This is a genomic window from Flavobacterium sp. J372 (assembly GCF_024699965.1).
Taxonomy (GTDB): Bacteria; Bacteroidota; Bacteroidia; order Flavobacteriales; family Flavobacteriaceae; genus Flavobacterium.
On sequence record NZ_JAJOMZ010000004.1, the window covers coordinates 2,370,787 to 2,428,457 of the forward strand.

Genomic DNA, 57,671 nt, shown 5'->3' on the forward strand with positions numbered 1-57,671 from the left:
GCCTTTGTAAAGGCTGGCTTCATTGTAGGCTCTGAAATTATATATAGGCTTCAATATTTTCAAAGCGGTACGTAGCGCAATGTTGGCTTTATACATAAAGCCTTTATCACCCTTGAAGCTTACCATGCGCACACCCTGCTCTACTTCCTGCGCACCCAGTTGCTGTAACTCTTTTGCCAGTATTTCTTCAAAGCCGAAGAATGTTTTGGCTATCATTTTAAAATTCTCCACAAGCATAATTTATTCCATGCAAAAGTAGCTATTTTAATCTACTTCGTTCGGAGAAGTGATTGCAAGAAATGTTAATAAAATTTTAACATGAATAATCTTAATCATTCAAAATTTAATTTACATTTGGTATTGAATCAGAACAAATCGTTCCTGATTAGGCGGAAACCGAAAAGCCGGAGAGTAGGTAACTAACAAAACTTAACCAATGAAAAAACTTTTAATTGCAATTTTCAGCCTTGGCGCTGTTTGCTCTTATGGCCAGAAGCTTGACAAATTTGGCGCAGAAATGGGTAAAAAATCGGTAATGGGCAAAGAAATCCGTGTACCGTATACTGATGTGGTTAGCTACTACGGCTACATCAAGCCGGGTTCAAAACCAGATGAAGTGCGTGGCGGCAAAAACTACTACTATCTGTATGTATGGATACCGGCTGCAGCGCCTGAACTTGGCATCAGGATGGCATCTCCAGTACCTGCGAAAATGGCACCTGAAGGCTCTGATTATGTATCTGCGGCTTACACGGAAAACAAGGCAGATGCAGCATCATATTTTGATACCTGGATTTCATTTGAAAGAGCGGAAGGTATAGTTTCTAAAGGTGATTTGGCAAAAGCCTCAAAAGCTTCATGGAAATCATATGAAACAAATGATGACAGCAGCGAAATGCCTGCACAGCCGTCAGGTAATAAGTACAACTCGCTTATGCGCATTACCAGTGATGTTAATAATCCTGCAAAAGCACTTGTGGCAGGACTTTACCGTGTTGGTTTCACAACTTACAAAACAGGTGATGTTAAAGGCAGCTTTGTAGCTCAGCTTGGTGCTCCCGTAAAACTTCCCGGGGTAGTTGTGGCGCAGTCCCTTGACGAGCTTGCAAAACAGGTAAAATAATTTACAAGATAAAAATAAATAGAAGCGCTGTACATACAGCGCTTTTTTTTGTGCCTTAGAACCTATAATTATCGGCTTATTGCACTACATTTGCATTACAAGCCAAACGCATGCAAAAAGAAACAAACACCTGGTACGCCTCGTGGTTCGATACGCCTTACTACCACATACTTTATAAAGACCGAGATTATGAGGAAGCCCAGCTTTTTATGGACAACCTCACTAACTATCTTAACCTTCCTGAAGACGCTAAAATACTTGACCTGGCCTGCGGCAAAGGGCGGCACTCTATATACCTGAGCCAACTGGGATATGATGTTACAGGTGCCGACTTGAGCGAAAACAGCATTGCTGAAGCTAAAAAACATGAGAATGAAAAGCTGCATTTTACAGTGCATGACATGCGTGAGCCCTTCAATGAAAAATTTGATGCTATCTTTAACCTTTTCACAAGCTTTGGCTATTTTGAAGATGACAATGATAACGTGCGTACTCTAAAAGCAATATGCGAAAGCCTCAGCGATTATGGCTTTGGTGTGATTGATTTTATGAATGTTCATAACGTAATCAATAATCTTGTTCCTGAAGAGACTAAAACTGTTGACGGTATTGACTTTCACATCAAGCGCTACGTAAAAGACGGCCATATCTTTAAAGAAATTGATTTTGAGGACAAAGGCAAGAAATTCCATTTTACCGAGCGTGTGCAGGCTATTACCCTTGAAGATTTTGAAGCCATGATGGAAGAAGCCGGGATACACCTTCTTGATATTTTCGGTGATTACAGGCTGCGGAAATTTTACAAAAATGAATCAGAACGCCTTATCCTGATTTTTAAATGATGATATATTTATTACCCTTTCTGTCGGTTATTATAGGTTACCTGGCAGCGCTTCTGCTTAAGCCTTCCAACAAAAAAAGCCTTAAACTGCTGCTTGCATTTAGCGGCTCATTCCTTCTGTCACTTACGGTGATGCATTTACTGCCTGAAGTGTATGAAGCAAGCCTGCATTCGCATCACGGGCATGAACATGACGGCCATGCCCACGCCCATGGTAACAACATCATCGGTATCTATATAATGGCCGGCATCGTGTTCCAGATCATTCTCGAATACTTTTCAAAAGGCGCTGAACACGGGCATGTGCATGCCCATAAAGATGATCACCTTCACAAAATGCCATGGCTGCTTTTCATTAGCCTGTGCATACATGCCCTGCTTGAAGGTATGCCGGTAAGCCACCACCATGATATGGCCTGGGGAATTGCCATACACCATTTCCCTATCGCTATAATCCTGACAGCATTTTTTGTCAATTCAGGGCTTAATAAAGTTGCCGTTATGCTTTTTATGGCGGCGTTTGCGGCAATGACTCCGCTGGGCACATTGCTAAGCGCCGAACTGCATTTCGTAAGCCATTACTACACAGAAATATCGGCTATTGTTGTGGGGATACTTTTTCATATTTCATCAACCATAATCTTTGAAAGCGGCGAGAACCACAAATTCAATATGGCTAAGCTTTTAGCGATAATTCTTGGTGTAATCTTCGCATATTTTATATAATTTTAGAGAAAACTAACGCTATGTCTTTCACCCGGACAACCGAGCAATCATCAAAATATGTGCATCTTGAAAAAATGCCGCTTGGTGAGCTGCTTCAAAACATAAACAACGAAGATAAAACCATACCCCTGGCAATTGAAAAGGCGCTGCCGCAGATTGAAGCTTTGGCTGCAAAAGTGGTTGAGAAGCTTCGCAATGGCGGGCGTTTATTTTATATTGGCGCGGGTACAAGCGGGCGCTTGGGTATTGTTGATGCAAGTGAATGCCCTCCTACTTTCGGCGTACCATTTGATTTAGTCATAGGCCTCATAGCCGGCGGCGATACTGCCATACGTCGCGCTGTTGAGTTTGCCGAAGATGACCGCGAGCAAGCCTGGAAAGACCTTTGTGAATACAACATTAACGAGAGAGATATAGTGATTGGGATAGCCGCTTCGGGCACAACACCTTATGTTATTGGCGGGTTAGAAATGTGCAATGCGAATAACATAGCCACAGGCTGTATAACCTGTAACCAGGGAAGCCCACTTGCTACCACGGCGCAATATCCTGTAGAAGTAGTGACTGGTCCTGAATTTGTTACAGGGAGCTCACGTATGAAAGCCGGTACCGCCCAAAAGCTGGTGTTAAACATGATAAGTACATCAGCTATGATTCAGCTTGGGCGTGTCAAAGGCAATAAGATGGTAGATATGCAACTGAGCAATCATAAGCTGGTAGATCGCGGTGTGCGCATGATTATGGATGAGATAAACATTTCGTACGAAGAAGCGAAAGCGCTTCTTGATGAGCATAAAAATGTACGAATAGCAATAGATGCCTATGCCAACAGATAAAAAAACATTAATGCGCGGTGTGCGCTACCTTGCCCTTACCTTGCCGCTTTTTATATTGGGGCCGGTAGTGATACACAGTTCGTTTAAAAACCAGGGGCATCCGTTATTTATACCTATACTCGGCCTGGGTGCAATTTTATGCCTTATGGCTATTTGGTATATGTTTATGGGAATACGTACAATACTAAAAAGCATGATTGACTGATGGAAGCAACCACAGCCTATATTGAAAGTGTACGCAAACAGTTTCAATACTATAAAATGCTCGGTGAAAAAGCCATGTCACAACTTGAGCCGGAACAGCTTTTTTATAGCGCTAACGATGATACCAACAGCATCGCCATCATCGTGAAGCACCTGCACGGCAACATGATGAGCCGGTGGACCGACTTCCTCACAAGCGATGGTGAGAAAGAATGGCGCAATCGTGACGACGAGTTTGAAAATCCGTACACAAATAAAGAAACACTCCTGCAAAAATGGAATGAAGGATGGGAATGCCTGTTTAAAGCGTTAGACACAGTTACAGCCGATCACCTGCATCATATCATTTATATACGTAACGAAGGCCATACCATTATAGAGGCTATAAACCGCCAGTTGGCGCATTACCCTTATCATATCGGGCAGATTGTATTCTACGGTAAAATGCTTAAGCAATCTGCGTGGGACAGCCTTTCCATTCCGCGCAACAGCTCTAAACAATACAATGCTGATAAATTCTCACAGGAGAAAACTGTCCGCAACTTCACAGACAATGAGCTTAACCGACTTTCAAATACTGAAAATAAATGAGATATTTAGTTACATTGCTACTTTTTGTAACGCTGGCATCATGCTATAATGTAGAGCGCAACTGCAACGACTTTAAAACCGGTAAGTTTAGATTCGAGTATGAAATTGACGGTAAAAAGAAAACTACTGTTTTTGAGCGTGCCGGAGACATTGAAATTGAAACTTTTGAAGGAAAAACCGACACGGCATCAATCCGCTGGATAAATGACTGTGAGTATATCCTGGAAAAGATACACCCGAAAAACATGCAGGAGCAAAAGGCTGTACATATGAAAATATTGTCTACCAACGGAAATTCATATACCTTTGAGTATTCCTTTGTGGGTGACGCCAACAAACAGAAAGGTACCGTAACAAAACTTAACTAACATCCTGAACCAATGGAATTTTTAGCTAATCCTGATGCATGGGTTGCACTGCTTACCCTCACTTTCCTGGAGATTGTACTGGGTATTGACAATATCATATTTATATCTATTGTTACAGGTAAACTACCGGTTGAAGACCGAAAGAAAGCAACTCGCATAGGTTTGTTCCTGGCTATGTTCATGCGTATCGGGCTGCTGTTTGGTATTACACTGCTTATCGCGATGAAGTCAACAATTTTTGATTGGGATTGGGGATGGTTCAGCGGCAAGCTTACAGGTCAGGCACTGATATTGCTGCTTGGCGGACTTTTCCTTATTTATAAGAGTACCAAAGAGATACATGAAAAAGTAGACCATAAAGGCGAAGAAGAAAAAACCATCGCTTCATCAGCCAAAAAATCATTTGGTAATGTAATACTGCAAATATTAATGATAGACCTGATTTTCTCGGTTGACTCTATCCTAACTGCTGTAGGCATGACCAACGGACTCGAAGGCGCTTTATATATTATGATTACAGCAGTTGTGATTTCGGTAGGTATTATGATGCTCTTCGCTGTGCCTGTAGGCAATTTTGTAAATGCCAACCCGTCAATACAAATACTGGGCCTCGCTTTCCTGATACTTATAGGCTTTATGCTGATAACCGAAAGCATGCACCTTTCACACGCAGAACTTGCAGGCCAGCAGATTGGTACCGTGCCTAAAGGCTATCTTTATTTTGCCATAGCATTCTCATTGGCAGTCGAGTTCATCAATATGAAAATGCGAAAATCTAAAACCGGATCAATGTAATATAAAACCCCGCCGTAGCGGGGTTTTTTTAATCTAAACTTAAAGTTATTTGTCCGTCATCATCAAGGGTTACCGGCGCATCCTCATCAGTAAGATTTTCTTCGCCGCTAACTTCCATCTCTTCCGGGATTTCTTCTTCAGGCGCCTCATACGGCAGCGGGTCAAGCAGGTTTATCTGCTTCAGCTTATCGCCTGTCAATTGGTTTCCTAGCGCCTTAATGCCTTTTACGGCAATAAAATCCTCAAGGTCAACCACCTGGTTTTCTTTTTGAACGCCTTTTACTTTAGCGAAAACCACCTCAGCTACCGGCCTGTAATCCGTAGATACAATTTCCAGTTGTGAGTCCTGATGCTCTGTAATGAACAGTTCTTCCTTATTCTCATTTTCAATAAGGAAACGCTTTACAAAGTACTTTTGCTTCTCGCCGTCATAGTAAATGGCGGATATCGGCTTTTTAGGCACCCATTTTTTCCAGCACTATCATACCGTCATCAAAACGTGTTGAAAGTTCCGGTATAATAGTTTTCACTTTACCATTTTGGTTAATGATAAGCAGCCTGTCGTTCGGGCGGAATTCACCAAGCAGTTCTCCCCTGCCATCAACGTTCAGCCTTTGCACCGTATCATCAAACCACACGCGGCGCGGTTTCAGGGTAGAGATGCCTTTTTCCTTAAGCTCTATTTTTTTGATAGGGTATTTTGTAACGGTATTACCTTTAGAGTTACGCCCTTTTATAGCGAGATTCGCAAAATCAAGATCGAATTTCAGCTTTTTCACGCTTCCTACCTGACGCAGCAGTATTGTCACAACCTCAGCCTCACCATTAGGGTTGCACGAGAAATACAGCACCTGAGAGCCCGGCTTTTCCTGCGTAAGATCATACAACTTATCACGGGTGATGCCTGACACATTAAAACGCTTGACGTATGATGGGCCCGACTTACCATCGCGGTAAATCATGTTGTAAATGGTTCGTTTGTCGTTCTTATCAAATACCGAAACGTGTATGATGTCTTTACCCACAAAAGTCTTTACATCAACTTTAGTCACCATCATGCTGCCATCACGCAGGAATACTATGACGTCGTCAATATCACTGCAGTCGGCTACATATTCGTCTTTCTTAAGTCCGGTACCAATAAAGCCTTCCTCACGGTTTACATATAGTTTAGTGTTTCTAAGTACTACTTTGGTCGCCTCAATGTTATCAAAGCTGCGGAGTTCGGTCTTGCGCTCGCGGCCTTTGCCGTAGCGGTCTTTCAGCCCCTGGAAGTAGCTGATGGCAAAATCAATAAGATTCTCCAGATGGTGCTTCACCTGCTCTATTTCGCCTTCAAGAGCTTCAATTTTTTCCTGTGCCTTATCAATGTCAAACTTAGAGATGCGCTTGATGCGGATTTCCGTAAGGCGAACAATATCTTCCTCGGTCACGGCGCGCTTCAGGTGCTTGGTAAAAGGCTTTAACCCCTCATCGATAGCACGGATAACGCCTTCCCATGTTTCTTCCTCTTCAATAAGGCGGTAAATCCTGTTTTCGATGAAAATACGCTCAAGCGACTGGAAATGCCATTGTTCTTCAAGTTCATCCAGCTGAATTTCAAGTTCACGTTTTAGTAAATCTACTGTACGCTTTGTGGAGATTCGAAGCATATCACTAACACCTACAAAGTACGGCTTATTGTCTTCAATAACACACCCCAGCGGCGCTACCGATGTTTCGCATGCCGTGAAAGCGAATAGCGCATCAATGGTTTTATCAGGAGAAACACCCGGCGGAAGATGAATGAGTATCTCAACATCAGCGGCCGTATTGTCCTCAATCTTCTTAACTTTTATCTTGCCTTTCTCGTTGGCTTTCAGGATACTGTCAATCAGCGTACCTGTATTTGTTGAGAACGGTATTTGTGTAATTACGAGCGTGCTTTTATCAAGCTGTGAAATTTTGGCCCGCACACGCACACGACCACCGCGCATGCCGTCATTGTAATTAGATATGTCTGCAATACCACCAGTCGGGAAATCAGGGAACAGCGTAAACGGCTTGTTCTTTAATATTTTTATGGAAGCATCAATCAACTCATTAAAGTTATGCGGAAGTACCTTTGTAGATAAGCCTACCGCAATACCTTCAGCGCCCTGAGCGAGCAGCAGCGGGAACTTCACAGGTAGGTTCACCGGCTCATTACGGCGCCCGTCATACGACAGCTGCCATGTGGTGATCTTAGGGCTGTACAACACCTCTAGTGCAAATTTCGACAGTCGCGCCTCAATGTAACGTGAAGCCGCGGCGCCATCACCGGTAAGGATGTTACCCCAGTTACCCTGCGTATCAATAAGCAGTTCTTTCTGGCCTATCTGCACCATGGCATCACCAATACTGGCATCGCCGTGCGGGTGGTACTGCATGGTATGTCCCACTACGTTGGCTACTTTGTTATAGCGGCCATCATCGAGCTCTTTGAGCGAGTGCATAATACGGCGCTGCACGGGCTTAAACCCGTCCTCAATGGCAGGCACCGCACGCTCCAGGATAACGTATGACGCATAATCCAGGAACCAGTCTTTATACATGCCGGTTACCTTGGTAATGGTCTCGCCGCTATCAGGGTTGTCCTGCTTCTCGTAAAAATGCTCCCCTTCGAAGGGGTTTAGGTTTTCTTCTTCGTTCATTTATATTGAAACTCCAATCTCAATTCTATTTAAAACGTGTAGCAATATTTTACTCCACCACATCCAGCTCCACTTTCAGGTTATTGATTATAAACTCCTGCCTGTCGGGTGTGTTCTTACCCATGTAAAATTCCAGCAGGTTTTGTATTGATGTTGCGCTATCGAGCTGCACAGGGTCAAGGCGTATCTCCTGGCCTATGAAGTGCTTGAACTCGTCAGGCGAAATTTCTCCCAGTCCCTTAAATCGTGTTATCTCGGGTTTGCCTTTCAGCTTCTCTATCGCATTGCGGCGCTCTTCTTCGCTGTAGCAGTATATGGTTTCTTTTTTGTTCCTTACGCGGAACAACGGCGTCTGTAAAATATACAGGTGGTTCTCCTTGATAAGCTCTGGGAAGAACTGCAAAAAGAACGTTATCAGCAGCAGGCGTATGTGCATACCGTCAACGTCGGCATCGGTAGCGATCACGATGTTGTTATAGCGCAGGTTCTCCATCTCCTCCTCAATGTCAAGCGCGGCCTGCAGAAGGTTGAATTCTTCGTTCTCATACACAATCTTTTTGCTCATGCCATACGAGTTCAAAGGCTTACCGCGAAGGCTGAAAACCGCTTGTGTGTTAACATCGCGCGATTTGGTGATGGAACCTGAAGCCGAATCACCTTCGGTTATGAACAGCGTACTTTCTAAACTTCTAGGATTCTTGGCATCAGTCAAGTGTACACGACAGTCACGTAGCTTTTTGTTGTGAAGGCTTGCTTTTTTTGCCCTGTCACGTGCCAATTTGCGTATACCGGATAATTCTTTGCGCTCGCGTTCCGCCTGCAATATTTTTTTTAGTAATGCATCAGCTACTTCCGGATTGCGGTGCAGGAAGTTGTCAAGCTTGTTCTTGATGAAATCGTTCACAAACGCACGTACGCTCGGCGAGTTCGGACCCCATCTCTGTCGAACCAAGCTTGGTCTTGGTCTGCGATTCAAATACTGGCTCTTCCACCTTAACGCTTATGGCGCTCACAATTGATTTACGGATGTCTGACGCTTCAAAATTCTTATTGTAAAATTCCTTAATCGTTCGCACAATCGCCTCTCTAAAGGCTCCTAAATGCGTACCTCCCTGTGTGGTATTCTGCCCATTGACGAACGAGTAATATTCCTCGCTGTACTGGGTCTTGCTGTGCGTCATCGCAATCTCTATGTCATCATCCTTAAGGTGGATGATGTCATAAATCCTGTCTTCCTCAGCAATGGTCTCGCCAAGCAAATCTGCAAGGCCGTTGTCACTATAAAATTTTTCGCCGTTATAAATTATCGTCAGCCCGGTATTCAGGTAACAATAATTCTTAAGCATCTTTACAATGTACTCGTTGCGGTACTTGTAATTCTTGAATATTGTGTCGTCTGCCGTGAAGGTTACCTTTGTCCCTTTGCGCTTAGTAGTTTCGGCAAGGTCTTCTTCCTTCACAAGCTCACCGGCCGAAAACTCTGCTGCCTTTATCTGGTTATCGCGAACTGACTCAACCCTGAAGTAATTCGACAATGCATTTACCGCTTTCGTACCCACACCATTCAGCCCAACAGATTTCTTGAAGGCCTTGGAGTCGTACTTACCGCCGGTGTTCATTTTGCTCACCACGTCAACCACCTTACCCAGCGGTATCCCACGGCCAAAGTCGCGTACGCTTACGGTTTTGTCTTTTACTGTCACTTCGATGGTCTTGCCGGTACCCATTACAAACTCATCAATAGAGTTGTCAATCACCTCTTTGATAAGGATGTAGATACCATCATCAGGCGATGAGCCGTCTCCCAGTTTGCCGATGTACATACCGGGGCGCATACGGATGTGCTCTTTCCAGTCGAGCGAGCGGATATTATCTTCAGTATACTGATTTTGTTCCAGCATGAAATAAAGTCGATTTTGCGCTAATATACCGTATTTGCACAAAAAATGAAAGCCGGATGCATGAAACTTATCAAAAGTATCTTAACATCCGGCGGAGTGTTTTATAGTTTAAACTAATTCCTGTTTATCCTGTAGGCAGCAACCGAGCGCTGGTTGATAAAAACCGTAAGGTATCCGTTGGAATTCGGCGGAAGCTGTACCTCAAACTCGGCCATATCGCCATTTTTCCGCGGATTTACTTCTTTAAAAACCCGGTCTTTGCTAAAGGTGTATGCAACTTTGTCTGTGGGCTTAAGATTCTTTATTTTGAACGGAACTACATTAGCCATTTTATTGGTAAAAGTACCTACGCCGGGGCTGGCAAATTCATAGCCACCCATAAGGTAATTGCTGTAATAAAGCGGTGTGTCGGCAAAATCGGCTTTAGTAAGCTCTTTTGACAATAACCATTTCTCATCGTCGGGGTAATGATTTATTACAAAATCTTTAGGCTCCGTAAGAAAGTAACTGTCATTAAAGCGGAATTGGAATACAGGCTTCTCTCCTACTACGGTACCGGCACCCCAGGTAACATCTATCAGCTGCCATTTGCCATTTATTTTTACAGCGTTCCAGGCATGGTCGCTGGCACCGGGTTGTTTACCGATATGCGTCGGGTGTGATTTAGATGTGCCGGGAATAATTTCCGCTTCAAGGCCAGTCTTATGCGCAAGGCGCTCATATAAAGTTGAATAACCTTCGCATACGCCCTTTTTGGTCTTTAAAGTTTTCAATGCAAGGTCTTCACGCATTTTTCGGAGTTTTATTTCCTTTTCTTCCGGCGTGCGGTATGAAAAGCCTGCAGGTGCCTGACGGGAATTGTAAGCCTCCATATCGTATTTCACGTTGGTAGCAATCCACGTGAAAATAGCACGGGCTTTATCTTCATCAGACGTAAAGTCGGCACTTATTTTTTCGGCAAGGGCATCAACAGATTTAAATGATGCAGGATAAGCCGAAATTATGTTATCAACTTTTGCATAATCCTGAGCATAGGTTGCTGTACTAAAAAGCAAAAGCAGTAATGTGAGTAGCTGTGATAATTTTTTCATGCCAGATACTATCCAAATAAGATGCCATGATTTGTTAATTCCCGGCAGTTAACTTATATGACACCAACGGTTTCTTGTTGACGAATATTGTAAGCGTCCCTTTCGCATTGTCTCCTAAAACCAGATTAAATTCGCCTGCACCGTCATTGATTTTTGGAAAAACCTTGTTTGCAAATGCGGCAGAAGTATATTGGTACATCACTTCATCAGTAGCCTTAAATCCCTTAATTTTGAATAACGTCTTCTCACCTGTACCTGTTATAATTATACCCATCACAGGGGAAACCAGTTGATAATTAAGATTATATACCAACGGTAAAGCTGCAAATTCCGAAACCGTTTTTGAAGTAAGCAGCCAGTTTTCATTTTCAGGGAAATGATTCATGAAAAACAGGTCGGGACTCGTAAAAAAGTAGCTGTCATCAAAACCTGAACCGGCACTGGCGGCAAATCCGCCTGCACCCCAGGTAACATCTAGCAGTTTCCATACGCCATTTATCCTGACGGCATTCCAGGCATGATTGATTCCTGATGGCCCTTTACCTATTTGCGCCGGGTTGTTCTTGGCGCTGCCGTATATTATTTCGCTCTTTAGCCCCATTTCTTCCGCTGTAACTTTGTACAAAGTTGCGTAACCATTGCATACTCCCTTTCTTGAGCGTAATGTTTTTATTGCGAGTTCGTTATCTGCCGCTTCAATTTTAGCACTACGCTCAGCCTGAGATGAATATGAGATATTCCTGTTTCTCCTACCGGCAGCGTTTGGTGAAGGGTCATATTTTATATTATGCGCCATCCAGGTGAAAAGGGCACGGGCTTTGTCTTCCTCCCGATAAAAATCTTTACTGATATGTGCAGCCAGCTTATCAGGTGATGCGAATGCCGTTGGGTATGACCTTACTTTTACATCAACATTTTTATAATCTCCTGCATTGGCCGCCAGACTAAACATTGCTAACAGCCCCACTACTATTGTTGACAAATGTTTCATACAGAGAGATATTCAAGAAGGATGCCAGTTTTGAGGAAGCTTCTTAGCTACTGGCTCAGCAGCTGATAGCTTAGTTGCTATAGTGATAAAATATCCCCTTATCATGGGGTGTCCACAGGCAGGCGCGCTGGTTGGCTGCTTTCAGGGCATTATTTGCCCAGGTATTGCAGGTGTAAAAAAGGCTGTAGGTGCGATTGGCTTCGTAAAAAGCATCATAATCGCCATAGCTTCTGTCGGCTATCCACAACACTTTTTTACCATCATCGTACTGAAAGCTTTCCTGAATATATTTTACCAGGCTCTTGTAATCATCGTTGCTGATGGTGAGCTTCACGCACTCATCATCTTCTTTAACTTCTTTATAAAAACGCGTATGCATTGCCGATGTACCCAAGTAAAAAGCCGCCTTGGCCGCCGTGCTTGCCTTTAGGTCGCTCCATTCAGGTGTGTCGAGGTAGAAGCCCTTATCGCCCCAACCGAATGCCACGAAGTTCATAATACTGTCCTTCGAGCGTGTGTGAGTATACAAAAGGTCCCGGCTCCAGTCTTTAATTTCATTCTTAACAGGAACGAATATATCGGTATGAACACCATTAGAGTTGATATAAACAGTAACGTCTCCGCTTTTTACAGGAGATGTGTTTACCGGAATAAGCGGAATAAGCGCACATGCTAAAAGATATGCCCCGATTAAAATAAGGATGCCCAGCAGCAGCCGGCGGATATACCCTAACGTTTTAAGTAGATGCCTGTTCATAATCAAAGTCCCTGATAATAGCTTTTAACGCATCATCAAGTTCTTTATTGGATATTTTGCCCGACTCCACATCAAAATTTTCATTGAATGACGGTAACGAAAATGTGGCTTTAATATTCCCGCCATAATGAGGAAGGCTTATTTTAGCGGCCTCCATAGCGCTTTGGCCTCCCCTACGCCCCGGTGATGTTGAAAGCAAAAGCATAGGTTTGTGGCTCCACACCTCTTTTTTCTGGCGCGATGCCCAGTCGTAGATATTTTTGAATGCTGCAGTAAGGCCTGCGTTATGCTCGGCTACAGAAAGCACTATAACATCTGCCCATTCAATCCTGTCAAGAAATGCGCGGGCTACATCAGGCTTACCTAGTTCCTTCTCAATATCCACGCTGAAAAGCGGCAATTCATAATCATTAAGATCGATGATATCTTTTTCATCGGCTTCAAAAAGCGTAGAAGCGTAGGTTGCGAGTTTTTTGTTGATAGATTGTTTACTGCTGCTTCCGGCCAGGGCAAGTATTTTCATTTGTATGGTTTTTTATTACAGCTAAAATTAAGGATTATATTCGATTTACATCCATTGAATAATTACATTTGGGTTATAGTATAAATTCTCACGTATATATGCAGACATTTGTGCACTACTTTTTACACTTGGTATTCCCATTAGCTATTGCATATGTATTTTTAAAAAAAGACTGGAAAAAAGCATATATCATTTTGTTAGCTACTATGCTGGTTGACTTAGACCATTTATTTGCAGCACCAGTATTTAAAGCAAACCGGTGCAGCATCAATTTTCATTTTTTACATACATATTATGCCATGTTGGTATATGTGGTGCTTCTGTTTTTTCGGAAACCGTTTAATATTATAGGTATCGGGCTTCTATTTCATATGCTTACAGACCTTGTTGATTGCTTATGGATGTATTCACGATGCAAATCCTGCTTTTCTGATTCGCCGGCGTCAGGCCTGTTACAGCTATTGATGTGATATTTTGTCTAACGCCATTAGTTAGTGCCACTAAAAGCAATGATATATATTTCTGTCTCATAGTAGTTGTCATTACTGATTGGCAATTACGATTGAAAATGTTTTTAACAAATGTTAAATCTGATATAACCATTCACAATTTTATCACAATGGTTGCGTACATTTGAAGGCTTATAGGTTCGCCGATAAGCTGATTGTAATCATCCATACTATTAGCTACTACCAATGCAGGAGATAAATGAATTTCTTCAGAAATTCTTCGATACAGGATCATTCCCTGCCAGATGGCATTGCGGCAAATGGAGTGAATTCCATGGCTGGCTTTATATATTATCTGACGTTGCCATTTGGGCAGCATATTTTACTATACCTATAATACTTGTGCGTTTTATAAGAACGCGTAAAGACTTGCCTTTCACTAAAATTTTCTGGCTGTTTGGCGCCTTTATCCTGGCCTGCGGTGCGACACACCTTATTGATGCCGTTATATTCTGGTTCCCTATTTACCGCATAAGTGCTTTTGCCCGTTTAGTTACCGCCATAGTTTCGTGGGCAACCATTGTGGCGCTTTACAGAATTATGCCACAGGCCCTGTTGTTACAGTCGCCAAAAGAGCTTGAGCGTAAGGTTGCTGAGCGTACTGCTGAACTGAATGCTACTGTACAGAGAATGCGTTTTATGGCAGATGCCATGCCTCAGATTGTGTGGACTGCAAAAGCCGACGGGACACTTGATTACTTTAATAAAAGAACACTTGAATTTACAGGTAAGACAATAGCAGAACTTGAAGCATGGGCATGGATAAATTCTATGCATCCCCACGACCAGGAAATAAGTATGCAAAAATGGAAGAAGGCCCTTGAAGATAAAGTGCCTTTTGAAATCGAAAACAGAATACTGGCAGCAGACGGGAAATATTACTGGCACCTTAACCGCGGTGTACCACAGTTGGATGAAAATGGTGAAATAGCCTGCTGGGTTGGCACTGCAACCAACATAGAGCAGCAAAAGCGCAATGAGGAAATTCTTGAGAAGACTGTAGCCAAAAGAACTGAAGAACTTCGTATTGCCAACGAAAACCTGGTGCAGAGCAATAATGACCTGGAACAATTTGCCGGTTTTGCATCGCATGACCTGCAGGCCCCGCTTAAAACAATAAGCATGTACCTGAGCATGCTTGCCGAACGTAATAAAGATGTGCTGGATGAAAGTTCTTTGGGATATATTTCTAAAGCCACAGCCGCAAGCCACCGAATGCGTACATTGGTGCAGACATTGCTGCAGTTCTCTAAAGTAAATGCATCACAAACAAATCTGACAGATGTAGACCTTGAACAAGTTGTGCAGGTAATACGCAATACCATGCTTGACAGCCATGCCCCGGGTTCTGTTATAATCAACAACAATACCCCCCATAGACTGTATGCAGATGAGTCTATGATTACACAGGTATTGCAAAATGTTATTGCAAACGGGATTAAGTATAATGAGAATGATGTGGCTGAAATCACAATAGAATCAGTTGAAAATGAAGATAAAATTGTTATCTCGGTAACCGATAACGGGATTGGCATCGCTGCAGAACATCTTGAAAAGATATTTAATGTATTTACAAGGCTTACATCTGATACGAAAGGTACAGGCCTTGGGCTATCCATCAGCAAAAGGATTATGGAGAAACATAAAGGTACTATATCCGTAAGTTCAACCGTTGGGCAGGGCACTACATTCACGCTCACGATACCAAAAGCTTAATATCACAATATCCTATATGTTTTCTTATATCAATTAAAAAGCGGCGTAATGTCGCTTTTTAATTGATAATATTTAAGCAAATTCCATCTGCTTATTTGTTTAAAGTCCCGCCACAAGATAATACAACGGAAACCCTAGTGTTATATTTAAAGGAAACGTTACACCGAGTGCCATTGGCAGGTAAAAACCGGGGTTTGCTTTAGGCGCAGCGATTTTCATGGCCGCGGGTACAGCTATGTAAGATGCGCTTGCTGCCAGCACAGCAAAAATAAATCTGTCAGCCATGTTATGTGTTACAATCTGGCTTGCAAAAGCAACTGCAACCCCGTTTAACAACGGTACTACAATACCAATGGCAAACGGAAACCAGCCCCGCCTGAATAAGCTGCCCAGCTTCCTGCCACTTACAATACCCATATCTAGCAGGAATATGGCGAGAAATCCTTTGAAGAGATCATTCGTGAATGGTTTAATACCTTGTGCTTGTTCAGCATTTGCCAAATAACCTATTATAAGGCTCCCCAAAATAAGCAACACGCTGCCATTTGTAAGCGAATGATGAATTACAGAGCGCTTGCTCACGCTGCTGTCTTCTTTGCTGAAGATTGAGATAAGGATTAATCCCGCAATAATGGCCGGCGATTCCATAAGCGCCATAATAGCTACCATATGCCCCGTAAGCTGCTGGCCCTGCAGTTCAAGGTAAGAGGCTGCCGTAACAAAGGTAACCGCACTTACCGAGCCATACGCAGCAGCAATTGCACCTGAATCATAAACATTAAATTTTTTCCTGAGTATGAAAAACACATATAGCGGAATCAGCAATGCCAGCCCGACGCCAAAGAGCATGGCCCATAATATTTCTAAGGTAAAAACTTCATGTGACAGCTCCTGCCCACCCTTGAAGCCAATGGCAAAAAGCAGGTATAGTGATATAAATTTTGAAGAGTTTGGCGGAATTGCAAGGTCGCTTTTTAAATAAACAGCCACAATGCCCAATATAAAAAATAACAATGCCGGATTGGTTAAATTCTCGGCCAATAAGTTTATGTTCATAAGGTTAGGTTATTATTGTTCCGTAATTTGCTCTTTTAAGCTTATCATTCAGTGCCCGGCCTACGCCATCATCAGGGAATTTCTGTACAATGATCAGGTCAAGCCAGCATGCATCAAGCCGGTGTAATGATGTGTACAAATTGGCAGCAGCCTCATTAAGATCTGATGTTTTGCTAAGTGAACACGTTACCGTGCAGCTTTCAATTCCTGCAGGCTTTTCACCATAATATAGCAGCCCCACTTTTCTGTCACTAAACTTTTGCAGGAGTTCTGAAACATCATTTGAAAATATTAAAGGTGTCTTGGGTGCATAATGACGCGGATACATGCCGGGGGCTACAGGTTTTGCTCCGCCGCTGTGTACTTTTGTAGTTTCACAAACAGCAGTAATCTGCGCTTCAGATATCGTTCCGTGCCGGTGTATTACAGCTATATTGTTTTCAAAACCCACAATGGTTGATTCAATACCTACAGCGCAAGAGCCACCGTCAAGTATCAGCGGTATCTGTCCATTGAAGTATTTATGTACATGTGAAGCTTCAGTAGGGCTTATGCTCCCAAAAGGGTTTGCACTGGGCGCTGCAACCGGTTTTCCTACAGCTTTCAGCAGTTCAATTGTTACAGGATGATTAGGTACGCGCACAGCAACGGTCTCCAGTCCGGCTGTAATAATACCAGGTACAGATGGATGTTTTTTTAGCAGCAATGTAAGAGGCCCCGGCCAAAAGGCAGAGGCAAGAGCGCTGGCTGCTTCGGGTATTGAAGCCGCAACCTCATCAAGTTGCATCACGTCAGAAATATGAAGTATTAGAGGATTGTTGCGGGGGCGTTTTTTAATATCAAATATCCGCGTAAGCGCTTCATGTGAATCAATCACAGCTGCCAGCCCGTAAACGGTTTCTGTCGGCATCCCTATCACCTCTCCTGATTGCAGGGCTGCTGAGGCGGCAGCAATATCTTTTGTTACAATGGTTCCTCTCATGGGTTACATATATTGCAGTACATGGGGTTTTCGGCCTGCACACCGTTTGGGTATAGTTTTTCTTCAGTATAAGTACAGCCTGCACAAGTGTAGATATGGCTTAATGTTGATGCCGTGCCAAAGCCGCACAGCTCGCAAGGCAAACCTTTACGAACTTCTGTTACGCCAAAGCCCGGCAAAGAACATTGTGGACAAAGAGATTTAATCTTTTCAACCAGCTTCTCAGCAGCTTTTGCTATGACATTCATACGCTTAGGGTTATGCATAGCCCTCATATCGGTTTCAATAGTATAGCTGCCATATTTTTCAAGGTATTCCTCGCTGAGCTTAAAGAGTTGATTGGCGTCTGTTATACCTTTAATAATGCCTTCATTGCTATTCCTGCTTTTGCGGATGATGACTGCATGGCTTGGAAAGCATGCTAACTCAAGGAATTTTTCTAACTGTTCATGATTACAAATCTCAGCGCTGCTGAAATTCGTTTCAAGTGATAGTTCCCTCGCGATTATTTCAAGATTGTTCTGCTTATCAACAAGCATCAGGAGTTCATCGTCAGCTGCAGCAAAAAATACCGAAGGATGCGGGCCAAATGAACCTTCACTCGCAACAACAAGGTCACATTTAAAAGCCTGCATCCCTTCATCGCACTTGCGGCGCAATGTTACAAGTGCGTCATCCTCACGCTCAACTTCACCCGTAAATGTGCCAAGCTTGTCGGTATCAAAGCCATCTGCCACGATACAGTTTACTCCAAGGGCCTGTTTTAATAGCGGAGCAATTACCTGTTCTTTGCGGTGTTTGGTGACAATAAGTAAAGTTCGTGTGGCAAACATTAATCTATTAATATATCGGCATTTATTACAAGCTTCTGATTAGCATCTAAGCCTGACATCTGTTCAAGAAACAATTCTTTTGTACGTGTAAGCTCCAGTTTTCTTTTAAGCGATTGATCATCGCTGTGGCCATTGCGTATTTCGTGGCTAAAATTTTGCCTGCTGTGGAACTGGATTTTATATTCCAGGAGATTGCCAATAATTTCTTTAGCTTCAGCAACAGTAAACTCACCATCAATTAGTTTATATTTTGACATCTGTTTTAAGTAATTTAAACATTAAACATGCTGTAATTATTGTTATTGCAGGAAGTGCTTCTTTGCTGTAGGGCCAGGGGGACAGCAGTAAAGCTGCCCCTGTACCCACAAACACCATCAACAAAATAAATTCTTTTTTACCCCGCCTTGTCATTTTACTGACCCTGCCCAAGCGAGTAAGCATCTTTTCCATCAAACTTGTATAGGTTTTCAGTTTTTATAACATCTATGCCCATTTCTTCGCAGGCGCTCAGCAGGGTTATGATATCTTTATTAGACATTGCATTGCCCCCTTTCTTGAAGCGGCAGCGCCAATGGTCTGTGCAGAATGTCTCACTAAAGCCTTCAGGCCATACTTTTATACCCCTGTTTGTAATCATTGAAAGCTGCAGGTCATGCTGTTCAATCTTTTTAACAATTACCGCGAGCTGCTCAGGGTCAGTGCCTGTCCAGTGAACAAAAAGGTCAACACCCGTTAACTCTTTTACTGCAGGAGTACGCCTTTTGTAAACGGGCAGTTCAATTGCAGCGCTGTTGCTGTAGCTTACCGGTTTAAGTTGTGACGGTACATTCCCAAGATTAGCAATTACAGCCTCAGCAAATTCTTTTGTACCCACGAGGCGGGTGCTTATGTCTTCTTTGTACATGTCATATGTATGTATACCGTCTTCAATAGTCTTTAACCATGCGTTTTGCACCTTTTCAGCAACAGCAGTCTGCCCTATGTGGTTCAGCATCATTACAGCGCCCTGTAAAAGCCCTGAAGGGTTGGCCATATTTTGCCCGGCGCGGCGCGGTGCCGACCCGTGTATAGCTTCAAACATGGCACACTCCTCACCAATGTTTGATGAACCTGCAAGGCCCACAGAACCTGCTATTTGCGCAGCAACATCAGAGAGAATGTCGCCATAAAGGTTTGGCATAACAATTACGTCAAAAGCCTCAGGAGTATCAGCCATTTTGGCTGCGCCTATATCAATAATCCAGTGTTCGTTTTCAATATCGGGATATTCAGCTGCAATCTCATCAAACACTTTATGGAAAAGCCCGTCGGTCTGCTTCATGATATTGTCTTTCGTAAAGCAGGTAACCTTTTTGCGGCCATACTGCTTAGCATATTCAAAAGCGTATCTAACGATCTTTTCGCAGCCTGGCCTTGATATAAGCTTTAGGCACTGTACCACTTCATCAGTTTGCTGGTGCTCAATCCCGGCATAAAGGTCTTCCTCATTTTCACGGATGATCACAACATCCATAACTGGGTGTTTGGTTTGTACAAAAGGATGCAGGCTTATACAAGGCCGTACATTGGCATACAGGCCCAGGAATTTACGAGTGGTAACGTTCAAGCTTTTGTAACCTCCGCCCTGTGGCGTAGTGATAGGCGCCTTAAGGAAAACTTTGTTTCTCCTGATGACATCCCATGATTCTTTTGCAATGCCTGAAGTGTTGCCGCTGAGGTAAACATTTTCGCCAACCTCAATCTCTTTAATTTCGATTTGTGCGCCTGCAGCCATTATTATGGCAAGAGTAGCATCCATAATTTCGGACCTATACCGTCTCCTTTTGCAACCGTAATTTTCTTCATCTAAAAATGGTTTTAAAGATTTACATGGCAAATGTATTATGCGTTGTTAATATATTTTTATTTATATTTGAAATGAATTACATAAAAATATTTTATGAATTACACACTTCATCAATTACAGATTTTTCTGAAAGTTGCACAGACGCAGAGCATTACAAAAGCCGCAGAAGAGCTGCACCTTACCCAACCGGCTGTATCTATTCAGCTGAAGAATTTCCAGAGCCAGTTTGATATTCCTTTAATTGAAACAATCGGCCGTAAAATTTACATTACCGCATTTGGTAAAGAAGTTGCCCAGGCATCAGAAGCTATACTTGAGCAGGTGCATGCAATAAATTACAGGACAGCCGAATATAAGGGCCAGCTTTTTGGCAGGCTGAAAATATCGGTAGTTTCAACAGGCAAATACATAATGCCCTACTTTCTCTCAGATTTTCTCAATGCAAATCAGTCAGTTGAGCTTGCTATGGATGTAACAAATAAAAGAGACGTAATAGCAAGCCTGTATAATAATGAGGTAGATTTTGCATTAGTATCTGTATTGCCGTCAAAAATGGACATTGAGAAAATGGACCTTTTGAAAAACAAGCTGCACCTAGTGGGTAATACATCGCGCACCTTCGGGACGGAAACTACTATTGATATCTTTAAAGACCTGCCTCTTATCTTCAGGGAAGAAGGTTCAGGTACGCGGCAAACAATGGCAGAATTTCTTGCAAGAAATGAAATTACTCACATAAAAAAAATGGAACTTACCTCTAACGAAGCTGTAAAACAGGCCATAATTTCAGGGATGGGATATTCTGTAATGCCCCTCATTGGTATTAAAAATGAGTTGTTTAACCATGATTTGCAAATAATACCGGTAAAAGGATTGCCTATAACAACTATGTGGAGCCTTATCTGGATGAAGGGTAAAAAACATTCTCCCGTTGCCACAGCCTACCTCAATTATATTTCTGCTAATAAAGAAAATATTATTAACAACAGGTTCAGCTGGTATGAGCAATTTTAATTACTTAAACAAACGTTAAATAAAACTAACACTTTCAAAAGTAATAGTTTTACTATTATATTTGCAAATAAATTTTGTTTAATGAACGGATTGCTTGCAAACCTAAAGATTCAGGTTAACCCTAAGATATATCTCAAAGATCCTGAGACATCATTGCTTGGAAGAAATATTATTCGTGAAAGTATAAACCTGATTGATGAAATTGGCTTTGATAATTTTACATTCAAAAAACTTGGTGAACGTATCGGTTCAAATGAAAGTTCAGTATATCGTTATTTTGAGAATAAGCACAAGCTGCTTGTTTATCTGTCATCATGGTACTGGAGCTGGATGGAATATCGTATAGTATTTGCAACAACAAATATTGATAACCCTTTAGAAAGGCTCCGCAAGGCAGTATCGTTGATTACAGAAAAGATTGAAGACGATGAAAAGACAGAATATATAAATGAGTCTACACTGAACAGGATTATAGTGGCTGAATTTACAAAAACCTTTCTGACAAAAGAGGTTGATGAAGAAAACAAAGAAGGATTTTTCCTGATATACAAGCAGGTTATTAACCGGATTGTAACCATGATAACTGAAGTTAATCCTGATTTCCCATATCCCAGGAGTTTTGCTTCAAGTATTGTGGAAGGCTCGCTGCACCAGCATTTTATTAAAGATCATTTTAAGACAATTACAGACTGTAGCAATAAAGTTAATCCTACCGACTTTTATCTGTACATGTTAACCATACTAAACAAATAGCCTATGACACCGGCCAAAAGATTTTTCAGCCTGCTGAAGCTCGATAAAAAAGATGTCTACCAAATATTTTTTTACGCCTTATTTGCAGGGCTTATAAGCCTTTCACTCCCATTAGGCATACAGGCTATAATAAACTTTATACAAAGTGGCAGGGTAAGTGTTTCATGGATTGTACTTGTAGTTATTGTAGTTGGGGGCGTAGCTTTGGTAGGCCTGCTGTCGCTAATGCAGCTGCGGATTACTGAAAACCTCCAGCAGAAAATTTTTATACGCTCATCTTTTGAATTTGCGTACCGGCTTCCTAAAAATACGTTTTGATGAGCTTTACAATAACTTTTATCCGCCCGAGCTGGCTAATCGTTTTTTTGATACCCTCACCATACAGAAAGGCGTTTCAAAATTGTTGATTGATTTTTCTGCGGCTTTACTGCAAATCGGTTTTGGTATAATACTACTCTCACTTTACCACCCTTTCTTTATATTGTTTGGCTTATTGCTTGTGGGCCTGCTTTACCTTATTTTCAGGTTTTCTTACAAGCCGGGCCTTGAAACCAGCCTGAGCGAATCTAAATACAAATACCGCGCTGCTGACTGGCTTCAGGAAATAGCGCGAAACAACTCTTCATTCCGTACAAAACTCAACTTTAATTTTGCCTTGGCAAAAACAGATGAGCATGTTGGAGGTTACCTTACGTACCGCGAACAGCATTTTGGTATAATACGCCGGCAGTTTATCCAGCTTATTGTATTTAAAATCATCATCACAGCCGGCCTGCTGCTTATTGGCGGTTTCCTTGTACTGAATGAGCAGATGAATATCGGGCAATTTGTTGCCGCCGAAATTATTATCCTCTTGGTTATCAACTCAGTTGAAAAAATAATACTTGGGCTGGAAAGCTTTTATGACGTTCTGACAGCAGTTGAAAAGATAGGACAGGTAACTGATATGGATATTGAAGACGATTCAAATACCTCTGAGATTTCACAGGAAAAAGAAATTACCATTGAAGCAGATAATATCAGGTTTCGCTATCCGGGCGCTGAAAAAGACACGCTTAAGAACATATCACTTATAGCCAAACCCGGCGAGAAGATTCTGCTATTAGGCAACAATGGTGCCGGTAAGACCACACTCATACGGATACTTTCCGGGTTGTTACAGCCCACTTCCGGAACACTGTCACTAAACGATGGTACCTTTGTGAAACTAGACAGTGCTGCCTACCGGGCAAAGATAGGCTGCATCATTCAGGGCGAAACACCTTTTGAAGGAACGATTTTAGAAAATATTACCTTTAATGATCCCACTATTAAACCTGAAGATTTACGGTGGGCACTTGATGCCGTACAGCTTACACCATTGATAAAATCATTACCTGAAGGCCTTGAAACAAAAATTTTCCCTGAAGGAAAACAGTTGTCATCCTCAAATGCGCAGAAGATACTTTTGGCCCGAAGTATAGTGCATAAACCATCAATACTTTTTTATGAAGACCCGACAGACCGTATGGATAAGGAAGCCGCAACTACATTAATTGACTTTATTTTTTCGGTAGATAATCCGTGGACGGTAATTGTATCATCTGCCAATCCGCACTGGCAGGCCAGGGCAACCCGAAAGATAACTATGGAAAACGGAAAAATTATTAACGACACAATCTGTAAGCCATGTTAAATATATCTAATAACAAAAAAGCCCGGGTTGAACTGTTGCAGCAGTTTAAAACCATAAAGCAGCTGTCTGACAGGCCGCACTACAAAATCCTCAACAGGATAATTCTGGGGCTATGTGTTCTCGCACTGTTGATATTGTTCCTGCCGTGGACACAGAATATTTCAGGTACAGGAGCGGTTACAACACTCAAACCCGACCAAAGGCCGCAAACTATACATAATGCCATTGCCGGGCGGATTGAAAAATGGTATGTGCAGGAAGGTGATTACGTAGAAAAGGGCGACACAATACTCTTTATTTCTGAAATAAAAGAAGATTACTTTGACCCTAACCTTGTGAATAATACCAGGCAGCAGGTAGATGCAAAGAGAAATGCATTAAAATCTTATGACAGCAAAGTTGAGTCGCTTGAGTCTCAAATGGCAGCGCTGTCAAGTGAGCAGCGCCTTAAAATACAACAGGCAAATAATAAGATAAGGCAGGCACTATTAAAGGTAAAAAGCGACAGTATTGACCTTGAAGCCGTAAAGACGCAATTACGCATTGCGACTACCCAGTTTGACCGTTCTGTAGAGCTTAATAAAGAAGGGCTGAAACCTTTAACTGATGTTGAAGAGAAAAGGCTGAAACTGCAGGATGCGCAGGCTAAAATAATCACCCAGGAAAACAAATTGCTTACTGCACAAAATGAGCTTATTAATGCTAAGGTGGAAATTGGCAGGATTACTGCCGAATATAATGAAAAAATCGCCAAATCGAGCAGTGACAAGTTTACGGCATTGAGCAGCCAGTTTGATACTGAGGCCCAGGTAAACAAGCTTGAAAACCAATATGTAAATTACAGTATACGAAATGGCATGTATTACATAAAAGCGCCCCAAAGCGGGTATGTGAACCGGGCATTGCAGTCGGGTATTGGTGAAACAATAAAAGAAGGCACTCCCATAGTCAGTATTATGCCAGCAGGTTATGACATTGCCGTTGAAACCTATGTAAGGCCAATTGATCTCCCATTGCTGAAAAAGGGTGATGAGGTAAGGGTTTGGTTTGATGGCTGGCCAACAATTGTATTTTCAGGCTGGCCGGGTATGTCATATGGTACTTTTGGCGGACGTATAGTTGCTATAGAGAATTTTATAAGTCCTAACGGCAGGTACAGGGTACTTATAGCGCCTGATAACAGTGATACCCCCTGGCCAAAGCAGCTCAGCATAGGAGCGGGTGCGCAAACTATAGCATTGTTAGACACTGTGCCTGTATGGTTTGAGGTATGGCGAACATTAAACGGATTTCCTCCTAATTATTATCAGGCGGGACAGGATAAAGAAACCGATAAAAAGAAATGAGACCGATAATTTATATAATTCTTTTCATTTTTTGCATCCAGGGCGCTGCTGCACAGGAATTAAGCCCCGGGCAGCTAAGTTTTGCAGAGTATCTTGGGTACGTGAAAAAGTATCATCCTCTTACACGGCAATCCAATCTTACAATAAGCCGGGCAGAAGCAGAACTAATGGCTGCCCGCGGAGGGTTTGACCCCAAGATTGAGGTTGACTACGATAAGAAGGAATTTAAAGGCACTGAATATTACTCTCTGTTAAACAGCAGTTTTAAAATCCCGACATGGTATGGCATTGAGATAAAAGCTGCTTTTGACAATAGTGAAGGAATATATGTAAATCCGCAAAACATTACTCCTGACGGCGGGCTTACCTCTGTTGGTATTTCTGTTCCGCTGGCACAGGGACTGCTGGTAAACCGAAGGATGACTGACCTCAGGATGGCAAAAGTGCAGATAAGGCTAAGCGCCGCAGAGCAGAAGTTGCAGGCAACAGAAGCAATTTATAATGCAGCTCTTGCCTATTTCAGCTGGAAACGTGCATTTGAAGAAGTAAGGCTTTATGAAACATATCTCGATTACGCTCAGGTTAGATATACCGGGATAACAAAACTGATACAATTGGGTGATAAACCTGCAATAGACTCTGTTGAAGCAGGTATAGTTGTAAAATCAAGACAACTAAATCTTGCTGATGCACGGCTGAAACTGACAAAAGCACGGCTGGAAATGTCAAATTACCTTTGGATTGATAACGTACCGGTAGAACTGGCCGAAAATATTGTGCCTGAAGAGAATCTTACCCAAAATGTAACCGAACTCCTGAACATTACAAATGCAACTGCCAGCCTGCAATTAGAGCAGCACCCCAAAGTGCAGGCGCTTCAGGGTAAGATAGATATCCTGGAGATTGACCGCAGGTATAAAGCAAACCTGTTGCTACCAAAAGTAGATGTTAGCTACAATTACTTATCTGAACCTTCGTATTTTGACAATTACCGCTTTGAAGATTATAAAATTGGCCTGAATTTCAGCTTCCCTCTTTTTCTGCGTAAAGAGCGTGGAATGCTTAAACTTGCAAAGCTAAAACTGCAGGACGGGCAGCTTGATCTTGACCTTGAACGTGTAGCGCTTAAAAATAAAATAACAGCGCAACAAGCTGAGATTGAAGCATTGCAATCACAACAAATTACCGTTTCGGCACTTGTAAAAGACTACACAACTATGCTTTCGTCTGAAGAACGTTTATTTTCATTCGGCGAAAGTTCGCTGTTTATTATAAACTCGCGTGAAAATAATGTTGTAAGCAGCAGGCTTAGCGAAATCAATATTGAGAACAGGCTGTTAAACTCTATGGCAGAACTGTACAGGACATTAAGTAATCCTTAATAAGGTAACGAGCTTAGAGTTGAAAATTAAGCTTTTATCATATCCTGATATTTTTACACTGAAATTGTAAATTATGATGTCTGTCATATTTCAGGCGTTTAACCTACCCTACTTTCGCATCATAAATTAATTTCATTATGAGAACGTTTTTAATGGTTTCAGCCATTGCAGCCTTGCTTACATCGATGTTTACTTCATGCGGTAATGATACAGCATCTGCAAAAGAAAAAGAACTGGTTTATGAAGGGAAAGCTGCAGAACCCCAAATTGGAGAACAACATATTGTAAGCAGTAAAACTGATACTGTAACGGTAAAATAAACCTTATTACCTTATTCAATAATGTAATAAACTTAAGCCTCTGTAAATTTTATTATAAATATCATATCCTTTTTTAGGGATTAGTGACTAACATCATTTATATGTGTATTGAACTAAAATACTTTTGGTAATTACAGAATTCTTCATTTTGTAAATAGTATCGATGAAAGCATTTGTACAGAAATTCAGTGAAATCAGGCTGGGCGATAATGCCGGTATAGGCGGCAAAGCTGCCTTAATTGGTGAGATATCAAGCACCCTTAAGCCATTAGGAATAAATGTACCTGACGGATTTGCTGTAAATGTTGCTGCATTTAAGTATTTTTTCGAATACAATAAACTTGAGCCTGGGATCCAGGATTTACTAAATGAGACAAGCTTTACATCAATTGACGGCCCTGATCATGCTGCGGAAAAAATACGGTCTCTGATTATGCATTCCAAATTTCCTCCTGAACTGGAAAGCGCTATACTTTCTGCATATAATGATTGTTTTAACGGGAAAGATAAATCTGTAGCAGTAAGGTGCAGCCTGGCATGGGAAGGATACCCTTTTGAAAGTTTTGCAGGGCTTCATGATTCTTTCTTAAACATCAACGGCCCCTTTGCGCTAATTTATTCTGTAAAATGCTGTTACGCATCACTTTATATGGATATAGCATTAAAATACCGCAACAAAAAAGGCATTCCTCATAATAGCGTATCAATGTGTATATGTGTCCAGAAAATGGTACGCTCAGATATTGCCTGTTCAGGAACTGGATATCTTGCCGGGCCGGTACCGGGCAGCCCCGATACAATACATATTGTGGGCTCATGGGGCCTGGGTGAGTTTACAAAACACCCTGCTGTAATACCTGATGAATTTAGGGTTTTTCAACCTTTAAATATTAATGGCCAACCTGAAATTTTGAAACAAATGGGTAGCAAAAGCAGGATGATTGTTTATAATGAAAATGCAGCCGGAACAAACTCTACAATAGATATAACAACACCAAGGGAGATGAGAGCAGAATATGTACTTTCAGACGATGAACTAATTCAACTGTCTCACTGGCCCGGAATTATCGAACAGCATTTTGGTGTACCTATGGATTTTGAATGGGCAAAAGACGGAAATGACAAATTATTATACCTGGTGGCAGCGCGGCCAACGGTAACCACTAGTTTCAGTCCGGTAACATTTCAATATCCTGCTAAATTTAGCGTTTATAATACTCGGAAAAATACCATTTTTACGATATTTGGGGAAAATACTTTCCGATGAAACACGAAGCGCTGCTTACCGCTATTATTGACAATGCTATCGACGGGATTATAACTATTAATGAGCGGGGAATTGTTGAATCAATAAACCCTTCAGCATGCAGATTGTTTTTATACAGTCCCGAAGAAGTTATCGGAAGAAATATAAGTATGCTAATGCCTTCGCCCGACAGGGAAAACCACGACCAGTACATGCATAACTATTCTGAAACCGGCGTACCGCATATTATAGGCTACGGCCGGGACGTACTGGGGCGGAGAAAAGACGGGAATATTTTCCCTTTTCGCCTAGGAGTAAGCGAGGTAAGGTTTGAAGGGACACGTATTTTTGCAGGATTTATACATGACCTTAGCCATCAAAAAGAAGCAGAAAACCGGCTTATGCAGTACACGCAGCACCTTGAAGAGCTTGTGAAAGACCGCACACAGTCATTAAATGATACCATTGCTGAACTTACATATGCCAAAGAAGAAGTAAGCCATTCACTCGAAAAAGAAAAAGAACTTGGCCAGCTGAAGAGCCGGCTGCTTTCAATGGCATCACACGAGTTCCGCACACCCCTTAGCGCAGTACAGCTGTCAGCCTCACTCATTGAGCGTTATACGCAGGGAGAAAATGGCGAAAAAATTGAACGCCATGTTAACAAGATTAAAAGCGCTGTAAATAACCTCACCTCTATTCTTGATGATTTTCTGCACGTTGAAAAAGCTGAAGCAGGAAAAATTGTAGTGAACTGGTCTACATTCGACCTTGAAATATTCTGCCGTGAAATTACTGATGAATTGAAGCTGCTGGTTAAAAATAGCCAGGAAATCGTTTATACACATAATGGTGCGGCAAACCTGGTAAAACTTGATAAAAACCTGCTTAAAAACTGTATAATCAATCTTATATCGAATGCCATAAAGTATTCAGGTGACGACACATATATTGAATTTACATCTGCAGTACAGGAAAACGGCATAGAAATTACGGTAAAAGATAATGGTATAGGCATACCGGAAGAAGAACAAAAGCACCTTTTTGAGGCGTTCTTTAGGGCACAGAATACCGGTAATATTCCCGGGACGGGGCTTGGGCTTAATATTGCCGCACGATATGTAAACCTGATGAACGGTACCCTTACCTGCAAAAGTAAAATAAACGAAGGAACTGAATTTACAATACGATTTAACTATGACCAAAGTACTGCTTATTGAAGACAATAAAGACATTAGGGAAAATGTACTTGAAATTCTTGAACTTTCAGGCTATGAAGCTTTTAGCGCTTCAAACGGATTGCTGGGAGTTGAAGAGGCGTTAAAGCATGTGCCCGATATTATACTTTGTGACATAATGATGCCGGAGCTTGACGGCTATGGTGTTTTGGAAGCTTTAGGGAATTATGAACAGACCAGTGCGATACCATTCATTTTCCTTACTGCCAAGGCTGAAAGGCCGGATATACGCAAAGGCATGGAGCTTGGCGCTGACGATTATCTTACCAAACCTTTTGATGATACGGACCTTTTGAACGCTATAGAAAGTCGATTAAAAAAACGCGGGATACATCAGGTTTTCTACGGTAAATCTGCCCAGCAGCTTGAAGAAGTGATTTCCAAAAAAGATGGCTGGGAAGAACTGAAGAACATAATGGAAGACCGTAGCGGCAGGAAATTTAAAAAAAGCCAGCACATACATTATGAAGGTGACAGGGTAACCGGAATTTATTACATAATAAGCGGAGCGGTGAAAACAGTGAAGCTTACCGAAGATGGCCGCGAATTGATTACCGGAATTTACAAAGCCAACGATTATCTTGACCTGAACATAGTACTATCTCAGGAGACCTATGACGACACAGCAGTTGCCCTTGAGGATACTGTATTGAGTTTCCTGCCCGTTGAACAGCTTGATAAAATGCTTTACCTATACCCCGATGTAGGCGCAAAATTTATAAAAATGCTTTCAAACAACATTCGGGAAAGAGAAATGCGGCTAATGCAGATAGCTTATTACTCGGTTAGGAAAAGAATTGCCGAATGCCTTATACGGTTACTGCAAAAACATACTACAGGCGATAGTAATATTAAAATAAGCCGTGAAGATCTTGCTTCGCTTGCAGGAACATCGCCAGAGACAGTAAGCCGTACTCTTACCGATTTCAAAAGTGAAGGATTAATAGATAAAAGCGGAAGTAACATAAAAATTCTTAATCGTGATAAGCTCAACAGTATGAAGAATTAGCATGAGCATTCACTTTCAACAAATATGACTTAAATCATTATTGTAGAAAAACCTACAATTTATGCAAATGGCCCTGTGATGAGTGTCATGTTATAAGCAAACCTTCCTCCCCAATTTTGCTCCAGGTAATTGAGCAAATATGGACACTAAAAATTGTTTTCATTGCGGACTGGAAGTTGTAAAAAGAAATGAAATCATTTTTGATGATAAATCATTCTGCTGCAGCGGCTGCAAGACCGTATATGAGATATTCACTTCAAATGGCCTGGCCGACTATTATACGTTTGCACAGGCTCCCGGGGCTACCCCACAAGATAATAACGGCAAGTATGATTTTCTCGACAACGGGGCCATTGCAGAGAAACTCCTGGAATTTAAGGAAGAGGCAACACAGATTATTTCACTTTACATACCGCATATCCATTGCAGCTCATGCATCTGGATACTGGAAAACCTGCACCGACTTAATCCGGCCATCAGCAGCTCTCAGGTAAATTTCCCCGAAAAAAAAGTACGTATTATTTACAACTCCGCAGAGGTTTCCATGAAACAGGTCGTCCTGCTGCTGAGCAGGATAGGCTACGAGCCGTACATTACCCTTGAGAACTATGACAATAAAAAAAGCGCGTTGACCGTTGCCTGATCTATAAGCTCGGGGTTGCTTTCTTTTGCTTTGGCAATATAATGCTCCTCTCCTTTCCGGAATACTTTGAAGATGAGGAATTTTGGCTTAACAATTACCGCGGCTTCCTGAGGTGGCTGGTCTTTGCCTTGGCACTGCCCAGCTTCTTCTATTCAGCCAGCGGCTACTATGTATCAGCATGGAACAGCCTGCGCCGCGGCATGCTGAATATCGACATCCCGATAGCACTGGGTATTATCGTTATGTTTGTGCGTAGTACGGTTGACATTGTTATGGGTTATGGCCAGGGCTTTTTCGACAGCCTGGCGGGATTGGTGTTCTTCATGCTCCTGGGTAGGGTTTTTCAGCAGAAAACCTATAATTTCCTCTCTTTCGAAAGGGATTACAAATCGTACTTTCCCGTGGCAGTCACCAAAATACTTCCAGACAGGACAGAAGTTTCAGTCCCTGTATATGAAGTATCGGCAGGCGACAGGATAATGGTACGCAATCAGGAACTTATACCTGTTGACGGTATACTGGTAGGCGGAACAACGTCTATAGATTACAGTTTTGTAACCGGTGAGGCCGAGCCGGTAGCTAAAAAACCCGGGGATAAGCTATTTGCCGGAGGCAGGCAACTTGGCCCGGTTGTGGAAATGGAGATATTGAACTCTGTCTCCCAAAGCTACCTTACCCAACTGTGGGGTAATGCGGCTTTCGCCAAGAACCCCGAAAAGGATTATAAAACCCTGACCGATACCATCAGCCGGTATTTTACACCGCTGCTGCTTCTTGTTGCTTTTGCAGGATTTTTTTACTGGGTCCCCCGTGATACAACAACAGCCTTTAATGTTTTTACCGCTGTGCTTATCGTGGCTTGCCCCTGTGCCCTGGCTTTGAGCGCACCTTTTACGCTTGGTAATGTCCTGCGCATCATGGGGAAGAAGAAACTTTACCTGAAGAATGCAACGGTAATTGAGCAGATGGCAAAAATTGACACCGTAATTTTTGATAAAACGGGCACCATTACAACCAACGAAAAATCCAACATCCAATTTGAAGGTACAACTCCTGATAGCAGGCAGCTTTCCTTAATCAAGTCGGTGCTTAGGGGATCAAACCATCCCCTGAGCAGAAGGCTGTATGAAACCCTCCCGGAAGTTGCGCTGTTGCCGGTTGATGATTTTACGGAGATAACCGGCAAAGGTATCTGTGGCACAATAGAGGGTAATACCATTAAAATCGGATCCTCGTCTTTTGTGGGCTATAAAAGTGCCGACAGTATGCAGACGCATGTGCATGCATCAATAAACGGCGCCTATGTGGGACACTACATTTTTAATAATAACTACCGCGAGGGGCTGGCCGCGCTTTTTAAAGAACTCGCTGCAGGCTATAGGATAAAAGTGCTTTCGGGCGATAATGAAGGCGAGCGTGAGATCCTGAAAGAGATGCTGCCCGAGGGTGTTGAGCTTATTTTCAACCAGAAACCGGAACAGAAGCTCGCTTATATCGAGAACCTCCAGCGCAAAGGCAACAATGTGATGATGATAGGAGATGGCCTCAACGATGCCGGAGCACTTAAGCAAAGTAATGTGGGGATTGCCATATCGGAAAATATCAATGTCTTCTCACCCGCTTGTGACGGCATTCTTGACGCTTTTGAATTCAAAAAGATCGGATGGTTCCTCACCTACTCAAAGAACACCATCAAAACGATCAAGATGAGCTTCGCCCTGTCACTGGCGTATAATGTTGTGGGCTTGTCATTTGCAGTTACCGGAAATTTACTGCCGCTTGTGGCAGCCATTATTATGCCGCTCAGCACAATTACAATTGTGAGTTTCGTCACTATTTTGAGTAATTATTACTCGCAGAAAAAATCCCGATTAAGGCATCCCATGACAAATATCATACTTTATCCGGTTGCCCAACAATAGTTTTGTTAACAGAAAATTAAGAAGTATGAGCGTAATATTTTTATTGATCATCATCAGCCTTATCGTGGCATTGGTGTTCCTGTATGCTTTTATAAAGGCAGTAAGACAGGGCCAGTTTGATGACAGCTACACCCCTTCGGTGCGGGTTTTATTCGATGATGAAATTAAAAAAGAAACAAACACCACTAAGCAATCGTAATTATGGAAATGCAACAATTCTATTATGACAACAAAATTGTAAAGAAATTCCTTTATGCCACAATAGTATTTGGTGTGGTAGGGATGCTTGCCGGCCTGTTAATTGCGTCGATGTACATGTTCCCAAACCTTACCGACGGCGTGTCCTGGCTGAGCTATGGCAGGTTAAGGCCGCTGCATACCAATGCAGTCATTTTTGCTTTTGTGGGGAATGCCATGTTTGCGGGTATTTATTACTCTTTGCAGCGGCTTTTGAAAACGCGAATGTATAGTGACATTCTAAGCAACATTAACTTTTGGGGATGGCAGCTTATAATCGTCGCAGCGGCAATTTCACTGCCGTTGGGCTATACCACTTCAAAAGAATATGCCGAGCTGGAATGGCCAATAGATATAGCTATTGCCGTAGTATGGGTAGTATTTGGCATCAATATGATTGGCACAATCTTAAGGCGTAGGGAGCGTCACTTATACGTTGCAATATGGTTTTACCTGGCTACTTTTATTACCGTAGCCATCCTCCACATCTTCAACAGCCTTGAGCTGCCGGTGAGCGGCATGAAAAGCTATTCTGTATATGCAGGCGTGCAGGATGCGCTGGTACAATGGTGGTATGGTCACAACGCGGTTGCATTCTTTCTTACTACGCCTTTTTTAGGGCTTATGTATTACTTCCTGCCTAAAGCGGCTAACAGGCCGGTATACTCCTACAGGCTGTCAATAATACACTTTTGGTCATTAATATTCATTTATATCTGGGCCGGGCCGCACCACCTGCTCTACTCTGCCCTGCCCGACTGGGCACAGAACCTTGGCGTTGTTTTTTCGGTAATGCTCATTGCGCCGTCATGGGGCGGTATGATAAACGGCCTTCTTACCCTGCGTGGTGCATGGGACAAAGTACGCACCGACCCTGTTCTTAAATTCTTTGTGGTCGCTATCACAGGATACGGTATGGCAACATTTGAGGGGCCGATGCTTTCACTGAAAAATGTAAATGCAATCGCGCACTTTACCGACTGGATCGTGGCTCACGTACACGTTGGTGCACTTGCCTGGAATGGCTTTCTCACCTTTGCTGTGATATATTGGCTAATACCGCGTATGACGAAAACTACGCTATATTCTGTAAAACTGGCCAACTTCCATTTCTGGATTGGTACGCTGGGCATCATTCTCTATGCATTGCCAATGTATGTAGCAGGATTTGTACAGGCATCTATGTGGAAAGAATTTAATCCTGATGGCTCCTTGGTTCATGGTAACTTCCTTGAAACTGTAAAAGCTATTATGCCAATGTACTGGATGAGGGCTATAGGTGGAACCCTATTCGTAGTAGGGCTGCTTGTGCTGTGCTACAACATTATAATGACCGTAAAGCAGGGCCGCAAAATTGAAGATGAACTTGCCGAAGCGCCTGCACTGCAAAAGATAAGCAACAAAAGGCTTAAAGGTGAGAAATTCCACCCGTGGCTGGAAAGAAGGCCTATACAGCTTGCCATACTTGCAACCATTGCTGTACTTATTGGCGGGGTGATACAAATTGTGCCTACTATCATGGTAAAGTCAAACATACCAACTATATCAACAGTAAAGCCTTATACTCCGCTTGAGCTTGAAGGCCGCGACCTCTACATCCGTGAGGGGTGTGTGAACTGCCACTCACAGATGATACGCCCTTTCCGCAGTGAGGTGGAACGATATGGCGAATACTCGAAATCAGGTGAATATGTGTATGACCACCCGTTCCTGTGGGGCTCAAAACGTACCGGGCCCGACCTGATGCGCGTAGGCGGCAAATACAGCGACAACTGGCACTTTAACCACATGTGGGACCCTCAAAGTACATCAGCCGGCTCAATAATGCCTGCCTACAAATGGCTGTTTGACAACAAGCCGATGGACTATTCAGATATTGAAAAGAAAATGAAAGTTATGGTTCAGCTTGGAGTGCCATATACCGCAGAAGACATCGTAAACGCAAAACAAGCTATAGCCGGGCAATCTGCCAAAATTGAAAAAAGCCTGCATGCCGATCCTGACTTCGTGAAGAGTTATGAAGAAAGCAGAAAAGCGGCTGCTGCGCGCGGCGATGCTTTCATACCGATGAAAGACAGGGAAATCACCGCGCTTATTGCATACCTGCAGCGCCTTGGTACCGACATCAAGATTAAAAATACAACTGAAACATCTACCGCAAACCTTAAAAAATAAACCATGCTGAAGTTTGTAAAACACAATATGGAGAGCATCTCTGGTATTGAGATATTCCCGATAATATCGCTGCTCATCTTCTTTATTTTCTTTATCGCGCTTTATACATGGGTATACACCTACAAAAAAGACAAGATTAATGAGATGAGCCTGCTGCCTTTTGACAGCGAAAGCCCTGAAGATAAAAACAGCTAATACCAACACCAATGAAAAAGTTATTTCCGTTTTACGTGAGGATACCCGTATTTTTTGCGCTGGGATTTGCGCTTACAGAGTTTTTTATTGACTCGGGCGATAGGCCTGCATTCCTTAAATATCCGTTGGTTTCACTGTTTCTTTTGGTATTGCTGGTAGTGATTATAACCGTTGAGGTGGTTGTAGCGGCTGTTGACAGGGTTACGTATGCCCTGCTTACCGAAGAGCAGCGAAAGAAGCTTGAAGAGGAAGAAGCCATGAGCATAACCGAAAAAGCATGGTTTAAGAAACTTAAAGGCTTTTTTGTTACAGAGCAGCCGCGTATTGAAGATGAGGGCACTATAATGATGGATCACAATTATGATGGTATTCACGAGCTGGATAATGTACTGCCACCCTGGTGGGTTAAGCTTTTTACGGAACCATTATTTTCGGCGCGGTTTATTTAGGCTATTATCAAATAGCATCGGGCAATGACCAGACATCAGAGTTTAGTGTTGAAGTGGAAGAGGCCCGTATTGCAGTTGAAGAATATAAAAAAACTGCAAAAGACCTTATTGATGCCAATACAGTGACCCTGCTTACTGATGCAGGTGACCTTGCATCGGGGAAGAAAATTTTTGAGGCCAACTGTATTGCCTGCCATCGCGCTGACGCCGGCGGAGCCATAGGACCAAATCTTACAGATAACCATTGGCTGTTGGGCGGCGGTATCAAAAATGTATTTAACACTATAACCAAAGGCGGGCGCGACGGTAAAGGTATGGTTGCCTGGCAGGGAACCCTTAAGCCATCAGAGATACAGCTTGTTGCCAGCTATATATTGTCTCTTAAAGGGAGCAACCCAAAAGATGCAAAGGCGCCTGAAGGCGATGTATATATTGAAGAGCCTGCCACGAAAGCTCCTGAGGTGGCTGCTAATATAAAATAGTTTTAATAATGGCTATAATGCAGGATGAAGAGTTCCGCGATCATATCGGGACAATAAATGAAGAGGGTAAACGGGCCTGGGTATTCCCCAAAAAACCATCAGGTAAGCTATATACTTACAGGAAGCGGGTGAGTTACATCCTGCTCACTTTCCTGTTTGCCGCTCCGTTTATTAAAGTTAACGGCAACCAGTTCCTAATGTTCAATGTTTTGGAGCGAAGGTTTAATATTTTCGGGTTTCCGTTCTGGCCGCAGGATTTTTACCTGTTTGTAATTTGCATGATTATAGGGGTAGTTTTTGTGGCGCTGTTTACAGTTGCTTTTGGCCGTATCTTTTGCGGATGGATTTGCCCGCAGACTATCTTTATGGAAATGGTTTTCAGGCGCATAGAATACTTGATAGATGGCGACCGCAATGCGCAGATAAAACTGGACAAGCAGGAATGGAATGCTGAGAAGATAAGAAAGAGAACGCTTAAATGGTTCGTCTTTTTTATAATATCCTTCCTGATTGCTAATGTATTCCTGGCCTACCTTATAAGCAGCGATGAGCTTATCTTAATGGTTAAAGACGGGCCATTTAAACACTTGGGCAATTTTATAGCGCTGCTCATTTTTACCGGTGTTTTTTACTTTGTATTTGCCTGGTTCCGGGAGCAGGTATGCATAATTGCGTGCCCCTACGGCAGGCTGCAGGGAGCCCTTCTTGATAATAAAACTATTGTTGTAGCTTATGACCACGTGAGGGGTGAAAGTACGGCAGGGCGCGGGAAAATCATAAAAAATGAAGACAGGCTGCTAGCCGGTAAAGGTAACTGTATAGACTGCAAGCTTTGCGTAAGCGTTTGCCCCGTAGGCATTGATATACGAAACGGTACGCAGCTGGAATGTACCAACTGTACTGCTTGTATTGACGAGTGCAATACCATAATGGATAAAGTTGGTTTTGAGCGCGGACTTATACGCTATGCCAGTGAAGATGAAATTGTAAAAAAGAAAAGTTTGTCTTCACGACAAGGATGAAAGGCTATACTGCAGTTTTAGTAATCCTAATCGGGATATTTACAGGCCTGATGTTCATGCGTAATGATATAGATGCTACAATACTCCGCCTGCCGGGACAGCTTTTTGAGCACAAAGGAGGCAAAATAAGCAATGTGTTTACCTACAAACTGGTAAACAAGACAATGCAGGATTTTGAGAATGTGCATATAGAACTTGCAGGCATTAAAGGCGAGGTTAAAACAGTAGGGAAACCTGAATTTAAAATTGCTAAAGAAGGTACTGCCCAAGGCACAATGTTTATAGAAATAGACCCTGCATTGCTGAAAAGAGATAAAACAAAAATTACACTGGAGGTATATGATGGTAATAGGTTGATTGATACTGAAACCACAAACTTCTTAGGGCCACGAACCTTTAATTAATTAGTATGAAAATAAACTGGGGTACGGGAATAGTAATCGCATTCGGGCTATTTATGAGCTTCATCCTGTTCTTTGTGTTCAGGGTACAGTCTGACAGTAAATATGACAATGAGCTTGTAGTAGAAGATTACTATAAGCAGGAACGGGTGCTTGAAACGCGGCTTGAAAAAGAGCACAATGCAGCCGGCCTTGAGCATAAGCTTCTGATCACTGATACGGGAAAGGATATTAAAATAATATTTCCTGAAAGTTTTGACTATAAAAAAATAAGCGGTAAAGTGTCCCTTTACAGGCCATCGGCACAAAAGCTTGATTTTGAAATGCCTGTTTTATTATCATCTCCGTATTTGCTCATACCTAAGCACGGGCTTGCCGGTGGCCGCTGGGACATTATTGTTGACTGGAAATACCAGGATAAAAACTACTTAAGTAAAGAAAAGCTAAACTTGTAAAGGCATGCTCTATTCTGCACTCATCCTTGGGTTGGTTTCAAGCCTGCACTGCATCGGCATGTGCGGGCCAATAGCCATGATGTTACCCGTGGACAGGAAGAATCCCGCTAAACAAACGTTGCAGCTACTGCTTTACCACGCCGGAAGGCTATCGGCTTATGGCAGCCTCGGCCTGCTATTTGGCCTGTTGGGAAGCAGCTTTTGCATGGCAGGCCTGCAGCAGGAACTTTCTGTTATGGCAGGAATCATTATGATCACCATAATCCTGATTCCGGAAAAAGCTTTTGCAAAATATAATTTCTCTAAACCGGTATACAAAGTAATATCAAACATAAAATCTGGCCTTGGCAGCCAGTTCAGGAAAAGGAATCTTAAAGCTTTTTTCATGACAGGACTACTCAATGGCTTTTTGCCATGCGGATTGGTATATGCAGCGCTGTTTGGCGCCATAGCCATGCAAAGCACAAGCCTGGGAATGCTTTATATGGTATTATATGGAGCGGGCACCATTCCGCTGATGAGCCTTGTTGTATATTCTTCAGGCTTTATAAAAAACAGCTCAAGGGCATGGTTCAGCAAAGCCGTACCGTATATGGTTGTGTTGGTAGGAGCGCTATTTATAGTGCGTGGCCTGGGGCTTGACATTCCCTATATTTCACCCGGAAGCCTTAGCCTATTTGTGCAGCAGGCACCGCACTGCAAATAAAAAGCTTCCTTTTCAGGAAGCTTTTTATTATACCGTCATTGAAAACAGTTGCGTGTCGGGTTTGCGGCGCTTGAGCCTCAGGTCAAATGCCATACATATGTTGCGGATGAAGGGCTTTCCGTATGCTGTAACCATCAAAAATTTATTCCCCAAAATCAGCAGCCCGTCATTTTGAAACTCTTCAAGCCTTTCAACTACTTCAGGCAATTCATCAAAATAAAGGTCGGCTGCATGCCAATCCGTTTCAAAGTTGCACATAAGGTTAAGGATATGCCGGCGCACTATTAAGTCTTCATCATTCAGCACATGACCTTTAAATACCGGCAACTCGTTATTTTCAATACGTTTGTAATAATCTTCCAGGTTCTTTTCGTTTTGTGCAAAGCTGTACCAGCTGTCGCTTATTGCAGAAACGCCCAACCCTACCATAACTTTTGTTTTAGAAGCGCTGTAGCCCATAAAATTACGGTGCAGTGTTCCATTTTCAAATGATGTAAACATACTGTCAGTATCAAGCGCAAAATGGTCCATCCCTATCTCGTGGTATCCGTGCATCATCAATAGCTCCTTCCCTATTTCATATAGCAGGCGTTTCTCGTCATCTTTAGGCAGGTTGTTCTCGTAAAAACCCCGCTGGCCGGTGCCTTTAACCCATGGTATATGTGCATAACTATAAAATGCAATCCTGTCGGGCTGCAGGGCTTTTGTTTTTTCAATTGTATCAGTAATAGATTCGATGGTTTGAAACGGCAGCCCAAAAACAAGGTCGTGGCTTATTGATGTATATCCTATTTCCCTGGCCCATGCAGTTACATCTGCCACGTTTTTAAGCGGCTGTATACGGTTGATGGCTTTCTGTACTTTTAAATCATAATCCTGCACCCCAAAGCTTACCCTGCGGAAACCCAGGTTGTAAAGGGTTTGCAAATGTTCGCGAGTAGTATTGTTTGGGTGGCCCTCAAAGCTGAGTTCATAACCCGGAGCAGCATCGGCAAGCTCAAAAATTCCGCCTATCAGCTTTTTCAGATTTTCAGCAGTAAAAAATGTTGGGGTACCTCCGCCAAGGTGCAGTTCCTTTATACGCGGCCGTGAGCGGAAAAGGCTGCGGTACATAGCCCATTCTTTAAGCACTGCATTAATATACGGCAACTCTACCTCGTGCCTTTTAGTAATCCGTTTGTGGCACCCGCAAAAAGTGCACATGCTTTCACAAAACGGAAGATGGATGTAGAGGCTGATCCCTTCAGAACTATTCGTTTCATTATACGACTGTATGAGTGTTGATTCCCATTGATCAGCACGAAATTTATCTTCATCCCAGTATGGCACTGTAGGGTAACTGGTGTAACGTGGTCCCGGTACATTGTACTTTCGCAGTAATCGCTTTCTCATAAAGAATGGTTTTCGGCAAAACTATATATGTGCCTTCACTGATAAAATGATGATTATCACTAAGCTGTGTGTAAAATATAGCCCTGCTTGTTTAAGTATGATGCACATCATTTTTGTAGAAAATCGTCAGATGTAGATTTGCATAAAAATTATAAGATGCCGATATATACAACAGCTGCGGAAGCGGTAAAACTTATACAATCAAACACCAGGATATATGTACAGGCTGCGGCTGCAACCCCTTCAATACTTACCAAAGCATTGGCCGAAAGGGCCGGTGAACTAAGGAATGTAGAGGTATGCCATTTACACACTGAGGGTGATGCGCCGTATGCCGACCCGCAACTGGCAGACAGTTTTCATGTCAATTCATTTTTTATTAGCAAAAACGTCCGCCATACACTGGCAGCGGGCAATGGGTCATACACACCGGTATTTCTGAGCGAACTGCCTAATCTTTTCCGAAGGAATATTATTGCCCTTGATGCTGCTTTTATACATGTGTCTCCGCCTGACAGCCACGGTTACTGTTCTTTAGGTGTTTCTGTTGAGGCAACACTGGCGGCCATAGAAAACTGTAAGCTTGTAATTGCACAGGTAAACCCCCAAATGCCCCGCACCTTTGGCGACAGTATCATACATATTTCAAGGATAAATTATGCGGTTGAAGCTGATGTACCTATCCACTTGCAGCACGCCGTGGCCGTATCGGAAACCGAAGGGCAGATAGGGAAGTTCGTGGCCTCGCTTATCGATGACAAAAGTACACTTCAGATGGGTATAGGGTCTATACCGAATGCTGTACTTGCAAACTTAGGTAACCACAAAGACCTCGGCCTGCACACCGAAATGTTTTCTGACGGTGTAATAGACCTTATTGAAAAAGGTGTGGTAAACGGCAGGTATAAAGGCATAGGCAAAGGCCGGGTATTGGCGACATTTCTCATCGGTACAAAACGGTTATATGATTTTGTAGATGACAACCCTTTCATTGAAATGCGTGAATCATCATACGTAAATGATACTGCGTTAATACGCAGGAACCCAAAGATGGTAGCGATCAATTCCGCTATTGAGGTGGACATTACAGGCCAGGTCTGTGCTGACTCAATTGGGATGAAAATGTACTCAGGAGTTGGCGGACAGATGGACTTTATAAGAGGGGCCTCCTTAAGTGATGGAGGAAAAGCCATTATAGCCCTGCCATCAGTTACCAAAGCCGGTGCAAGCAGGATCGTGCCATTCCTTAAACAGGGCGCAGGAGTAGTTACCACCCGCGCCCATGCACAATATGTAGTTACAGAATATGGTATTGCAGAACTTTACGGCAGAACGCTTAAGCAACGCGTAAAAGCCTTAATTGATATTGCACACCCGGACCATAGGGAAAACATTGAGAAGCAGTATATTAATTCAGTGCTGTCTTTAAGCTTAACGTAATAATTATTGCAGTTAAATAGCCTTAACGAATTTTAATGTTGACAGCCCTTTTGGTGAAAGTACCCTGAGCCAATATACACCTGATTGTAGCTGCTTTACATCTATAGTTGATATTTTTTCAGAGGTTCCTAAAAACTGTTTTACCTGTACAGTCAATTATACTCACCTCTTCAATCGAAATATTTTTATCATTGCTGATCACCAAAACATCAGAAACCGGATTAGGATACACAACGAACAATTGCTCAGGCACAGCGGTCGCGCCCAGTACCGGGCAATCTACAGGCTGGGGTGTATTTTGAGGAGCCGCAGCGCCTATCCCTAATTCACCATACATATTAGAACCCGAGGTAAGGACGGTCCCCTGATTTAAAAAAGACTGAATGCAGTTCACCACCGTCAGCGCCTGACCAGCCTGATTGTGTCCCGATTTGCACTGGCACCGCTCTGTTCACAACAGAACCATCACCCAACTGACCATGAGTATTCTGCCCCCAGCCCCAAAGGGTATTATCTTCTTTTACGGCGAATATATGGTTTGTACCCCCTGTTGCAGTTTTCCAGTCAGACATATTGTTTACAAGTGTAGGCACTGCTTTATAAGTTGAACCGTCATTTATGCCTAATGCATGGGTATTGTTATTTCCCCAAACCCATAATTTACCTTCGGCGGTTACAGCCAGGCTGTGTCTCCCCCCGGCATCAACACTCTTCCATTCATTGGCGGCAAGACTCATTATTTGGGTTGGCGTATTTATCTCTGTACCAAACCCTGCAGTACCCTGCCCCAACTGGCCTGAAAAATTATATCCCCATGACCATAGCGTGTTGTTTGTTTTGACAGCAAGGGTATGGAAGGTTCCTGCAGCTGCCTTTTTCCAGTCATTTGCATTACCTACCTGAACAGGCGCATTTGAGTGTATGTAAGATCCGTTACCTAACTGCCCGAAATCGTTCCTTCCCCAGCCCCAAAGCGTACCGTTACTTTTAATGGCGAAAGAGTGTGCACCACCGGCATTTATAAATGTCCAGTCAGTATCAGTACCCACCTGTTCAGGTATATTGGTTATATTACCTGAAGGAGCTCCTAGCCCAAAATCATTACGCCCCCAAACCCATAAGGTCCCGTTGGTTTTAAGGGCGATTACAAATCCGTAGCCTGCAGATATTGAGTGCCAGTCTGAATCTTCACCCACCCTTACAGGCATATTTTGGTCTTCAAAAGAACCAACACCTAATTGTCCGCTCTCGTTATGGCCCCACGCATAGAGCGTTCCGTCTGTTTTTAGCGCCACGCAAAAATCGGCGCCCGTACTTACTGCCTTCCAGCATTGCGTATGGGCAATTGTTGCCCAAAATAAAAGTAGCAGAATCTTTTTCATAGCTTTTTTTAGGTCAAATTTAGTAATCTTAAAGCTACAAGCCAATAATTTAAAGATTCTGTGTGCGAAACAAAATGTATCAAATCATTAAGCAGCTTCCACCAAATTGTGATAGAATGTATTTACAGAAACAGGTAAAAGTTATTCGTTTGTTAATGTTTAGGGCTAAGTTTGCCACCCGGGTTATCATTTTTTAAATTTGATGTAATCAGATTTTAAATGCACAGCCAGTATATCCATGAGTAAGCATAATGAAAAAACATGACAAGCTTTCATATAAAGATGTTCGGAATTTTTTTCTGCCAATAAAGCAAGAAGACGGGTTTTTGAAAAGGATATTTAAAAACACCTCTTTTTATATCGCAGCGCTTTTATTTTTGCTAAGCAGTGTTCTTTTAATCGCAGCTTTTGTAATCGCTTCATGATAAGAAGGCTATTTGATAATCTTTTCATCGCCTATATACTAATCTGGATATCAGTAAAGATTTTACGGTATTTAGAAATATCAGGCGGGCTTTTAAATTCTTACCTGACAGACCTGATAGCTGTACCGGTATTTGCCCATATAATCTTAATTGTAATGCAGCTATTACTAAATAACAGACAGTATAAGCTGACTCTCACGTTCATGTTATTTCTTGCGCTGTATACAACGCTGGTATTTGAGGTGCTGGCGCCATTAACATCCCCTGTTTATGTTCGTGATCCTGTCGATGCACTATGTTATTTATTGGGCGCAATATTCTATTATTATGTTCATCAGCCGCGCGTTTTCCTTTAAATAGCTTAGTAAGGTATAATTCATATACTTTGGCGTAAAGAATTCCTTAACAGTAGGGGACTTCGTTTTTCTATAACTTTATTATAATCCTAATGATAAAGAATATGGAAAGCAGCGGCCGCAGGAAATCAGCTAAAGGTTCTTCACCGAAGCAGGCATCATCTAAGATGCCTAAGGATATAAAACCCATGCTGGCAACATTGGTAAATGAGCCGTTTGACGACCCCGGCTGGACGTATGAAGTAAAATGGGATGGCTACAGGGCTCTTGCATATATTGAAAATGGTAAGATAGAGCTGTCTTCACGCAACAATAAATCATTTACCGAAAAATATTATTCATTGGCTGAAGCATTTTCACAACTGAATATAAACGCTGTGCTTGACGGTGAGATACTTGTGATTAAAGAAAATGGTAAAGCTGATTTTGGCGCTTTGCAAAACTGGCGCAGTGAAGCCGACGGGCATCTGGTTTATTATGCGTTCGACATTTTATGGCATGACGGGAAAAACCTGATGGAAGTGCCGCTAAGCGAAAGGCAGGCAGTTCTGCACCGTGTACTTCCTAAAGATAATGACAGCATCCGGCAGAGCACAGTTTTTACATCAAACGGGCTCGAGTTCTACAAAGCTGCAGAAAAAATGGGCCTGGAAGGCATAATGGCTAAGAAGGCTGACAGTACATATATCCCCGACAACCGCTCAAAGAACTGGCTAAAGATCAAAGTAAACCAGCGGCAGGAAGTTGTTATTGCCGGATATACACGTAATGAAGGATCTAATAAACTGTTCAGTTCATTGTTGTTGGGAGTGTATGAAAATGGCAAGCTGGATTATGTAGGTAAAGTTGGCACAGGCTTTACTCAAAAACTTCAAAAGGAAATGATGGAGATGTTTCGGCCGCTTGTTGTAAATAAAAGTGCGTTTGGTTATGAGCCTGACATAAACAAGCCATCTCGCTTCCGCCCTAACCCGCCTAAAGCTGTTGCCACCTGGCTGAAGCCTGAGCTTGTATGCGAAGTGAGTTTTGCCGAAGTAACGTCTGACGGCGTTTTTCGCCATCCGTCTTTTGAAGGTATGCGAACTGATAAGAAAGCGAAAGACGTTGTGCGTGAGACAGCTGCAGAGACAGAAACTGTAACAGCGCCTGAAAGTAAACTGGTATTGGCGCCTAAAAATAGCGAGCGTAAAACCCTGCTGAACCCGAACGAGGAAACTCAGGTGAAGGCCATTTGCGGGCACAATATTAAGTTCACTAACCTGAGCAAGGTTTACTGGCCGGATGAAGGCTATACCAAGCGCGATATGTTCAATTATTACTACCGGATGGCCGAATATATACTGCCGTACCTGAAAGACCGCCCACAGACGCTGTATCGCTTTCCCAACGGTATTTACGGCAAGAGTTTCTACCAGAAAGATGTAAAAGGTAAAGCGCCTGACTGGGCAAAAACCTACCCTTACACTACAAGCGATGGCGAGGACAAAGAATTCCTTGTCGGCGATAACGAAGACACACTGATGTGGATTGCCACTTTAGGCTGCATTGAGCTAAATCCCTGGTTTAGCCGGATACAAAACCCAGACAATCCTGATTATTGCGTAATAGACCTTGACCCTGCTGAAAAAACAACTTTTGAACAGGTGATACACGCTGCCTGCGAAGTTAAAACGGTGCTTGATGAACTCAATATACCCGGCTTTGCTAAAACGTCCGGTTCTACAGGCATCCATATTTATGTTCCGCTTGGTGCCAGGTATAGCTATGACCAGTCACAGATGTTCGGTAAACTGATAGTATCTATAGTGCACAACCGCATACCTGAATTTACAAGCCTTGAACGGCAGATAAAAAATCGCAAAGGCAACATGTATCTTGACTTTTTGCAGAACAGGCCCGGAGCCACTATTGCAGGCCCCTATTCACTACGCCCTAAACCCGGCGCCACTGTTTCAATGCCATTGCATTGGGATGAGATAAGAAAAGGACTGACCATGAAAGACTATACCATTAAAAATGCTGTTGAACGTGTGCGTGCCGAAGGAGACCTGTTTGCCGGCGCCCTTGGCGAAGGCATTGATATGGAAAAAGCGCTGGCAAAAGCGCAAAACCTATTATAGTGTATATTTGTGTATGGATAATTATAAAATACCCGCACAAACATCAATTGGACACGTGCATTTAAAAGTTGCAGATCTGGACCGTGCGCTTCAATTTTATTGCGGGCTGCTCGGCTTTGAAGTAACAACCATGTATGGTACTGATGCTGCTTTTATATCTGTTGGTGGCTATCACCATCACATTGGCCTGAACACATGGTATAGTAAAGGCGCAGCGCCTGCAAGTCAGCGTGGTGTAGGGCTATTTCATACTGCAATCTTATACCCCACACGGCGTGATCTGGCAGCCATACTACACAGATTACAGCAATCAGGCTACCCGCTTACAGGTGCAGCGGATCATGGTGTTTCTGAAGCGTTGTACCTTAATGACCCTGACGGAAATGGTGTAGAGCTGTATTGGGATAGGCCAAAAGAGCAATGGCCTCAAAAAAGAAGACGGTTCTTTAGAGATGTATACAAAACACCTCGACCTTCAGAACCTGTTGGCAGAATTAGATAAATAAAAAAAGCCTGCGATGTGCAGGCTTTTTATTATATCTGTGGCAATGTTAATCCAACTGGAAAGAGATGTTTACGTTTGCCGTGATTTCTATTTCACCTACAGCAAGTGTTTCACGCTGCGGGGCTGCATCTGCTTTCATGGCATACATTTCAGTACGCATTACAGGGTAATAGGTTTGCGTATTATCTGTAACCATCAACGCCTTACCTGCCTTTTGGCCTAAAGCTGTCGCATAATCATTTGCTTTGCCCCTCGCTGCCTGTACAGCTTTACCGCGGGCTTCACTTTCATACTGCGCTTGTTTAGATGTACGGAACTCCACACCATTTATTGTGTTTACCCCAGCATCGGTAAGTCCCATCATAAGGTTGTCATATTTAGTAAGGTCCTTTAGGGTTATCACTATAGTTTGTGATGCCGTAAAAGAATTATATTTCTTTTTTTCAAAATCATAATTGCGATTTAGATTTACTCGCCTTGTCTGGTAATCGCTTGCCGGTAAGCCGGAGCTTTTCAGGAATTTTACAACGGCATCAATGCTCGCGTCGTTTTTCTTCTTTACTTCTGCGGCATTAGCGCCAACATTCTCTACACCTACAGTAATGATAGCCTGGTCAGGCACAACTTTTACTTTACCCTCTCCTGTTACATTAATCTGTGGCGGCATTTTGTCGGTTACCTGCGCGTTTGCTATTGTGCTTACAACTACAAACAATACTAAAGCAATTTTTTTCATGGTTATGAGTTTTAATTTTCTGTAGGAATTTCAAATTGCGTGCCAGCTTTAAATCATGTCAGATTTTTCCCAGCTTAGCCAGCACAAATAGTAGTATAATCGGTATCAGCAAAAGCACAACCATCAATGTATTATCGTAAATCATTTCAGGCATTCGTGACAGTGTAATTATATATCCGCCCAGTGCACCGCCAAAATGTGCGGTATGGCCAATGTTGTCATTCTTAGCCCGCATTCCGTAAATAGAATAAAGCAGATACCCTATCCCGAATACATATGCCGGAATCCCGATAAAAAAGAAAAGCCCGATAGTCATATCAGGACGTAATAGTATTGATGAGTACAGCACGCCCGTAACCGCACCCGAGGCCCCTATAGCCCTGTAATTATAATCATTTTTATGGAAGTACAATGTCAGGAGGCTTCCGCAGAAAAGGCTTGCCAGATAGATAAGCACGAATGGGAGCATACCCATGTAAACGATTACCACAGGCGCGAAAAAATACAGCGTAAGCATATTAAATACCAAATGCATCACATCTGCATGCAGAAAAGCCGATGTAAACATGCGGTACTGCTCACCTGCCCTTATACTTCCTATGTGAAATTCATATTTCCTGAAAAACGAAATGTCATTAAAACCTTTGTAGCTTACCAGCGCATTGGCGCCAATAATGAGAAACATTACTATGTTATTATCCATTACTCAATTTTGATGTGTAAATTTAGGCATAACCCGCCATATCCTAAAAAATAGTTTGTTTGCAATTATAAAGTATATTTGTAAAAAATAGTTAATGCACTACCTGGCGTTTATCATTATTTACCCCATCCTGCTTTTCATCTCGATACTGCCTTTCAGGGTACTGTATTTTTTTTCTGACCTGGCTTATGTTTTAGTATACTATATCATTGGTTATAGGAAAAGCACCGTTCGGCTTAACCTCAAGCTAACACTACCGCACCTGTCTGGCCGCGATCGCCTGAAAATCGAGAAAAAGTTTTACCATCACTTCTGTGACACGTTTGTGGAAATGATAAAGACCATGACCATAAGTGATAGGGAGATAAACAAACGCTTTAAGCTGGAAAATATGGAACTTGTAACAGAGTTTGAGAAAAAAGGCAAGAGTGTGGTACTCATCTGCGCGCATTACGGGAGCTATGAATGGCTGTTGGTTATGAACCGTTTCCTGACTACGCACAAGGGTTTTGGCATTTATAAAAGAATCAATAATAAATACTTTGATAAACTGGTAAGAGATATCCGCGGAAAGTTTGACGCTGAGCTTATTGATACTAAAGAGACCATACCGGTAATGAAAGACAATCAGCGAAAGGGTATTCTTGGGTACTATGGCTTCATCAGCGACCAGTCTCCCAAAATACACCGTGTGCCCTATTGGGGCCAATTTTTCGGGATGGAAGTACCGGTACACGCCGGGGCTGAAATGCTCGCAAAAAAGCTGGATATGAATGTAATGTTCGTGAAAGGAAAAAAAGCAAGACGCGGCTATTACAGCGCTGAGTTTATTCCGTTTGAAGGTACACCGAAAGACACACCGCTATACGAAATTACAGACCGTTTCCTGAGGCTTCTGGAAGAACAGATACGCGAAGTGCCGGAATACTATTTATGGACACACAAGCGCTTTAAACATCGCCGCAACGACCCGCCTGCTACAAACGGAACCACTGCTTAACCATACTATCCTCAACCGGGCGCGCTGCATTATGCACAAACTCATTACTCGCCGGGTTATACTGGTAATCCTTTGCCCAATCAGGGTGGTTTTCAGCCAATTGTTTTATGCTTTTACAAACATATTGTATCTCGGCATTTGTTGTGGTCGGGTGAATTGACATACGTATCCATCCCGGTTTTTCTTTCAGGTCACCGCAGCTTATTTTCTCGGTAAGGTAATTGGACTGCTCCTCATCTACGTGCAGCAAGTAGTGCCCGTAAGTACCGGCACAGCTGCACCCGCCGCGTGTTTGTATACCAAAACGGTCATTAAGCAGCTTTACGCCAAGGTTAAAATGCAGGCCGTCAATGTAAAATGAAATTACGCCTAGCCTGTTTTTGTGCTGGGGTGCCAGGAGTGTAAGATTAGCAACCTGCTCAAGTTGGGCAAAAGCATAGTCAATGAGTTCCTTTTCCCGCTGAAGTATTTTCTCCACGCCCATCTGCTCTTTCAGCTTTATGGCCAGTGCAGTTTTTATGACTTGCAAAAAGCCCGGAGTACCGCCATCTTCGCGCTCTTCAATATCGTCAAAGTATTTATGGCCGCCCCATGGGTTTGTCCATTTTACAGTGCCTCCTCCGGGATGGTCGGGTACCGTATTACTATAAAGTTTTTTATTGAAGATAAGCACACCGCTTGTACCGGGGCCGCCAAGAAATTTGTGCGGTGAAAAGAAGATGGCATCGAGCCACGCCTCACTGTCGGCCGGATGCATATCTATGTGTACATATGGCGCAGAGCAGGCAAAATCTACAAAGCAAAGGCCATTGTTCCGGTGCATCAGTTTTGCAACTTCATAGTATGGCGTTTTTATACCGGTTACATTGCTGCATGCTGTTATAGAAGCAATCTTAAGCGGATGATCTTTATACTTTGCAAGCAACGCTGCAAAACTGTCAAGGCACAGCAAACCTTCAGGGCATGCCGGTATGATTTCTACTCTGGCAATAGTTTCGAGCCATGATGTCTGGTTGCTGTGGTGCTCCATGTGCGACACAAACACTACCGGCCTTGCCTCGTCAGGAATATTGGTATAGCCCCTTAACTGTTCAGGCACTTTTAGCCCAAGTATACGCTGAAATTTATTGATGACTCCTGTCATGCCTGTACCATATGTAATCAATACATCATCAGGGCCGGCATTTACGTGGTGCTTTATAATGTGCCTGGCCTCATGGTAAGCGTTAGTCATTGCCGTACCGCTTACCGTGGTTTCGGTATGGGTGTTGGCAACATAAGGGCCGAATTCATTTATGATCTTCTCTTCAATTGGGCGGTAAAGCCTTCCACTGGCAGTCCAGTCAGTATAAACCATGCGCTGCATGCCGAACGGCGATGGAAACTCCTGCCCTATACCAATAATATTTTTTCGGAAAGGAAGAAAATATTGTTCCAGTTCTGTACCAATCATTGTTTGTTCTGAAGTCAGCATTGCATTAAGCCTTTATGTTGAAGCAAAGATAAAGATTTTAGTATTGAGATATTAGTATTGAGTGTTGAGATTCTTCCAGAAACCTATTACACAGAGGTTCACAAAGAAGACACAGAGACTCACAGAGCTTTCGGAGTTTGTGATTTGTGATTTGGAATTTCACACTTATATACCCATCTCTATCTGGAAACGCACATACCAGTTTTGCTTTGATGTCCCGTCAAAATAGTCAAGGTCGTCAAGTGTCAATTCCATTTGGGCTTTAAAGGCATGCTCCCATATATATTTGGTAACCCCGAGGCTGAATTGTTTTGCATCAGGAGCAAAAGCCTGTATGTCACGGTGAACATCCTGTGTTGAGAACCTGCCTATAACTTCATAATTTGAAGGAAACAAATAGCTCGCCTGGTAATCAAACCCGTGGCCGGTAAAAACATATTCTCTATCGGTTATGTCATCAGGATTATACGTCACCGGATTTTTGGCAATACGCTGCATATAAGCTGCCATAAAAGCCCAGCCGTCATATTTAAACATAGCATCAGCAAGTATTGAGCGCATGTCGCGCTTTTCAAACAAGTCATTGCCCAGTTGGCCTTGCGTGCGGCGTGCCTTATTGTTGTACTGGTAGGCCCCGGATATCATAAGCTTTGGTGCCTGCTCCCGCATAAGGTCTCCTTCAAAATAGGTGCCGTCTTTGGTAAACGCCCCAAATGGAAAGAGTTCTGCCTTACCGGTATACGCCAGCCCGTTATCAGGCTCGTCAGTACTATTACGGCCTTCTCCCATAGATATAGCGCCTTTAAAGTTATAGCTAAACTTATCTTTAAACTCATTAAGATTATGTACCTGAAAACCAAAATCACGGTCAATAGTAAAACGCGCGTTGTTTATTGTCCTGTCTGTAAGCTGCAAACCCCCTGAAGAATTTACCCTCTGCCTGTTGCCCGGAAGCTTTGTCTGCCCGAAGCCAATGTTCCAATGGCGGTTTGGGCGGTAAAAAATCATCGCATCCCTTATTATATTTATGTTTTCGCCTTCACGCACTTCGCCAACATCTCCTGGTGCAAAAGATAATTGCAGTGCATATAAGAATTTCGGGTTACCCACATACCCGTCAAACCTCAGGCGAAGGCGTCGAATCTGTCCGTCTATTGCAGCTTCTTCATCTTCTTCCTGCAGGTAGGTTACCCTGTTTTGCATCCGGAATCGTATATTGAGCTGGAAAAGGCTGTCAGGTGAGGTTAAGCCTAATCCTTTACCATAGTTGTAGTAAGGCAGCGCCGAAAGTTTAAGGTCATTATCGGTAGTTGTACGTTTTATATCAATCTGAGACCAGACAGAAATGCTTATGAGCATCATTAACAGCAGCAAAATTTTCTTCATTAGTTGTTACTTTTAATTTATGATGCTGTAATTTTGCGCCGGGAATCTGGAAAATTTTAGTAATCCTGCAAAAACAGCCATAAGCGTTAATTTTTCGCAAACTTAATATTAAATTTTCCATGCCAATGTTATCATATTATTACCATTTAGAAAATTTAAAGTTATGCCTGTATATATAGGATATCATTTTACAATAATACCAAAAGACCCCGGAGCTGAAATTTTGCTTGCCGAACTGGGCGAACTTCCTTTTGAAAGTTTTGAGGAAACAGAGAACGGCCTGTCAGCTTATATTCAAAAAGAATTTTGGAATGAGGATATTCTTAAGGATGTTTTTATCCTGAAATCGGATGAGTTTAAAGTTCAATATACTCATGAAGATATTGAGCAGGTAAACTGGAATGAAGAATGGGAAAAGAATTTTGAGCCGATTGCAGTAAATGATGAGTGCTATGTGCGGGCACCATTCCATGAAAAGAAAGATGTGAAGTATGATATTGTGATTGAGCCTAAAATGAGCTTTGGCACAGGCCATCATGAAACTACGTTTATGATGATACAGCACCTGCTTGAAACTGATGTTACCGGTATGAAAACACTTGACATGGGCTGCGGTACTGCGATACTCGCCATACTTGCCGAAATGAAAGGCGCCAAGCCTATTGATGCCATAGATATTGACAACTGGTGCTACCTTAACTCTGTTGAAAATGCAGAGCGTAATAATTGCAGCCATATAAGCGTTTATGAGGGTGATGCGGCACTGCTTCAAGGTAAAAGCTACGACCTGATTATTGCAAATATCAACAGGAATATTTTGCTTCAGGATATGAAGCAGTACGCAGATTGCCTGAATAAAGGGGGGCTTTTATTATTGAGCGGCTTTTATGAAGAAGACATGCCGTATATTGATGAAGCGTGTTCTGCCAACGGCCTTGAGTTTGTAAAAAAGCACCAAAAGAACAATTGGGTTTCTTTGAAATATAATAAATTAGCCTAAATAATTAGTTTTAAGATGAGTACAAAAGAGAAGGTTTTAGAAGAAGTGCTGCTTGATGAGCAAACATCTTTTAATAATGAGATAGTATTGTACAACGATGAGGTAAATACTTTTGACCATGTGATTGAAACATTAATGCGCGTATGCCGGCATACTGCTGAGCAGGCCGAGCAGTGTTCGCTCATAGTACATTACAACGGTAAATGCACCGTAAAGACCGGTGAGATAAGCGAGCTGAAGCCGCAATGCACCCAATTGCTTGAAGCAGGGCTTAGTGCGGAGATAGTTTAATCACGTAAATTTTATAAAATGCAAGGCTTCATGACGAAGCCTTTTTTATTGATTTTGTATAAGAATCAGTTATAAACTGCAAAAAGGATAAAAACACATTTTACAATATCTTAATTGTCTGTTAAGATATATGCAATTTGTATATTAGCCTTCAAAAAATATTTTGCGCAGTTATTTACTCTCCCTGCTTTTCTTGTCATTAATCCTGAATGCACAGGAGCTACCACCTATTGTAAAATACAGTACTGATGCCTATGGCGCAGGCAACCAGAACTGGATGATAAGCCAGGACAGCCGCAAGTTTATGTATTTTGCGAATAACGAGGGGTTGCTGGAGTTTAACGGTACAGCATGGACGCTTTACCCCTCGCCTAACGAAACCATCATACGCTCGGTGAATGTAATTGGCGACAGGATATACACAGGCTGCTACATGGAATTTGGTTACTGGCAGCGAAGCGCAAACGGAAGCCTGAAGTATCATTCTTTAAGCCATAAAATAAAAAATAAGATTCTTGATGATGAGCAATTCTGGAATATTGCAGGCCATGACCAGTGGATAATCTTCCAGTCGCTGAACCAGATCTTTATATACGATACAAAAAGCGGTAAATTCAATATAATAAAGCCCGAAACAGGTGTTAATAAAGTATTTACAGTAAATAATACTGTTTTTTACCAAACCTTTGGCACCGGCCTTTTTGAAATTGAAAACGGCAGAAGCAAACCAATTAGTAAAGACCCGGTGTTGCTGGCCAACAAAATTGTAAACATTTTTCACAAAGACGATGCATACCTTTTGCAAACGCAGTTTAACGGGCTTTTTACTTTAAGGGATGGTGCAATAAACAAATGGCAGACAGCTGCCGATGCCGAACTCTCATCGAGCAGTATTTACAGCAGCCGTATGCTTAGTGACGGCAGCCTAGCGCTGGGCACAGTAAGCAATGGTATATTCATCGTTTCTCCGGAAGGCAGCACCCGCTACCATATTACGCAAAACAGGGGGCTTAGCAATAACACAGCGCTTTCGGTTTTTGAAGATGCCGACAAAAATTTATGGATAGGCCTTGATAACGGCATCAACTGCATCAACCTTAAAAGCGGACTGCGGAGCTTTGTAGATGATACCGGTTTCTTAGGCACCGTTTACGCCTCAATATTACATCAAGGCAATTTATATATCGGCACCAACCAGGGCCTTTTTTATAAGCCTTATGGCAGCAGCGCCGACCTGAAGTTTATACCCGGCACAAAAGGCCAGGTATGGTCATTATATGCTTACAACGGCATATTGCTATGCGGGCATGACTCCGGCACTTATATAATATCTAATGGTAGTGCAAGCCATATCTTTACAGCATCAGGCACATGGAAATTTGAGCCGCACCCAACAAACCCGCAGCTACTGTTACAGGGTAATTATCACGGCATTTCAGTATTAGAGAGAACTGCTGCCGGATGGAAATTCCGTAACTGGATAAAAGGCTTTGATTACTCAAGCCGCTACTTTGAAACTGCCGACAATGATATTTATATAAGCCATGAGTATAAAGGTGTTTTCAGGATTACGGCCGATGCTGGTTTTACACAAGCTATTGCTTTTGAAGCATATAAACACCCTGCAAAAGGAAAAAATTCCAGTCTGGCAAAATTCAACAACACCATTTATTATGCTTCAAAAGACGGCTTTTTCAGATTAAATAGCAAGTCAAAGCAGTTTACAAAAGACAATGCCCTTACAAAGATATTACAACAAGACACCTACACTTCGGGTAAGCTCACCGCAGATAAATCAAACAGGTTGTGGTTTTTTACTAAGAATTATATCAATTATTTTTCGTCAGGTAAACTCAACACGGCATTAAAACACAATGTAATACCCATACCTTCATCACTTACCAACTCGATGCTGGGGTTTGAAAACATAACACAGCTAAGCCCAAGCAATTACCTTGTAGGTACAACCGATGGTTATTATACTATAAATACATCTAATCTCTTATTTAACAACTATGATATAAGCATTACAGGTGTTGCGGCAAACAAAATGAACAAACCGGCTCAAAAAGCAATGATGCAGGGCGATTCAGAATTTCCGTATGCCGAAAATAACCTGACTTTTTATTTTACCGTTCCTGAATATGATAAATATGTAAATGCACAATTTCAATATCTTCTTGAAGGTATGCAGGACGAGTGGAGTGAATGGAACGCACGGGCATTTGTGAATTTTAAAAACTTACCTTCGGGCTCTTATATATTTAAAGTCAGGGCTAAAACCGGAAGCAATGTATCCAAACCTGCAACATACACATTTACAGTACTGAAACCCTGGTATCGAACTAATGTCGCCATAGCTATTTACTTGGTCATTGCGGTTATTGCAGCATACTTTATTAACCGTGCTTATAAAAATTACTACAACAGGCAGCGTGAAAAATTGATCGAAGAAAATAACCGCTTACTTGAAATAAAAGAGCTGGAAAATGAACAGCAGCTCATGAAAATTAAGAATGAGCAGCTTCAGCAGGAATTTGAAAATAAAAATCGTGAGCTGGCTGTATCAACCATGAACCTTATCAAGAAAAATGAACTGCTTTCTGCCATAAAAGACGACCTTAAAAAGAATTCAGAAAATTCTGGTGAAAGAAATGTTAAATCAGTCATCGCTACTATTAATAAAAATATTAATGAAGATGATACCTGGGATATGTTTAAGGAAGCCTTTAATAATGCAGATAAAGATTTCCTGAAAAAGATGAAAGCAGCCCACCCACTGCTGACTCCAAACGATCTTCGCCTTTGCGCATATCTTCGCCTCAATCTTTCATCAAAAGAAATAGCCCCGTTGCTTAATATTTCGGTTCGCAGTGTTGAGATAAAGCGATATCGTTTGCGCAAAAAAATGGATTTACCTCACGAATTAGGCCTTGTTGAGTATATACTGTCTGTTTAATCAGCCACAACATCGGGATAAATTACCTATACAACACCTCAACAATCCGCTATTTACAAGGTTTTCGTAAAGCCTATCTAGTACTTCAATAACCCGTCGCATTCTACTCTTTAAGTAGTATTTACTAACGTTTTCTTAAATTAACTGATGTATATTTCAAATGTATATTTTTTGTACAGGTTAATTTTAAATTATCAAATTATTAGTACGCTACTTTTAGATATTCACAAAAACCAATTTATATGAAGCCAAAATTATTTTTGATTGCATTTATCCTCTTCAGCTCGTTTTGCTTTGCGCAAAATATTGAGGTGAAGGGTACGGTAAATGAGGCGGCAACCGGTATGCCTATACCCGGGGTAACTGTCGCAGTAAAAAATTCTCAATTAGGCACCGTTACAGATATTGACGGAAACTTTGCAATAAGTGTCCCTTCGGGTTCTGTTCTTGTTTTTTCATCAATAGGCTTTCAACCATTTGAGCAAGCCGTAAATGAAAGCCGTACATTAACTGTAACTTTAAGCGAAGACACACGCACTCTTGACGAAGTTGTTGTTATTGGTTACGGTACACAGCGCCGCCGCGAGGTAACTGGTGCAGTAAGTGTTGTTAATGCTGAAGTAATTGAAAATCTTCGCCCAATAAAAATTGAGCAGGCATTGCAGGGCACAGTGCCGGGCGTAAATGTTACAACACAATCTGGTGCGCCAGGTGCAGGATTGAATGTAAGAATCCGTGGTATTGCTACTAACGGTAACGCTGAACCGCTTGTATTAATTGATGGTATTATTAGCGGCATGTCTTTCAGCGACCTGAACTTTAATGATATAGAAAGTATAACAGTGCTTAAAGATGCCCAGGCCGCTATATATGGTACAGCAGGTGCTAATGGCGTTATACTTGTTACTACCAAAAAAGGCAGAAAGAACATGAAACCGGTATTCTCTTATAACAATTACTTCGGATTTCAGGAAACTTCAAGAAAACTCCCTTTGCTGAATGCTACTGAGTATGCCCTGCTTCTAAACGAGCGCTATGCTAACGGCGGACAGGCAGTGCCTTTCCCTGATGTATCAAATCTTGGCGAAGGCACTGACTGGCAAGATCAGGTTTTCAGGAAAGGTGCTCCTATAATTCAACATGACTTTAGTGTTCAGGGTGGAAGTGATAAGACCACATATATGATTAGCGGGCAGCACTTTGAACAGGACGGTATAGTTGGTAATGCAGATAAGTCTCATTTCGAGCGAAATAACATCAGAGCAGCCATGAATGTTGATGTTACCGAAAAATTCAAGCTTAACTCTAATGTTATTTATACATGGTTAAACAGGAATTCGTTTAATGAAAACACCCTTGGTTCAGTACTGTTTAATGCTATCAATACTCCATCAATATATTCACCATACACATCAACGGGTGATTTTACACAACTGCCTATATCGTCATCTCCTGGCAACCCGGGCGGTAC

At 42.3% G+C, this 57,671-nt stretch carries 54 protein-coding genes and 5 pseudogenes (2 of these 59 only partly in view); 37 read left to right on the forward strand and 22 right to left on the reverse strand.

Going from position 1 to position 57,671, the window contains the following annotated elements:
- Positions 1–216: pseudogene (locus LRS05_RS11765) on the reverse strand (class I SAM-dependent RNA methyltransferase); it reaches 934 nt to the left of the window's first position.
- Positions 217–436: 220 nt separating this feature from the next.
- On the opposite strand from LRS05_RS11765, the gene LRS05_RS11770 reads away from it, so the two are divergent.
- The 8 genes from LRS05_RS11770 to LRS05_RS11805 all read left to right on the forward strand — a co-directional run bounded on the left by LRS05_RS11770 (position 437) and on the right by LRS05_RS11805 (position 5,484).
- Complete coding sequence (locus LRS05_RS11770; RefSeq protein WP_257868503.1) at positions 437–1,123, forward strand: Lipl32 family lipoprotein; 687 nt, start codon at positions 437–439, stop codon at positions 1,121–1,123.
- 110 nt (positions 1,124–1,233) lie between these two features.
- Complete coding sequence (locus tag LRS05_RS11775; protein ID WP_257868504.1) at positions 1,234–1,965, forward strand: bifunctional 2-polyprenyl-6-hydroxyphenol methylase/3-demethylubiquinol 3-O-methyltransferase UbiG; 732 nt, start codon at positions 1,234–1,236, stop codon at positions 1,963–1,965.
- Positions 1,965–2,690: a ZIP family metal transporter gene (locus tag LRS05_RS11780; RefSeq protein ID WP_257869270.1), complete on the forward strand. Its 726-nt coding sequence runs from the start codon at positions 1,965–1,967 to the stop codon at positions 2,688–2,690. Before LRS05_RS11775 ends, LRS05_RS11780 begins: the two co-directional genes overlap by 1 nt.
- A 20-nt stretch (positions 2,691–2,710) precedes the next feature.
- Entirely contained in the window at positions 2,711–3,526 is an 816-nt protein-coding gene (gene murQ / locus LRS05_RS11785) for an N-acetylmuramic acid 6-phosphate etherase (RefSeq protein WP_257868505.1), read from the forward strand.
- Entirely contained in the window at positions 3,513–3,731 is a 219-nt protein-coding gene (locus tag LRS05_RS11790; RefSeq protein ID WP_308224918.1) for a DUF6095 family protein, read from the forward strand. The genes murQ and LRS05_RS11790 overlap by 14 nt, the downstream gene beginning before the upstream one ends.
- On the forward strand, positions 3,731–4,321 hold the full coding sequence (locus LRS05_RS11795; protein ID WP_257868507.1) for a DUF1572 domain-containing protein: 591 nt from the start codon (positions 3,731–3,733) through the stop codon (positions 4,319–4,321). Before LRS05_RS11790 ends, LRS05_RS11795 begins: the two co-directional genes overlap by 1 nt.
- On the forward strand, positions 4,318–4,689 hold the full coding sequence (locus LRS05_RS11800; protein ID WP_257868508.1) for a DNA topoisomerase IV: 372 nt from the start codon (positions 4,318–4,320) through the stop codon (positions 4,687–4,689). The genes LRS05_RS11795 and LRS05_RS11800 overlap by 4 nt, the downstream gene beginning before the upstream one ends.
- 12 nt (positions 4,690–4,701) lie before the next feature.
- Positions 4,702–5,484, forward strand: coding sequence for a TerC family protein (locus tag LRS05_RS11805; protein ID WP_257868509.1), 783 nt, complete (start codon positions 4,702–4,704; stop codon positions 5,482–5,484).
- A 28-nt stretch (positions 5,485–5,512) separates the two neighbouring features.
- Here LRS05_RS11805 and LRS05_RS17680 read toward each other — a convergent pair whose 3' ends face one another.
- From LRS05_RS17680 to LRS05_RS11835, 7 genes and pseudogenes are all read right to left on the reverse strand, one after another.
- Positions 5,513–5,947: a hypothetical protein gene (locus LRS05_RS17680; protein ID WP_374707772.1), complete on the reverse strand. Its 435-nt coding sequence runs from the start codon at positions 5,945–5,947 to the stop codon at positions 5,513–5,515.
- The gene (locus LRS05_RS11810) at positions 5,940–8,156 is read right to left on the reverse strand and encodes a DNA gyrase/topoisomerase IV subunit A (RefSeq protein WP_374707773.1); all 2,217 of its coding nucleotides are present in this window, start codon (positions 8,154–8,156) and stop codon (positions 5,940–5,942) included. The genes LRS05_RS17680 and LRS05_RS11810 overlap by 8 nt, the downstream gene beginning before the upstream one ends.
- Positions 8,157–8,205: 49 nt before the next feature.
- Positions 8,206–10,057 (reverse strand): annotated as a pseudogene (locus LRS05_RS11815) (DNA topoisomerase IV subunit B).
- Between the two features lie 113 nt (positions 10,058–10,170).
- Positions 10,171–11,148, reverse strand: a complete 978-nt coding sequence (locus LRS05_RS11820; RefSeq protein ID WP_257868510.1) for a transglutaminase domain-containing protein — start codon at positions 11,146–11,148, stop codon at positions 10,171–10,173.
- A 34-nt stretch (positions 11,149–11,182) separates the two neighbouring features.
- The gene (locus LRS05_RS11825) at positions 11,183–12,139 is read right to left on the reverse strand and encodes a transglutaminase domain-containing protein (RefSeq protein ID WP_257868511.1); all 957 of its coding nucleotides are present in this window, start codon (positions 12,137–12,139) and stop codon (positions 11,183–11,185) included.
- 70 nt (positions 12,140–12,209) lie between these two features.
- Positions 12,210–12,896 (reverse strand): TIGR02117 family protein, encoded by a 687-nt coding sequence (locus tag LRS05_RS11830; protein WP_257868512.1) that lies wholly within the window; start codon positions 12,894–12,896, stop codon positions 12,210–12,212.
- Positions 12,877–13,419: an NADPH-dependent FMN reductase gene (locus LRS05_RS11835; RefSeq protein ID WP_257868513.1), complete on the reverse strand. Its 543-nt coding sequence runs from the start codon at positions 13,417–13,419 to the stop codon at positions 12,877–12,879. Before LRS05_RS11835 ends, LRS05_RS11830 begins: the two co-directional genes overlap by 20 nt.
- A gap of 98 nt (positions 13,420–13,517) precedes the next feature.
- Here LRS05_RS11835 and LRS05_RS11840 point away from each other — a divergent pair, with 98 nt between their 5' ends.
- Both LRS05_RS11840 and LRS05_RS11845 read left to right on the forward strand, forming a co-directional pair.
- The gene (locus LRS05_RS11840) at positions 13,518–13,889 is read left to right on the forward strand and encodes a DUF6122 family protein (RefSeq protein ID WP_257868514.1); all 372 of its coding nucleotides are present in this window, start codon (positions 13,518–13,520) and stop codon (positions 13,887–13,889) included.
- Between the two features lie 225 nt (positions 13,890–14,114).
- Entirely contained in the window at positions 14,115–15,644 is a 1,530-nt protein-coding gene (locus tag LRS05_RS11845; protein ID WP_257868515.1) for an ATP-binding protein, read from the forward strand.
- A gap of 99 nt (positions 15,645–15,743) precedes the next feature.
- Here LRS05_RS11845 and LRS05_RS11850 read toward each other — a convergent pair whose 3' ends face one another.
- Genes LRS05_RS11850 through LRS05_RS11875 form a run of 6 tightly spaced genes read right to left on the reverse strand, consistent with a single transcriptional unit; the run spans position 15,744 to position 20,313 of the window.
- Positions 15,744–16,700: a sodium-dependent bicarbonate transport family permease gene (locus LRS05_RS11850; RefSeq protein ID WP_257868516.1), complete on the reverse strand. Its 957-nt coding sequence runs from the start codon at positions 16,698–16,700 to the stop codon at positions 15,744–15,746.
- A gap of 4 nt (positions 16,701–16,704) precedes the next feature.
- The gene (locus LRS05_RS11855) at positions 16,705–17,682 is read right to left on the reverse strand and encodes an L-threonylcarbamoyladenylate synthase (RefSeq protein WP_257868517.1); all 978 of its coding nucleotides are present in this window, start codon (positions 17,680–17,682) and stop codon (positions 16,705–16,707) included.
- Positions 17,679–18,515 carry a DUF6671 family protein gene (locus LRS05_RS11860; RefSeq protein WP_257868518.1) on the reverse strand — a complete coding sequence of 279 codons (837 nt, stop codon included), beginning with the start codon at positions 18,513–18,515 and terminating at the stop codon, positions 17,679–17,681. The genes LRS05_RS11855 and LRS05_RS11860 overlap by 4 nt, the downstream gene beginning before the upstream one ends.
- On the reverse strand, positions 18,515–18,772 hold the full coding sequence (locus LRS05_RS11865) for a hypothetical protein (RefSeq protein WP_257868519.1): 258 nt from the start codon (positions 18,770–18,772) through the stop codon (positions 18,515–18,517). The genes LRS05_RS11860 and LRS05_RS11865 overlap by 1 nt, the downstream gene beginning before the upstream one ends.
- Entirely contained in the window at positions 18,759–18,965 is a 207-nt protein-coding gene (locus LRS05_RS11870; protein ID WP_257868520.1) for a hypothetical protein, read from the reverse strand. The genes LRS05_RS11865 and LRS05_RS11870 overlap by 14 nt, the downstream gene beginning before the upstream one ends.
- Positions 18,928–20,313 carry an NADP-dependent isocitrate dehydrogenase gene (locus LRS05_RS11875; RefSeq protein WP_257868521.1) on the reverse strand — a complete coding sequence of 462 codons (1,386 nt, stop codon included), beginning with the start codon at positions 20,311–20,313 and terminating at the stop codon, positions 18,928–18,930. Before LRS05_RS11875 ends, LRS05_RS11870 begins: the two co-directional genes overlap by 38 nt.
- A gap of 141 nt (positions 20,314–20,454) precedes the next feature.
- Here LRS05_RS11875 and LRS05_RS11880 point away from each other — a divergent pair, with 141 nt between their 5' ends.
- The 18 genes and pseudogenes from LRS05_RS11880 (at position 20,455) to LRS05_RS11960 (ending at position 39,031) form a co-directional block, all read left to right on the forward strand.
- Positions 20,455–21,375 (forward strand): LysR family transcriptional regulator, encoded by a 921-nt coding sequence (locus tag LRS05_RS11880; RefSeq protein WP_257868522.1) that lies wholly within the window; start codon positions 20,455–20,457, stop codon positions 21,373–21,375.
- Positions 21,376–21,456: 81 nt separating this feature from the next.
- Positions 21,457–22,128 (forward strand): TetR/AcrR family transcriptional regulator, encoded by a 672-nt coding sequence (locus tag LRS05_RS11885; protein WP_257868523.1) that lies wholly within the window; start codon positions 21,457–21,459, stop codon positions 22,126–22,128.
- 3 nt (positions 22,129–22,131) lie between these two features.
- Positions 22,132–23,803, forward strand: a pseudogene (locus tag LRS05_RS11890) (peptidase domain-containing ABC transporter).
- Positions 23,797–25,149 carry an HlyD family secretion protein gene (locus LRS05_RS11895; protein ID WP_257868524.1) on the forward strand — a complete coding sequence of 451 codons (1,353 nt, stop codon included), beginning with the start codon at positions 23,797–23,799 and terminating at the stop codon, positions 25,147–25,149. Before LRS05_RS11890 ends, LRS05_RS11895 begins: the two are co-directional and overlap by 7 nt.
- Complete coding sequence (locus tag LRS05_RS11900) at positions 25,146–26,531, forward strand: TolC family protein (RefSeq protein WP_257868525.1); 1,386 nt, start codon at positions 25,146–25,148, stop codon at positions 26,529–26,531. Before LRS05_RS11895 ends, LRS05_RS11900 begins: the two co-directional genes overlap by 4 nt.
- A 137-nt stretch (positions 26,532–26,668) precedes the next feature.
- Positions 26,669–26,851: a hypothetical protein gene (locus LRS05_RS11905; RefSeq protein ID WP_257868526.1), complete on the forward strand. Its 183-nt coding sequence runs from the start codon at positions 26,669–26,671 to the stop codon at positions 26,849–26,851.
- 163 nt (positions 26,852–27,014) lie between these two features.
- Positions 27,015–28,118 (forward strand): PEP/pyruvate-binding domain-containing protein, encoded by a 1,104-nt coding sequence (locus tag LRS05_RS11910; protein WP_257868527.1) that lies wholly within the window; start codon positions 27,015–27,017, stop codon positions 28,116–28,118.
- Positions 28,115–29,317, forward strand: a complete 1,203-nt coding sequence (locus LRS05_RS11915) for a PAS domain-containing sensor histidine kinase (protein ID WP_257868528.1) — start codon at positions 28,115–28,117, stop codon at positions 29,315–29,317. The genes LRS05_RS11910 and LRS05_RS11915 overlap by 4 nt, the downstream gene beginning before the upstream one ends.
- The gene (locus LRS05_RS11920; RefSeq protein ID WP_257868529.1) at positions 29,295–30,344 is read left to right on the forward strand and encodes a response regulator; all 1,050 of its coding nucleotides are present in this window, start codon (positions 29,295–29,297) and stop codon (positions 30,342–30,344) included. The genes LRS05_RS11915 and LRS05_RS11920 overlap by 23 nt, the downstream gene beginning before the upstream one ends.
- Before the next feature lie 139 nt (positions 30,345–30,483).
- A pseudogene (locus tag LRS05_RS11925) lies at positions 30,484–32,909 on the forward strand (heavy metal translocating P-type ATPase metal-binding domain-containing protein).
- Positions 32,910–32,934: 25 nt separating this feature from the next.
- The gene (gene ccoS, locus LRS05_RS11930) at positions 32,935–33,108 is read left to right on the forward strand and encodes a cbb3-type cytochrome oxidase assembly protein CcoS (RefSeq protein ID WP_257868530.1); all 174 of its coding nucleotides are present in this window, start codon (positions 32,935–32,937) and stop codon (positions 33,106–33,108) included.
- A 2-nt stretch (positions 33,109–33,110) separates the two neighbouring features.
- Entirely contained in the window at positions 33,111–35,321 is a 2,211-nt protein-coding gene (gene ccoN / locus LRS05_RS11935) for a cytochrome-c oxidase, cbb3-type subunit I (protein WP_257868531.1), read from the forward strand.
- Between the two features lie 3 nt (positions 35,322–35,324).
- Positions 35,325–35,516: a CcoQ/FixQ family Cbb3-type cytochrome c oxidase assembly chaperone gene (locus LRS05_RS11940; RefSeq protein WP_257868532.1), complete on the forward strand. Its 192-nt coding sequence runs from the start codon at positions 35,325–35,327 to the stop codon at positions 35,514–35,516.
- An 11-nt stretch (positions 35,517–35,527) separates the two neighbouring features.
- A complete protein-coding gene (locus LRS05_RS17350) occupies positions 35,528–35,965 on the forward strand; it encodes a cbb3-type cytochrome c oxidase N-terminal domain-containing protein (protein ID WP_308224920.1) in 438 nt (145 codons plus the stop codon).
- Between the two features lie 53 nt (positions 35,966–36,018).
- On the forward strand, positions 36,019–36,447 hold the full coding sequence (locus LRS05_RS17355) for a c-type cytochrome (protein WP_308224922.1): 429 nt from the start codon (positions 36,019–36,021) through the stop codon (positions 36,445–36,447).
- 8 nt (positions 36,448–36,455) lie between these two features.
- Positions 36,456–37,873: pseudogene (gene ccoG / locus LRS05_RS11950) on the forward strand (cytochrome c oxidase accessory protein CcoG).
- Positions 37,874–37,878: 5 nt separating this feature from the next.
- On the forward strand, positions 37,879–38,325 hold the full coding sequence (locus LRS05_RS11955) for a FixH family protein (RefSeq protein WP_257868533.1): 447 nt from the start codon (positions 37,879–37,881) through the stop codon (positions 38,323–38,325).
- A 4-nt stretch (positions 38,326–38,329) separates the two neighbouring features.
- Positions 38,330–39,031 (forward strand): sulfite exporter TauE/SafE family protein, encoded by a 702-nt coding sequence (locus tag LRS05_RS11960; RefSeq protein ID WP_257868534.1) that lies wholly within the window; start codon positions 38,330–38,332, stop codon positions 39,029–39,031.
- A gap of 27 nt (positions 39,032–39,058) precedes the next feature.
- Here the strand turns inward: LRS05_RS11960 and hemN are convergent, their stop codons facing one another.
- Positions 39,059–40,423 (reverse strand): oxygen-independent coproporphyrinogen III oxidase, encoded by a 1,365-nt coding sequence (gene hemN, locus LRS05_RS11965; RefSeq protein WP_257868535.1) that lies wholly within the window; start codon positions 40,421–40,423, stop codon positions 39,059–39,061.
- Between the two features lie 156 nt (positions 40,424–40,579).
- On the opposite strand from hemN, the gene LRS05_RS11970 reads away from it, so the two are divergent.
- A complete protein-coding gene (locus tag LRS05_RS11970; protein ID WP_257868536.1) occupies positions 40,580–41,863 on the forward strand; it encodes an acetyl-CoA hydrolase/transferase family protein in 1,284 nt (427 codons plus the stop codon).
- Between the two features lie 12 nt (positions 41,864–41,875).
- Here the strand turns inward: LRS05_RS11970 and LRS05_RS17685 are convergent, their stop codons facing one another.
- From LRS05_RS17685 to LRS05_RS11980, 3 genes are read right to left on the reverse strand one after another with little or no spacing between them, the layout of a single operon-like run.
- Positions 41,876–42,019 (reverse strand): T9SS type A sorting domain-containing protein, encoded by a 144-nt coding sequence (locus LRS05_RS17685; protein ID WP_374707774.1) that lies wholly within the window; start codon positions 42,017–42,019, stop codon positions 41,876–41,878.
- On the reverse strand, positions 41,982–42,200 hold the full coding sequence (locus LRS05_RS11975; RefSeq protein ID WP_257868537.1) for a T9SS type A sorting domain-containing protein: 219 nt from the start codon (positions 42,198–42,200) through the stop codon (positions 41,982–41,984). Before LRS05_RS11975 ends, LRS05_RS17685 begins: the two co-directional genes overlap by 38 nt.
- 1 nt (position 42,201) lies before the next feature.
- Positions 42,202–43,245, reverse strand: coding sequence for a hypothetical protein (locus LRS05_RS11980; protein ID WP_257868538.1), 1,044 nt, complete (start codon positions 43,243–43,245; stop codon positions 42,202–42,204).
- A gap of 421 nt (positions 43,246–43,666) precedes the next feature.
- Here LRS05_RS11980 and LRS05_RS11985 point away from each other — a divergent pair, with 421 nt between their 5' ends.
- The 3 genes from LRS05_RS11985 to LRS05_RS11995 all read left to right on the forward strand — a co-directional run bounded on the left by LRS05_RS11985 (position 43,667) and on the right by LRS05_RS11995 (position 46,648).
- Positions 43,667–44,026 carry a hypothetical protein gene (locus LRS05_RS11985; protein ID WP_257868539.1) on the forward strand — a complete coding sequence of 120 codons (360 nt, stop codon included), beginning with the start codon at positions 43,667–43,669 and terminating at the stop codon, positions 44,024–44,026.
- A 92-nt stretch (positions 44,027–44,118) separates the two neighbouring features.
- A complete protein-coding gene (ligD, locus tag LRS05_RS11990; RefSeq protein ID WP_257868540.1) occupies positions 44,119–46,146 on the forward strand; it encodes a DNA ligase D in 2,028 nt (675 codons plus the stop codon).
- A 13-nt stretch (positions 46,147–46,159) separates the two neighbouring features.
- Positions 46,160–46,648, forward strand: a complete 489-nt coding sequence (locus LRS05_RS11995; protein ID WP_257868541.1) for a VOC family protein — start codon at positions 46,160–46,162, stop codon at positions 46,646–46,648.
- 49 nt (positions 46,649–46,697) lie between these two features.
- On the opposite strand, the gene LRS05_RS12000 is transcribed toward LRS05_RS11995, so the two are convergent.
- Together LRS05_RS12000 and LRS05_RS12005 are read right to left on the reverse strand one after the other, a co-directional pair.
- Complete coding sequence (locus LRS05_RS12000) at positions 46,698–47,387, reverse strand: SIMPL domain-containing protein (protein ID WP_257868542.1); 690 nt, start codon at positions 47,385–47,387, stop codon at positions 46,698–46,700.
- A gap of 58 nt (positions 47,388–47,445) precedes the next feature.
- Positions 47,446–48,090, reverse strand: a complete 645-nt coding sequence (locus LRS05_RS12005; protein WP_257868543.1) for a rhomboid family intramembrane serine protease — start codon at positions 48,088–48,090, stop codon at positions 47,446–47,448.
- Positions 48,091–48,184: 94 nt separating this feature from the next.
- Here LRS05_RS12005 and LRS05_RS12010 point away from each other — a divergent pair, with 94 nt between their 5' ends.
- Positions 48,185–49,090 (forward strand): lysophospholipid acyltransferase family protein, encoded by a 906-nt coding sequence (locus LRS05_RS12010; protein ID WP_257868544.1) that lies wholly within the window; start codon positions 48,185–48,187, stop codon positions 49,088–49,090.
- Here the strand turns inward: LRS05_RS12010 and LRS05_RS12015 are convergent.
- Together LRS05_RS12015 and LRS05_RS12020 are read right to left on the reverse strand one after the other, a co-directional pair.
- Positions 49,068–50,564, reverse strand: a complete 1,497-nt coding sequence (locus tag LRS05_RS12015) for an aminotransferase class V-fold PLP-dependent enzyme (RefSeq protein WP_257868545.1) — start codon at positions 50,562–50,564, stop codon at positions 49,068–49,070. The two genes, LRS05_RS12010 and LRS05_RS12015, sit on opposite strands and share 23 nt — an antisense overlap.
- Before the next feature lie 165 nt (positions 50,565–50,729).
- Complete coding sequence (locus LRS05_RS12020; RefSeq protein WP_257868546.1) at positions 50,730–51,950, reverse strand: OprO/OprP family phosphate-selective porin; 1,221 nt, start codon at positions 51,948–51,950, stop codon at positions 50,730–50,732.
- Positions 51,951–52,113: 163 nt separating this feature from the next.
- On the opposite strand from LRS05_RS12020, the gene prmA reads away from it, so the two are divergent.
- The 4 genes from prmA to LRS05_RS12040 all read left to right on the forward strand — a co-directional run.
- The gene (prmA, locus tag LRS05_RS12025; RefSeq protein WP_257868547.1) at positions 52,114–52,950 is read left to right on the forward strand and encodes a 50S ribosomal protein L11 methyltransferase; all 837 of its coding nucleotides are present in this window, start codon (positions 52,114–52,116) and stop codon (positions 52,948–52,950) included.
- Positions 52,951–52,965: 15 nt separating this feature from the next.
- Positions 52,966–53,241 (forward strand): ATP-dependent Clp protease adaptor ClpS, encoded by a 276-nt coding sequence (locus tag LRS05_RS12030; protein WP_257868548.1) that lies wholly within the window; start codon positions 52,966–52,968, stop codon positions 53,239–53,241.
- A 163-nt stretch (positions 53,242–53,404) separates the two neighbouring features.
- Positions 53,405–56,200, forward strand: coding sequence for a triple tyrosine motif-containing protein (locus LRS05_RS12035; protein ID WP_257868549.1), 2,796 nt, complete (start codon positions 53,405–53,407; stop codon positions 56,198–56,200).
- 242 nt (positions 56,201–56,442) lie between these two features.
- A protein-coding gene (locus LRS05_RS12040; protein ID WP_257868550.1) for a TonB-dependent receptor crosses the window boundary here: on the forward strand, positions 56,443–57,671 show its 5' portion. Its footprint extends 1,840 nt past the window's final position; 1,229 of the gene's 3,069 nt are visible here — the first part of the coding sequence; it begins with the start codon at positions 56,443–56,445; the stop codon falls past the right edge of the window.

Bases quoted from the DNA above. Each gene is read 5' to 3' on its own strand.
- LRS05_RS11770 (WP_257868503.1), top strand. From the start codon at position 437: ATGAAAAAACTTTTAATTGCAATTTTCAGCCTTGGCGCTGTTTGCTCT.
- LRS05_RS11775 (WP_257868504.1), top strand. From the start codon at position 1,234: ATGCAAAAAGAAACAAACACCTGGTACGCCTCGTGGTTCGATACGCCT.
- LRS05_RS11780 (WP_257869270.1), top strand. From the start codon at position 1,965: ATGATATATTTATTACCCTTTCTGTCGGTTATTATAGGTTACCTGGCA.
- murQ (WP_257868505.1), top strand. From the start codon at position 2,711: ATGTCTTTCACCCGGACAACCGAGCAATCATCAAAATATGTGCATCTT.
- LRS05_RS11790 (WP_308224918.1), top strand. From the start codon at position 3,513: ATGCCAACAGATAAAAAAACATTAATGCGCGGTGTGCGCTACCTTGCC.
- LRS05_RS11795 (WP_257868507.1), top strand. From the start codon at position 3,731: ATGGAAGCAACCACAGCCTATATTGAAAGTGTACGCAAACAGTTTCAA.
- LRS05_RS11800 (WP_257868508.1), top strand. From the start codon at position 4,318: ATGAGATATTTAGTTACATTGCTACTTTTTGTAACGCTGGCATCATGC.
- LRS05_RS11805 (WP_257868509.1), top strand. From the start codon at position 4,702: ATGGAATTTTTAGCTAATCCTGATGCATGGGTTGCACTGCTTACCCTC.
- LRS05_RS11810 (WP_374707773.1), bottom strand. From the start codon at position 8,156: ATGAACGAAGAAGAAAACCTAAACCCCTTCGAAGGGGAGCATTTTTAC.
- LRS05_RS11820 (WP_257868510.1), bottom strand. From the start codon at position 11,148: ATGAAAAAATTATCACAGCTACTCACATTACTGCTTTTGCTTTTTAGT.
- LRS05_RS11825 (WP_257868511.1), bottom strand. From the start codon at position 12,139: ATGAAACATTTGTCAACAATAGTAGTGGGGCTGTTAGCAATGTTTAGT.
- LRS05_RS11830 (WP_257868512.1), bottom strand. From the start codon at position 12,896: ATGAACAGGCATCTACTTAAAACGTTAGGGTATATCCGCCGGCTGCTG.
- LRS05_RS11835 (WP_257868513.1), bottom strand. From the start codon at position 13,419: ATGAAAATACTTGCCCTGGCCGGAAGCAGCAGTAAACAATCTATCAAC.
- LRS05_RS11840 (WP_257868514.1), top strand. From the start codon at position 13,518: ATGCAGACATTTGTGCACTACTTTTTACACTTGGTATTCCCATTAGCT.
- LRS05_RS11845 (WP_257868515.1), top strand. From the start codon at position 14,115: ATGCAGGAGATAAATGAATTTCTTCAGAAATTCTTCGATACAGGATCA.
- LRS05_RS11850 (WP_257868516.1), bottom strand. From the start codon at position 16,700: ATGAACATAAACTTATTGGCCGAGAATTTAACCAATCCGGCATTGTTA.
- LRS05_RS11855 (WP_257868517.1), bottom strand. From the start codon at position 17,682: ATGAGAGGAACCATTGTAACAAAAGATATTGCTGCCGCCTCAGCAGCC.
- LRS05_RS11860 (WP_257868518.1), bottom strand. From the start codon at position 18,515: ATGTTTGCCACACGAACTTTACTTATTGTCACCAAACACCGCAAAGAA.
- LRS05_RS11865 (WP_257868519.1), bottom strand. From the start codon at position 18,772: ATGTCAAAATATAAACTAATTGATGGTGAGTTTACTGTTGCTGAAGCT.
- LRS05_RS11870 (WP_257868520.1), bottom strand. From the start codon at position 18,965: ATGGAAAAGATGCTTACTCGCTTGGGCAGGGTCAGTAAAATGACAAGG.
- LRS05_RS11875 (WP_257868521.1), bottom strand. From the start codon at position 20,313: ATGGATGCTACTCTTGCCATAATAATGGCTGCAGGCGCACAAATCGAA.
- LRS05_RS11880 (WP_257868522.1), top strand. From the start codon at position 20,455: ATGAATTACACACTTCATCAATTACAGATTTTTCTGAAAGTTGCACAG.
- LRS05_RS11885 (WP_257868523.1), top strand. From the start codon at position 21,457: ATGAACGGATTGCTTGCAAACCTAAAGATTCAGGTTAACCCTAAGATA.
- LRS05_RS11895 (WP_257868524.1), top strand. From the start codon at position 23,797: ATGTTAAATATATCTAATAACAAAAAAGCCCGGGTTGAACTGTTGCAG.
- LRS05_RS11900 (WP_257868525.1), top strand. From the start codon at position 25,146: ATGAGACCGATAATTTATATAATTCTTTTCATTTTTTGCATCCAGGGC.
- LRS05_RS11905 (WP_257868526.1), top strand. From the start codon at position 26,669: ATGAGAACGTTTTTAATGGTTTCAGCCATTGCAGCCTTGCTTACATCG.
- LRS05_RS11910 (WP_257868527.1), top strand. From the start codon at position 27,015: ATGAAAGCATTTGTACAGAAATTCAGTGAAATCAGGCTGGGCGATAAT.
- LRS05_RS11915 (WP_257868528.1), top strand. From the start codon at position 28,115: ATGAAACACGAAGCGCTGCTTACCGCTATTATTGACAATGCTATCGAC.
- LRS05_RS11920 (WP_257868529.1), top strand. From the start codon at position 29,295: ATGACCAAAGTACTGCTTATTGAAGACAATAAAGACATTAGGGAAAAT.
- ccoS (WP_257868530.1), top strand. From the start codon at position 32,935: ATGAGCGTAATATTTTTATTGATCATCATCAGCCTTATCGTGGCATTG.
- ccoN (WP_257868531.1), top strand. From the start codon at position 33,111: ATGGAAATGCAACAATTCTATTATGACAACAAAATTGTAAAGAAATTC.
- LRS05_RS11940 (WP_257868532.1), top strand. From the start codon at position 35,325: ATGCTGAAGTTTGTAAAACACAATATGGAGAGCATCTCTGGTATTGAG.
- LRS05_RS17350 (WP_308224920.1), top strand. From the start codon at position 35,528: ATGAAAAAGTTATTTCCGTTTTACGTGAGGATACCCGTATTTTTTGCG.
- LRS05_RS11955 (WP_257868533.1), top strand. From the start codon at position 37,879: ATGAAAATAAACTGGGGTACGGGAATAGTAATCGCATTCGGGCTATTT.
- LRS05_RS11960 (WP_257868534.1), top strand. From the start codon at position 38,330: ATGCTCTATTCTGCACTCATCCTTGGGTTGGTTTCAAGCCTGCACTGC.
- hemN (WP_257868535.1), bottom strand. From the start codon at position 40,423: ATGAGAAAGCGATTACTGCGAAAGTACAATGTACCGGGACCACGTTAC.
- LRS05_RS11970 (WP_257868536.1), top strand. From the start codon at position 40,580: ATGCCGATATATACAACAGCTGCGGAAGCGGTAAAACTTATACAATCA.
- LRS05_RS11975 (WP_257868537.1), bottom strand. From the start codon at position 42,200: ATGTATGGTGAATTAGGGATAGGCGCTGCGGCTCCTCAAAATACACCC.
- LRS05_RS11980 (WP_257868538.1), bottom strand. From the start codon at position 43,245: ATGAAAAAGATTCTGCTACTTTTATTTTGGGCAACAATTGCCCATACG.
- LRS05_RS11985 (WP_257868539.1), top strand. From the start codon at position 43,667: ATGATAAGAAGGCTATTTGATAATCTTTTCATCGCCTATATACTAATC.
- ligD (WP_257868540.1), top strand. From the start codon at position 44,119: ATGATAAAGAATATGGAAAGCAGCGGCCGCAGGAAATCAGCTAAAGGT.
- LRS05_RS11995 (WP_257868541.1), top strand. From the start codon at position 46,160: ATGGATAATTATAAAATACCCGCACAAACATCAATTGGACACGTGCAT.
- LRS05_RS12000 (WP_257868542.1), bottom strand. From the start codon at position 47,387: ATGAAAAAAATTGCTTTAGTATTGTTTGTAGTTGTAAGCACAATAGCA.
- LRS05_RS12005 (WP_257868543.1), bottom strand. From the start codon at position 48,090: ATGGATAATAACATAGTAATGTTTCTCATTATTGGCGCCAATGCGCTG.
- LRS05_RS12010 (WP_257868544.1), top strand. From the start codon at position 48,185: ATGCACTACCTGGCGTTTATCATTATTTACCCCATCCTGCTTTTCATC.
- LRS05_RS12015 (WP_257868545.1), bottom strand. From the start codon at position 50,564: ATGCTGACTTCAGAACAAACAATGATTGGTACAGAACTGGAACAATAT.
- LRS05_RS12020 (WP_257868546.1), bottom strand. From the start codon at position 51,950: ATGAAGAAAATTTTGCTGCTGTTAATGATGCTCATAAGCATTTCTGTC.
- prmA (WP_257868547.1), top strand. From the start codon at position 52,114: ATGCCTGTATATATAGGATATCATTTTACAATAATACCAAAAGACCCC.
- LRS05_RS12030 (WP_257868548.1), top strand. From the start codon at position 52,966: ATGAGTACAAAAGAGAAGGTTTTAGAAGAAGTGCTGCTTGATGAGCAA.